This is a genomic window from Acinetobacter sp. YH16031 (assembly GCF_013417335.1).
Taxonomy (GTDB): Bacteria; Pseudomonadota; Gammaproteobacteria; order Pseudomonadales; family Moraxellaceae; genus Acinetobacter.
The window spans coordinates 57,672-103,019 of the sequence record NZ_VPED01000011.1 but is presented as its reverse complement, the minus strand read 5'-3'; the positions used below and the strand labels follow the sequence as shown (position 1 = coordinate 103,019).

The following is a 45,348-nucleotide window of genomic DNA, read 5'->3' as shown; positions in this document are numbered from 1 at the left end:
CATGAAATACGGTATTCTGATGTGACAAAACCTGAATCCTGGTCGTTAAAGTGTTTGTTTGCACTCATATTTTAACTGTTAGGACTCAGGTTTTTTTATTTAAAGCAAACTATGGGACAGCAGTGGCATCAAGCCCTTTTTTTATGCTCTGTTTTTATGAGCAGGTATAGCGAATCACACGTACAGTGGTAGGGCGGGCTTCTAATGCCTCTCGGGCACCCGGATTTTCACTGTTATATAAATCAGGTGTATTACTCAAACTGATCTGGGTGCGACTATCCCCGAGTTGACGGCCATACTGAACCTGTTCAGGAGTTGGGTTAACTATTTCCTGACTATTAATAATCTGGATATTATAGCTTTTAGAGGTTCCAAGGACTTGTCTGCAAGCAGCCTGTAATCTGTTCTCATCCTGACTTGGTCGTCCAGCTAATGTATAGCTTAAGGTTGCAGAATTTTCTGAACGTTCCAGAATTTCATAACCGGTCTGACCGTTAAATTGTTGAGGTGCCGTCTGACATGCTGTCAGGCCTAAAGTGCCGATAGTTAAACCGAGTAAAAAAACTGTTTTTTTCATCATGATGATTTCCTGTATTTTTATCAGACAAGTATGCCATAGCAACGAAATAGCGGAATGGCAGTAAACATAAAATTCCAATAAAAAAGCTTTCCGAATGTTTCCATCCGGAAAGCTCCTAAAGCAATACAGTTACTTAGTCATCAGTAATCATGCTGTGCTTTTTAGTGTCTTTCATAAAGACATAAGTGAGCAGCGACAGGCCAATCATAAAAGTAATGTAATAGAAGAAGTAGTTTTCATGGCCGGCATTTTTAAAGCTTAAAGCCACCAGTTCTGCTGTACCCCCAAATAGTGTATTGGCAATCGCATAAGGCAAAGCTACGCCTAAGGCACGGATATGGGCAGGGAATAGCTCAGCTTTCACTACGGCATTAATCGCTGTGTAACCAGTCACAATCACCATACCACTCATACATAACATGAATGCGGTTGTTGGGTTGGTAGTTGAGCCTAAGCCATTAAAGATAGGAATGGTAAATAGTACACCAAGCACACCAAAAGCAATCATGATTGGCTTACGGCCGATCTTGTCAGAAAGTGCACCAATCACAGGTTGCAAGAGCATGAATACAAAGATCGCAAGAGTCGTGATTTCAGTCGCTGTGGTTTTTTCAAATCCTGAGGTGTTCACCAGATATTTCTGCAAATAAGTAGTGAAAGTATTGAAAGCTAAAGTACCACCTGCAGTTAGCATGATCACGGTAAATGCCTGTTTAGGATATTTAGTGAATAAAGCTAAGGCACCGGATTTAGGGCCACCTTTTTTCGCCTGTTCAACAGCCTGTTTTGAAGATTGCGTTTCTACCAGACCGCGACGGATCCAGAACACCACAATCGCTAAGAATGCACCAATCAGGAAGGGAATACGCCAGCCCCATTCAGTGAGTTGTGCTTCAGTCAAAGTGCGTTGTAGGAAGATCAAGACACAGAGTGCCAATAGTTGACCTGAGATCAGGGTCACATACTGGAAGCTTGAGTAGAAACCACGATGATTTTTACCTGCCATTTCAGTCAAGTAAGTGGCACTTGAACCGTATTCACCACCTACACTCAAACCTTGTAACAAACGAGCAAATAACAGCAGCGCAGGGGCGAGCATGCCCACTGAATCATAGGTGGGTGCACAGGCAATAATCAAGGAACCTACACACATTAGAGAAACGGATAGGGTCAAACCTGCTTTACGACCTTTGCGGTCAGCGTAAATTCCCATAATCCATGCGCCAATCGGACGCATCAAGAAACCAAGTGCGAATACAGCAGCAGCCTGAAGAAGTTTGACGGTATTGTCGCCATCAGGGAAGAACTGTGAAGCGAAATATAAGGTAAAGGCTGCATAAACATACCAGTCGTACCATTCGACCAGGTTACCTGCAGAACCACCGAGAATAGATTTAACCCGTGTTTTACGGTCAAGCTGCGGTGTAGCAGCTTCAGGAAGTGGCTGATTCACAACATTGCTCCAAAGGAATGCTGTAAAACACATCTTTTTTAAATTTTCATTGCTATAAAATCTAAAAAGTTATGTTTTAGTGAGAGAGAAAGTGAGGAGATTTCATATACTTATACGCCTCCAAGATTTCTCTTTTTATAGGACTTTAGTCTTAATAAATAATGTAGTTTTCAAATATTTTTATAAAACATAAATTTACCATTTGTTTAGAGTAATTGCTTGATTTTTATATTAGATTAACTGGTTAAATGCTGTTCTTTAAGGGGATTAATGAATAGTAAAGGTAGTTTTTATTTAGATGTAAAATAGATTAAAAAATTGGCTTTAACCTTATCTTAAGATAATAAAAAAGGCCGCTTACGCGACCTTTTTAAAATTAAATCAGCAATTAAGCAGATTTAACCGCTTCAAGAAGTTCAGCTTGGCGTTTTTTCAACGCTTCTGGCAGACGATCACCTAATTTGTTGAACAATTCAGTGTGGCTTTCAAGTTCTTTGATCCATTGATCTTTGTCTTGAGAAGTTACCAGGTCAAATTGTTCTTTAGTGAAATCAGAACCAGTCCAGTTTAGCTGTTCGTAAGTAGGTACACGGCCGATTGGAGTTTCAACAGCATCAGCACGACCTTCACAACGATCGATGATCCACTCAAGAACACGCATGTTTTGACCGAAACCAGGCCATACGAAGTTACCTTCAGCATCACGACGGAACCAGTTCACGTTGTAGATACCAGGAAGCTTGTTACCAGCAGCAGCAGCTTTCTCGCCAACTTTCTCACCCATTTCTAACCAGTGAGTGAAGTAGTCAGCCATGTTGTAGCCAGCAAATGGAAGCATCGCAAATGGGTCGCGACGAACGATACCTTGTTGACCAACAGCAGCAGCAGTTGTTTCAGAACCCATGGTTGCAGCTTTATAAACACCATCAACCCAGTCAAATGCTTCTGAAATCAGAGGTACTGTGTCTGCACGGCGACCACCGAAGATGAACGCAGAAATTGGAACACCTGCTGGATTTTCCCAATCCGCATCGATAGAAGGGCATTGACCAGCAGAAACTGTGAAACGAGCGTTCGGATGAGCCGCTTTTTCTTCGCCAGTGTGTGGTTGACCTTTCCAGTTAGTCAGATTCGCAGGTGCTTCTTTAGTCAGACCTTCCCACCAAACTTCACCGTTGTCAGTCACAGCAACGTTTGTATAGATTACGTCTTTATGAAGAGTTGCCATACAGTTCGGGTTAGTTTTGGTATTTGTACCAGGAGCTACACCGAAGAAACCAGCTTCAGGGTTGATTGCATATAAGCGACCATCTTCACCTGGTTTGATCCAGGCAATATCGTCACCTACAGTTTCAATTTTCCAACCTTCATAACCTGCTGGTGGAATCAGCATCGCGAAGTTTGTTTTACCACAAGCAGATGGGAATGCAGCTGCGATGTAGTGTTTTTCGCCTTTAGGGCTAGTCACGCCAAGGATTAGCATATGTTCAGCTAACCAGCCTTGTTGACGACCCATATAAGATGCAATACGTAAAGCCAGGCATTTTTTACCTAACAATGCGTTACCGCCGTAACCAGAACCAAATGACCAGATTTCACGAGTTTCTGGGTAGTGCACGATGTATTTTTCTTTGTTGCAAGGCCAAGCAACATCTTTTTGACCTTCTTCAAGTGGTGCACCCACAGTGTGTACGCAAGGGACAAATTCGCCATCTGTACCTAGAACGTCATAAACAGCTTTACCCATACGAGCCATTTTAGACATGCTGACTGCCACATAAGGAGAGTCAGTTAATTCGATACCGATGTGCGCAATGTGTGAACCCAAAGGACCCATAGAGAATGGAACCACATACAGGGTACGACCTTTCATTGAACCGTCAAACAGACCATTCAATTTTTCGCGCATAACTGCTGGATCTTCCCAGTTATTGGTCGCGCCAGCGTCTTCTTTATTTGCAGAACAGATAAAAGTACGGTCTTCAACACGAGCAACGTCAGAAGGATCAGAATTTGCAAGATAAGAACCAGGATGTTTCTCTTGGTTAAGCGCTTGCATTGTGCCGTTAGCGATCATCAAGTCGATATAACGTTGATATTCTTCTGCGCTACCGTCACACCATTCAATTTTTGCTGGTTTTGTTAATTTAGCAATTTCTTCCACCCATGCAATAAGCTTAGGGTGACGAACGAATTCTGGTGCGTTCACTTGGGTCATGGTGAGGCCTATCTCAAATGTGTACAAAATTTTGTACAAAGTACAATCTGGTCAATAAAATACTGGCCAGATGAAATATGAAAAAAAGTGGCTGTATTAAAGCATAAAATCATCAAAAAAATAAGACTAAAGAAGTGCTGGATTTTATTTGGAATATTATGCTATTTTCTGTTTAAATTTATATAAAACAATAAGATATAAATAAATTCAAAATCTTAAATATATATTTATTAACTTTATATGTGGTATTTATTTTAATTATTTTTATTTAAATCAAATGTTTAATTAAAATTGTTCAGTTATATTTGTTATTGATTAAATAAATGGTCGCCATTCGAATTTTACATAAAGCAACTATTAATTGTTTATGAATTGGACAAAATGCCAATAGGTGTGCATCAATCTGTGTAAAAAATGTCTAATCAATCTAAACCCTTATCCATTATTTATAATCATAATTCTGGTTTTCGTCTATTCGACCAACAAGAAAAATATGAGCAATTACTAGATATTTTTGCAGCGCATGATTTTGAGACTAAAGCTTTTGAAATCAACGATCCAGAACAGTTCAAAAAAGTCATTGCTGAAGTGCTGCAACGGCATCAACAATCGCCAGATCATGGTGTGATCGTGGCGGCTGGAGGAGATGGAACGCTCAATTCAGTCGCCAAACACCTGCTTGAAACTGATATTCCAGTAGGAATATTGCCTCTAGGTACTTTTAACTATGCGGCAAGATTGCTGGATATTCCCTTAGATTTGGTTGAAGCCGCACAAGTCATTGCAACGGGTCAAACCAAATGTATCCATGTAGCGCGTATTAATCAGGAAATCTACCTGAACAATGCTAGTCTGGGCTTATATCCTTTATTTATTAAAAAACGTGAAGACTATAATCGCATATTTGGCCGTCTCCCTTTACATGCCTATACCTCAGCACTCGATGTGTTGATTCGTGACCGTAAAGAATTAAAACTAGAAATCTGGGTAGACCAAAAGAAATATCCGGTCAAAACTCCACTGATTTTCTTTGGTAATAATCCACTTCAATTGGCTGATATGAAAATGCGGATTGCCCAAGCAGCTGAGCAAGGGAAGGTGGCTGGGGTTGTAGTTTCCAAAAGTGACAAGCTGACGTTATTCAAGCTGGTATATCAGTTAATTCGGGGCAAAATTGATGAAGCCTCCGATGTCTATAGTTTTGCTGCAGATCAGGTGCGAATTGAGTCTAAACGCAAAAAATTAATGGTGGCTATAGATGGGGAAACGGTAGAAATGACACCACCGTTAAATATTTCAGTTTTAAAAAATAGTTTAAGTGTAATGGTGCCGCATGATTCTGCATCTCTCTGATCTACATTTTGGTACAGAAAAACCTGAATGTTTGGAAGCCATCCAGCAATTTTGTCGGGATCATCCATTGGAAGCGGTGGTAGTCAGCGGTGACCTCACCCAGCGAGCACGTTTGGGACAATTTTTTGCCTGTAAACGGTTTCTGGATCAGTTAAATACGCCTTATCTTGTGATACCAGGGAATCATGACATTCCGCTTTATCATTTATGGAATCGGTTATTTACTCCATTTACCCGTTATCAATTATTTTTTGGTGAACTGGAGCCTGTTTTAGAAACCGAACATTTTTATCTGATCGGGGTAAATTCGATTAGACGTCGATATCATACTAAAGGCCATTTATCACTTGAGCAGATTCAAAGGATTGACCTAAAACTACAGCAGGCGCCTGCTTCCAAAATCAAGATTATTGTCAGTCATCAACCTTTTTATGTGCCATTTCAGAATAGGCGGGGGTTTAAGGATATTCCCCTGATGGCTAAAATTGCATTGGAGTCCTGGTCGCAGCATGGTCTGTTTGCTGTATTGCATGGGCATTTGCATCGTACCGCAGTCTATGATTTGAACCGTATATTCGAATTAGGGGGAGATCATCCGGTTTATGATGTTCATGCCGGGACTTCTGCGTCGCATCGACTTCATAAGAATCAGCCAAATAGCTTTAATGCAATTGATGCAACAGGAAAAATTACGCAATATTGTTTTGATGAACAGTTAAAAACCTTTGTTTCACAGCCTGACCCCATAAATAAATAGACAAAAAATACGCAATCCATCAAAAAATTAAAAAAAAACCAATTTTTTTTCATTTTTGCCCTTGAAGCGTTTTATTCCATCTCCATAAAAAGGACATCAAAAAATTTTGATGATGACCAATGGAATAAATAAGTCGTCATCGGTGATCTAAAAAAGACTTAGTCTGATGGAGTTATTTATGAGCAACATTCGTCCATTACATGACCGCGTTGTTATTCGTCGTGTTGAAGAAGAAACAAAAACAGCTGGGGGCATCTTACTTCCAGGTTCTGCTGCTGAAAAACCTGCACAAGGTGAAATCATTGCAGTTGGTAATGGTCAAATCACTGACAATGGCGTACGCGCGTTAGATGTAAAAGTTGGCGACAAAGTATTGTTCGGTACTTATGCAGGTACAACTGTAAAAGTAAACGGCGAAGAACTTTTAATCATGAAAGAGTCTGACATTCTGGCAGTATTAGAAGCTTAATCTGCGCCAGATCGTTTTACTCATTCCAATTCAGATTTTGTAAAGATATAACAATATTCGGAGTCAAATATGTCAGCTAAAGACGTAAAATTTGGTGATTCAGCTCGTTCAAAAATGATCGCTGGTGTGAACATCCTTGCAGATGCGGTGAAAGTGACTTTAGGCCCTAAAGGCCGTAACGTTGTAATCGACCGTTCTTTCGGTGCACCGCACATCACTAAAGATGGTGTATCTGTTGCGAAAGAAATTACCCTGAAAGACAAATTCGAAAACATGGGTGCGCAACTGGTTCGTGAAGTTTCTTCAAAAACCAATGATATCGCAGGTGACGGTACAACAACTGCAACTGTATTGGCTCAAGCAATCCTGAACGAAGGGATCAAGTCAGTAACTGCGGGTATGAACCCAATGGATCTGAAACGCGGTATCGACCTTGCAGTGAAAACTGTTGTTGAAAATATTAAACAAACTGCAAAACCAGCTTCTGATTCTAAAGCGATTGAGCAAGTCGGTTCGATTTCTGCAAACTCTGACACCACTGTTGGTTCTCTGATTGCACAAGCAATGGAGAAAGTGGGCAAAGAAGGCGTAATCACTGTTGAAGAAGGTTCAGGCTTCGAAGATTCGCTTGATGTTGTAGAAGGTATGCAGTTTGACCGTGGTTATATTTCTCCATACTTCGCAAACAAGCAAGATACTTTAACTGCTGAACTTGAAAACCCATACATCTTGTTGGTTGACAAGAAAATCAGCAACATCCGTGAATTGATCACTGTTCTAGAAGCTGTTGCGAAAACTGGTAAGCCTCTTCTTATCATCGCTGAAGATGTTGAAGGCGAAGCGCTTGCAACTCTTGTTGTAAACAACATGCGCGGCATTATCAAAGTATGTGCTGTTAAAGCTCCTGGCTTCGGTGACCGTCGTAAAGCAATGCTTCAAGATATCGCGATCCTGACTGGCGGTACTGTGATTTCTGAAGAAATCGGTATGCAGTTAGATCAAACTTCACTAGAACACTTAGGTACTGCCCACAAAGTAACTGTATCTAAAGAAAATACAGTGATTGTTGATGGTGCTGGTGATGCAAATCAGATTTCTGAACGTGTACAACAAATCCGTGCACAAATCGAAGAATCTACTTCTGAATATGACAAAGAAAAACTTCAAGAACGCGTTGCTAAACTAGCAGGCGGTGTAGCAGTGATTAAAATCGGTGCTGCAACTGAAGTTGAAATGAAAGAGAAGAAAGACCGTGTAGACGATGCACTTCACGCAACTCGTGCTGCAGTTGAAGAAGGTGTTGTTGCAGGTGGTGGTGTTGCACTGGTACGTGCTGCATCTGCACTTGATGGTTTAACTGGTGCAAACGATGACCAAAACGTTGGTATTAATATCCTTCGTCGTGCAATCGAAGCTCCTCTTCGTCAAATCGTAGCCAATGCTGGTGATGAGCCATCTGTAGTGATCAATGCTGTGAAGAACGGTGAAGGTAACTATGGCTATAACGCTGCGACAGGCGAATACGGTGACATGCTGGAAATGGGTATCTTGGATCCTGCGAAAGTAACTCGTTCTGCACTTGAGCATGCAGCTTCTGTTGCTGGCTTGATGTTGACAACTGAATGTATGATCACTGAAATCCCAGAAGAAAAACCAGCTATGCCTGATATGGGTGGCATGGGTGGTATGGGCGGTATGATGTAATTCATCGTTCGATCATATGATGTAAAAAATCCCCGCATTTGCGGGGATTTTTTATTAAGTTAGAAAATGATTAAGGTGATTTTTTAACTAATTTATAATTCAGATTACTCTGTATTTCCTTACCTGTTTCTATATCACGAACTTCAACGAAATTATCACCTACATAAAACTTCCTGTTTTCAGCTTTTCCATCTAGGACGATAATAGAAGGTTGTTGAGAATCGAAAGTGAAGCTACCTTTGGTCTCAGTTTCATTATTTCCAGTTTTACCTAAATATTCCTCACTCAATTCATAAGTTTTGTCAGGATTAAGATCTAGTTCAACTTTAATCCCTTCGCAGTCAGCACACGGGAAAACACCCTCATATTCGCCTGCCCAGTTTGAGTTGACAGTAGCATTACTGGTCATCTCAGTACTCATATTGCTTTGACTATTTGTAGTCTCTGTAGTAACAGGAGCATTTGTGGTATTAGATTGAGTATCTTCTACACTGGCTATATCGCGGTCATTCTGTTTAGAACATGCACTTAAACTAGTAACCGTTACTACCAGTAAAGCAGGCCATAGTATTTTTTTCATTGAAGATCATCCTCTTGTTCTTCTGTTCTAAGATTTACATTAGAAGTATGAGCTATCAATATACAGAGAGATCTTGTTAAAAATTGATTCGTTAAGTGAAACGGATTAAATATATGTAGATGAGAAACTAAGATAATTAAAATACAAAATAAGCGATTGGTTTTCTTTAGTTTTATTTTATAAACCTTAAGGTTATGATTTGATAGAAATAATTATTAAAAAGAGCGGTTATGAAAGCAGAACGGGAAAATAATATCATCGCGAAAATTTATGATGCTGCTTTATTGCCTGCTTTATGGCTGGAGGTCATTCAGGATATTGTGCAATATACCCAGAGTCATAGTGCAATTTTTACCGGCCTTGATCAATTCAATCCTGCCTATGACTTTGTTTATACCTACAATATCCCGGAAGAAAGTCTGGCTGCTTATCAGGATGAACGGATTCGGGTCATTGACATGAAGCTGCACATGCCTCTATGGAATGAAATTGATATGGGGGAGGCGCTTAATCAGGACTGCCGTCATTATGCAGATCAACCTGGAACAGAGCGGTATATCTTTTATGAAAAATGCCTTAAGCCTACAGGGATAGGATATATGGCGGGAGTATTACTTGACAGAGGAAATTATCGTTGGGCAGTCATGGGATTACATCGTGCTCCGCAAACCCAAGGATTTGAAGCAGCTGAACTGAATTTTCTCAAACGGATCGGCATACATTTGCGTCGCTCTTTACAGATTCATCGGCAAATCAGTTTAGTACAACAAGATAATATCAGCTTATATACCGTATTAGACTGTTTAAAAATCGGTATTATTTTGCTGGATCAGGACCTCAAGTTATCTTATTCAAATCCACTAGCACAAAGCATAATTGAAGCCTCCACATGTCTGGAAATGGATATGCATAACCGTCTAAAAACACCGGTAGGTAATCAGGAGCGTCTGGAAAGATTGCTATCCAGTGCTTTGCTGGAAGATACCAATATGTCGAGTGAAATAGGTGGGGTCTTGGCTGTGCAGGATTCTAAAGGACAGCAATTGATGCTCACTGTTGTGCCTTTTAAAAGATTGAGGAAAATGCAGCAATTTTCTGAAGCTCAGCATCAGATTGCCGTATTTATGACAGACAAAAATCGGCATTATTCATTATCCAGAGCTTATTTACAGCAAGCATATCAACTGTCGAAACGTGAATTTGATTTGTGTGAGCTTTTAATCAATGGCTACAAATTAGAAGAAATTGCGACAAAATGTGGGATCACTTTAAGTTCAGTACGAACTTATTTTAAGAATATTTATGAAAAAACTGACTGCACTTCACAAATTGAGCTAATGCACTTATTAATGGGATGTACGATTCATTTTGAACATATTAATTAAACCTACCTAAAGATAATTCTTTAGGTAGGCTGTGCTCATTATCTAACGCGCTGTAATGTTACAGGACCTTCACCTTGTGGATGCAAGATCAGAGTTTCAGCCGATACATTGATGTTTGCAATGGTCTTGCTGCCATCGGAACTGTCTTGTAATCCGCCACATTCATTGGTATCGAATAAAACTTCAGTGGTTGTGAGTGTATTACCTGAAAGAGTAAATTTGCCATATTCAATTCCAGGCCAGCCACAATCATCTCCGCCTTCAGTGTCCAGGAAGAAATAATAGTTTGTGTCAAAGAAGGCAAATAAATGGGTGTCACTAAATCTCCAAGCACCTACCAGACCATTAGCAGACTGTTTGACGCGGCTTAAACGGTATTCGGTATTGATCCCAGGTTCTGTCAGAATTAAGGTCGTGCCATCATAGTTTAAGGTATAAGGTTTGCCTTCTGCAGGATTTGAGAGTCCCCATTCACCATTACTGTCTTGAATAATGCGCGGTGAAATCACGCTTGTAGTTGCGTTCCAGTTTAACTCTCCAGTTTCAATGCCAGGCGTTACATCACCGTCAGCAGCTTCTGCTTGACCTAAGGCATAACGGCCGTCTTCTAAAATATGGATCAGTACAGCGCTGTTTGCATTACGGCCAATTTCCCAAGTACCGGCGATGTCTTTATAGAAAGTTGACTGGAAGTTCTCTGCAGCTTTTTCAGGTGTAATCAATTTTTCTGTGGTAACTACGCCTGTTGATACCACATCTGTAGCAAATGCTGTAGGGGCCTTAGAAAAATCTAAACTTTGATTCAGAAGAGCATTAGCAGCTTCAGTACTGATACTAATCCCATTGTCATGATTACTATCTGTATCTAAAGACTGTAAAAACACCATCAGGTTGGTACGTGCATTTTCAGTTTGTGCTAAATCTAAAGGCGTAACACGTTCTTTAGCTTCAATTTCTTAACCTAGTTGAACGTCACCAATCAGGAATTTAACCTTTTCTCCGTCATTAAATCTAAATTCGCCTTTTTCATTAGTAACCCCTTCAGCACCACTGCTGGTGATATATGTTACCCCTGAGATAATTCCATCTGTCAGTACACCAGTTTCGCTCCCGACCGGAGCGGTAGGTGGAACAGGTGATGAACCCTCTGTACGATCATTATCTGAACCGCCACATGCTGTAAGTAACCCCGCTAAGGCAAGACAAATTAAAGTCTTTTTCATGAAAATCTTCCTGAAATTTATTATGTCAGCGAAGGATAGAAAGAAAGCTAAAATCGACATATCCTAAAATTAGGATGGAAAAATATATAAATCAGTAAAATAAATTGAACTCACTATTTGCTTAAAAGTGTGAGCTTGCAGTAGGAAGTGAAAGAAGAAATATTAAAATAACAATAAATTGAAAATTCTTCCTAAAATTTAAAAATACAAATATATATTAATTGATGTTTTATTGATCAGGATGCACTATCTATATTCTGTTACATTGTTAGACTGTGGCGAAATTTTGACAATGATTGTGATGTAGCTGTGTTTGAAAATTTAGCTGAGAAAACTTTAAATTTAATGGGCTGGAAAACCGATGATCAATGGCCCAAAGACCTTGATCAATGTGTGATGATTGCAGCGCCACATACCAGTAACTGGGATGCACTATATGCACGTTTGGCCTTAAAGGCATTAAAAGTAAATGTGCGTCTGACCATTAAAGACAGCTATATGAAATTTCCATTTGGGCCTTTTGTACGTGCAATGGGTGGAATTGGTATTGACCGTCGTCCCAAACAACCGGGTGAGCCACGTCCAAGCATGGTTCAGGTCATGACAGGTCTATTTAAAGAGCATCCTAAACTAGTCATGCTGGTTACGCCGGAAGGTACACGTGCCCGTCAGGAACAATGGAAAACTGGTTTTTATCACGTGGCGATCAATGCGGGTGTGCCGATTGCGCTAGCTTATATGGATTATGCAAAAAAAGAAGCGGGTGTTGGTAAAATCATTTATCCAACAGGAAATTATGAACAGGATATGGCTGAGATTATGGCGTTCTATGCCAATATTGAACCTAAATTTCCTGAAAAATTCAGTATTGATCAGCGCTATTTTTAATTTCAGGAAAAAGAAAAGCAGAGGGATAACCTCCGCTTTTCAATAGTATTTATAAAAAAACTTAGTTTTGATTCTCTTCAGATAAAATTCCCCCCAGATTCTGGCAGGCATCTTTATAAAGATTGTATTGCTGTTCTACCACTTCATATAAAGGCAGGTCAAAAAGCTCTTCTCCTTGATGATATTGCTCAATATAAGATTCGACCTTGGTTTTGCTGCTGTATAGCATGTGTTGATAATAATCCGTCATACTACTGTGTGGCATTTGCGCTGTATCAATCTTGGCACAATTGAAGTTTCGCAGAAGCTGTTCTGACTTTTTAAGATCATTGGACATACAACCTGCCAGTAACATGCTACTGAGCAATGCCGTTAGGAGTTTCATAGAAAATAGATGAACTTTGATGGGGAGCGCACTATTGTAGAAGTAAATGCGCTATGCAAAAGTAGTTTTATTCAACAACTGGTCAAAAAATAGAAGAATAAAATTCAGAATCTCATTCTTCCTTGGCGATCTTTAACCTTTAACCAGTCCGCCATCGACAATCAGGTTTTGGCCTGTCACTGCACGTGAATAAGGTGATAAGAACATTAAAATAGCAGACGCAAATTCTTCAGGTGTAATCACGCGACGTAAAGGAGTGGATTGAGCAATCAGGTCAAAGACAAAGTCAGGCGTTGCTTTACTTGCATCTGTAGTTTGCAGTAATCCGCCTGAAAGCATGTTCACATTAATCCCATACTGACCAAGGTCTTGCGCAGTAGTTCGGGTAAAGGCCAATAGTGCCGCTTTCGCAGTCGTATAATCGTGATAAGGAACGACAGGGTTTTGAACCAGGTTAGTCCCAATATTCACGATACGGCCAAAATGTGCCTGTTTCATATCTTCTAGTGCAGCTTGTGTCGTATTTAAACAGGCTTGAACTGCTCCACTAAACTGACGGGACATGCTTTCCCAGGTCAGATCTTCAACTTTAGGTCGCTCATCGCCATTAAACTCAAACTGCACCAGCGCATTATTAATAACGGAATGGATGGCTTCTCCGAAATGGGCCTTGCTGGCAGCGAATAAAGCTTTTACCTGATCAGCCTGTGTTACATCTGCCTGATAGGCAAAGACCTGATCAGGATACTGATTTTGCAAAGCTTCAGCCTGGGTTTTGCTGCTATGGTAATTTACTACCACACGTGCACCTTCCTGAATCAGGAGCTGGGTAATGGCTAGTCCCAATCCACGGGCACCACCAGTCACAAGTACAATTTGATCACGAATTTGCATCGCTTATATCCGCCTGAGAATCATTCGGGCTAACATAACAGTAATAGGGCTGAAAGCAAAGTGATGTAAGGCTCTAGAGCTGCTCTATCGCGCAAATGAGTCAATGCCTTCCTTGATCAGGAGAAAGCTGCCCGAACTGAAGAGTAAGCCTAAGACAATCTGTTTAAAACGTAATTCTGATATTCGATGAAACAGACGTGCGCCTAAAATAGCGGGAATACTTACAGCCAGAATGAGTACCGCCATATAGGGGAGGTGAGTCTGATTTAGGGTCCCTTGCAGTAAATAGGCGGCTAAGGTAAACACCTGTATGGCAAAATTAAAATGACGCAATATATAGCGCTGCTGTTCTTTCGGCAGCTGTTTCAGCATCAGCCAGGCAGATGGCACAGAACCGCAGAATCCCCCTAAACCTCCTAAAATACCACCGATCAAACCAATGCCTACGTCCGCAGTTTTGCCTGAATGCTGAATCAATTTAACCTGTGGATTAAGCAACATCAGTGGACACCAGATCACGAGAAATATACCAAGCAAAATACGAAAAGTACTCGCCTCAACGATATTCAGTAACCAGGTGCCGAGTGGGACACCGATCAGACCAGCAATTAAATAAGGTAGATATAAGGTTCGGTGCAGATGAGGAAGTCTAGGTTCATTGGATAATGAAATGAGGTGACTCCACACCGAGGCAAAAACTACTAAGGGCGCAGCAAGTTGAGGACTTAATCCCCATACCCAGAATGACATGGCAATTAATGCAAAAGCAAAACCGGTAAGTCCCTGTACAAATCCTGCGATAATTGCACCAAGAATAAAGAGTAGCCAGGTCATAAAAATCAGGATATTAGAAAAGTTTGTAGTATTCAAAATATGGCTAGAAAAACCAAGCAGATCCTTAGCTGTATTTATGCGAATCTAAGTGTAAATATGCATAAATGATTTTTATTAAATCCGAGACAAATCCTTTAATTAAGTATGGAAAATGAACAAAATCATACAAGAGTGCAACAATGGCTCCGCGTACTCTTCATGAAATCACTTGATACTAATTGAGGGCGGTATAGAGGTGATGAACATGAAAAAAATGATATTACTGTCATCTGTATTGGCAGTAGCGCTAACAGGCTGTGTGGTTGATCCTTGGGATGAAGGTTATCGCGGTCATCATGATCGTAATGGACATTATGATCGGGATCGTGGTGATAAGGACTGGAAAAAACATAAAGATCATCGTGACTGGAAACGTGACAGAGGCGATCGGGACTGGCGTCGTAATCGTTAACCGTTACCTTCCATTTATAAAAAAGGATTCCTTTAAGGAATCCTTTTTTATTTAAGTATTTAATATAAGTAGGTATTAAGCCGCTTTTTTCTGATACAGTCCTGCGCGTACTGTACCGGCTTTGGTATTTTTAACTAAACGCCATGAACTTGGTAACTTCAATGTACTCAGTTCACGATCGGCTTCTACATAAATAAAACCATCTTCTTTAATCAGTGGATCAGCCTGAGTAGCCAGAGTTTCCCATAGATCCAAACTATAAGGCGGGTCTAGAAAGACCAGATCAAACTTTTGTTTCAGGCTGGTTAATGCTTGTTGTGCTGTCGCAACTTTAAGTTGCGCACGTGCTTTGGTGACTTTGAGTAATTCCAGATTTTGGGTGAGGAATTGTGCCTGAGTACGATCCGGCTCAATCATCATCACTGAAGCTGCACCACGTGATAATGCCTCAAAAGATAAAGCACCTGAACCGGTACACAGATCCAAGACACAGGCATTCTGGACATCCCACATTAGCCAGTTAAATAAAGTTTCACGCACACGGTCAGGTGTAGGACGTAATCCTTCGATATTGGCAAAAGCCAATTGACGGCGTTTCCAGTCACCACCAATAATTCTAAGTTGGTTTTTCATGAATTATTCCTGATCGTCATTGGCTGAAGGGGTAGAGCGAGAAGTTGCAGGTTGCGGATTGTTTGGCTGTGCGTGGGTCGCCTGACCGCCTTCTTGGGTTGGGGTCGCATTCGGATCAGCACTTAACAGATTCGGTCCACTTGGCAATTCGCCCGGTTTAATACCTGCTGTCATGAGACCGCCACTAATTTGATGACCGGCAGGGTGAATCGGATTTTTATCGCGAGACAGTAACCAGTAGTCAAATAACGGTTTAGCCAGTTGCGCAGCAGAACCCCCATGTCGGCCATTTTCCCAGACAACGACTACTGCAATTTCAGGGGCTTCAGCAGGTGCAAAACCAACAAATAGACCATGATCCAGCTGGCGTTCAGTCAGCAGGGCTTCATTATAGCGCTTACCTTGGGCAATACTTTTTACCTGTGCCGTACCGGTTTTACCTGCGATTTGATACATCGGCGTGCGGATTCCGCGACCTGTCCCTGACTGAACCACATCGATCATGGCATCACGCATTTTGATCCAGTCATCTGGTTGACCATTAAAGTCGATTTTACCATTAGGGGCATTATGTACTGTAAAAGGTTTGGCACCTTTACTTTCACGCAGTACGTGAGGCGTAACATGTGAGCCTTGATTTGCTGTAATAGCAGTTGCCATGGCGAGCTGTAATGGTGTGGCGGTAAAGGCACCCTGACCAATACTCACCGAAATGGTTTCACCACGTGACCATTTGGATTTACGGGTACGCATTTTCCATTCAGGACTTGGGTATAGACCAGAGCTTTCACTTGGCAGATCGACACCAGTTTTTTCACCAAAGCCAAACTGGCGCATCCATGTGTTCATTTTTTCAATGCCCATACGGAACGACAAAATGTAGAAGAAGGTATCGCACGAGACCACTTGCGATTTATGCAAGTTGACTACGCCGTGTCCTGACTTTTTCCAGTCGCGGAATTTATGCGAATCGCCCGGAAGTGTGAAATAGCCGGGATCGGAAATTGCTGTATCCCAATCGACCAGGCCATAATGAAGGCCACCCAGGCCAAACATCGGTTTAATGGTCGAACCTGGAGGATAGGCCCCTTGAACAGCACGGTTATAGAGTGGTTGATCTAAACTGTCACGAAGACCTGAATAATCTTTGCTACTAATCCCAGTGACAAATAAATTAGGGTTAAAACTTGGACTGGAAACCAGCGCCAGAATTTCACCTGTACGTGGGTCAATCGCGACAATAGCACCACGACGACCGGCCAGTTGTTCAGTGGCAATGGTTTGTAGACCATAATCTAGTGATAAGTACAGATCATTACCGCGTACCGGCTCTTTACGGCCTAAGTAGCGCAGGACATTACCGAAAGCATCAGCTTCTACCGACTCATTCCCTGGCACACCATGTAAGAGATCTTCATAGTATTTTTCTACCCCTATTTTCCCGATCAGGTTAGACCCGGCATAGAGATCCTTATCAATTTCTTTGAGTTCTTTGTCATTAATACGGCCGACATAACCAATCACATGCGCGAAAAGTTCACCATGCGGATAGTAACGGGTCATCTGCGTTTCAATATTGACGCCCGGAAATAGATATTTCACCTCACTAAAACGGGCAATATCATTTTCATTCAGATTCAGCTTGATCGACACGCGTTCAGTTTTACGCGCCGTCTTGATTCGTGCCTGAAAACGTTCAATATCTTCTTCGGTTAATTCCAGAATTGGTGTAAGACGTTTCAGCGTATCATCAATATCCTGAACATCGGCGCGGCTTAAGGTAGCTGTAAAAACTGGGTAATTGTCGGCAAGCAGAATACCGTTACGATCATAAATATAACCGCGTGCTGGCGCTAAGGGCTGCAGACGAATACGGTTCTGGTCAGAAGCCGTAGAGAAGGTTTCAAAATTAAAAATTTGCAAATAAGCATAGCGGCTGACCAGCAGCAGCATAAAGAAAATCACAATACCTACAGAGATCCAGACCCGACTGCTATAGATGCGCTTTTCTTGTTGTGCATTTTTTAAAGGAAAGTGCTGCTTCATACGCGATCGACTTAAGACCAGAGGGAAAGGAATCAAAGTGGAGTATTCTAGCGCAACTGTACGGGATTTGATAATGGAAAACTGGCTGTAGCAATTCCTGTGTTTAAACTTTGACTTTGCAGACATGAAAATTGTAAAGTGCTGTGTACAAGAGTTTTAATAATTCTGATAAAGTCAAAATTAAATAAAAATAGGACTCTACCAAAAACTATAATTAAGGAAGATGGTGAAGGAATGAACAAAGTTTACCCTTTGTTGGCATTTGCATTCTTTGCAAATGGGGTATATGCACATGATCAAGTGAATAATACGACAAACAGAACTGAGGATCGTGAGCCTAAAGCATTTAATGTTGGGGTCGGTTTTACCCAGAAACTTATCCATCTAAACACTGAATGGGTGAATCCTTATGGGATTGCTTATGTGAAAGGTGGTGCTTTTCTCAACGATGATCGTACAGTTGGAGCACAAGTTGGCTTTCGTTATCCTGCACACCTCACCGGCAAGGACAAAAATGGTTATTATGTAGGGGCTTATGCCGGTCATATCGATAGCAAACAGGTTGATGGCAAATACGAAAGCCGTTTAGGTGGGGGCATTGATCTGGCGTATGTTTTGCTTAGTTCAGAACGGATCAGCAGTTTTAGTATCGGTATTGGGGCGGGGGAGAAATTACAGGACAGTAATGGTCGCGTTGTAGCCGAAACTGAACCCAGACTACAATTCTCCTATACTTTAAGTATCGGTTTATAGACAAAATATTCAACTTTATTAATACCTGTATTCTGTGAACAAAAAATTAAATATGGAATTTATGCATGCTTGAGTACGTCAATGAATTGTGGCAAGCCTTCTTGAATCGCCCAGATTTTTGGGCAGTGCTCAGCATTATCCCGGTGACCGCATTCGTAACATGGGCTCACGTGTGGATGGCGCTAAAAATGGTGTTTTATCCAATTAATTTTTGGGGTTTTCATGTCGGGCCTGTTCCTGTTGGCTGGCAAGGTATTGTGCCGCGTAAAGCTGGAAGAATCTCAGGAATTATCACGGATAATACCTTGTCTAAATTGGGTTCTATCCAAGAGTTCTTGCAGGCAATGGATCCGGATGATATGGCACGTATTATCGGGGAACAGGTCGGTTTTGAACTGGAACATCTGATTGATGAAGTCATGATGGACCGAAATGCGGTGTTATGGGAAAACTTGCCTTATTCAATCAAGCGCCGTATTTATGCCCAAGCCCATAAACAGCTGCCACAGGTATTAAAAGAATTGGTGACTGAACTGACCATGAACGTCGAGTCACTAGTGGATATGCGCGACATGGTGGTCAGTCAAATGGAAGGCGATCGCCGTTTAATGGTGCGCATGTTCCTGAAAGTTGGCCAAAAAGAAATCAACTTTATCTGGCATATCAGTGCCCTGATCGGGATGTTCTTTGGCCTGTTCCAGATGGTGGTCTGGTTTGTGGTGCCATGGCATTGGACCGTACCGTTCTGGGCGGCTATCTGGGGCTTCCTGACTAACTGGATTGCGATCTGGATGGTGTTTAATCCGGTAGAACCGCATTATATTAAATACCCGCAATTCTTTAAGCGTACAGCCGATCATAGATTCCCTTGGATCAAGCCGGTGATTCCAAGAATTGGCACCTATAACATACAAGGCGCATTTATGAAACGTCAGGAGGAAGTTTCTGACGTATTTGCAAGTGTGGTCACAGAAGATCTGATTACGCTAAAATCGATCATGACAGAAATGATGTATGGTGGTAAAAAAGATAAAACCCGCCGTATTGTCAAACGTCATATTAACGAAATTATGGAAACACCGCTGGTTCGGACCTCTTTACAGTTGTCTTTAGGACCAAAAGAGTATGCAAAACTCAAGACAGACTTGATCGATCGCTCGATTGAAATTACGATGGTGCCTGTAAGCGACCCTGCGTTTAATGCGAGCCGTGCACAGAAGATCTACCAAATGTTTAGAGACCGCATACGTGATTTGACGCCTAACGAGTTTCAGAATCTATTACGTCCTGCTTTTCAGGAAGATGAATGGATCTTGATTGTCCTGGGGGGAGTTACCGGTTTTGTTGCGGGTTTAATCCATTTGTTTGTGGCTTTCTTATAATTAGATGCCAAAGAGCAGCACACGTTTTGGTCGTGTGAAGCTGGGTATCTTATACATAGTTAAAAAATGAGGATGTTTATATATGCGCATTATCTTACTCGGACCACCTGGAGCAGGTAAAGGTACACAAGCTCAGTTGATCTGTAAGCGCTACAATATCCCACAAATTTCAACCGGTGATATGCTCCGTGCTGCAATTCGTGAAGGAACTGAATTAGGTCTACAAGCTAAAAGCGTCATGGACAATGGCGGTTTGGTTTCTGATGAATTGATCATTGGTCTGGTCAAAGAGCGTATTGCACAACCTGACTGTGCAAATGGCTGCATCTTTGATGGTTTCCCACGTACGATTCCTCAAGCTGAAGCGCTGGAAAAAGAAGGCATTGCAATTGATCATGTAATTGAAATTGATGTGCCGGATGAAGAAATCGTTCAACGTCTATCTGGTCGTCGTCAACACCCGGCGTCTGGTCGCGTTTATCACATCGTTTACAACCCGCCAAAAGTGGAAGGTAAAGATGATGAAACTGGTGAAGATCTGGTACAACGTCCAGATGACCAGGAAGAAACTATTCGTCGCCGTTTAGGTTCATACCACACTGAAACTGAACAGCTGGTTGGCTTCTATCAAGGCCGTGCAGCTTCAGGCGAAAATGCACCGACTTATGACAAGTTAAATGGTCTACGTCCAATCGAAGAAGTTCAAAAAGAGCTTTTCGCGATTCTGGATCAAGCAAAATAATCGGTTTCCGATCATTTTGACTTTTAAAGAGCCCTAAGTCATATTAGGGCTCTTTTTATTGCGTTGTTCAAAAGGATCTGCTGTGAAATTTGCTGTATTGGGATTGATGATTGTATTTCTGGCAGTACTGTTTGCGCTGTTCTATGTCAGCTTCAAGATGCTAAAAAAAGTACGTCAGGAAGAACGTGCTGAAAATGCAGCTAAAGTTCCTGAGCGTCAGCTGCATCCTAAATTACAGGCAGAGCTTGAACAAAAGCGCAAGCAAGAACAGTCTGAGCAAAATAAAAAATAAAAACTTTTCGAGTACTTAAATTAAAAAAGCTGAACCTAGCGTTCAGCTTCAATATTTTTTACCGGAATAGCGCTACCTGCGCCAAATTCAAAACGGTCTGGCCAGTTACAGACATCGGCGACCACACATTCATGACACTTCGGTTTACGTGCGATGCAGCAATAGCGACCATGTAAAATCAACCAGTGATGTGAATCAATAATAAATTCTTTTGGAATCACTTTGACCAGACGATGCTCGACCTCAAGCACGTTTTTACCCACCGCCAAACCGGTACGGTTACCCACACGAAAGATATGCGTATCCACAGCCATGGTCGGTTGACCAAAGGCGGTATTCAGCACCACATTCGCCGTTTTGCGTCCTACACCCGGTAAAGCTTCCAGATCTGCACGATTGTCCGGTACTACGCTGTTATGCTTCTTGATGAGCATTTCACAGGCTTTAATGACGTTCACAGCTTTGGAGTTATACAGACCAATCGTTTTGATATATTCCTTCAGCCCATCCACACCGAGTGCATAAATTGCTTCCGGTGTATTGGCGACCGGAAACAGTTTATCGGTGGCTTTATTCACGCTTACATCCGTAGCCTGGGCAGACAGGGTCACCGCAACCAGTAATTCAAATGGGCTGGAATAGTTCAGTTCAGTTTTCGGATTCGGACGCTGTTCACGCAGGCGCTCAAAGAAAGTCTGAATCTGTTTTTTAGTCATGTTTTTTACAGGCTTAGCTGTTACTGTTGTCATGATCTTATCCCTGTAAAGCCTGTAATTGCTGCGTCAGTTCTTCAAGTTGCAGACGTTTGCGTGCATCCTCACGAACAGAAAGCTGTTTTTCTAACTTTTTGATTTGTGTGCGTAATTTGGCAAGCTCAATCGTGGTTTTGGCATCAAGTGTAACCACTTCATCTGCTGGTTTTTTCACGATTTCAATGACAGGAACCTGATCGACCTGAGCAGAGAACTGGGCAAATAGGGCAGTATTAATCTCGGCACGAACGACAGGGCCCTTACGGTCAATGCGACGTTTTTCTTCGCGTTGAATATGCGCATAGTAACGTTTACGCAAGTCATCCTGTTCAGCAATACGCTGAGCTTCAGTTGGCAAAGGCTGAAGATCTTCGACCAGATCAATACAGTCTACCGGGCAAGGCGAAATGCAGAGTTCACAGCCGGTACACAAGTCAGTGAGCACGGTATGCATCAATTTACCTGAGCCAATGATCGCATCGACCGGACAGGCACTGATGCATTTGGTACAACCAATACATTCATCTTCACGAATGATGGTTTTCATGCGCTGAGGACGACCATCCGTCTGAATGGGCCAGACACTTTCTTCAGCGGGCAGTTTAGAACGATTTAACAATGTTGCCAGAGCATCAGCGACGGGCTGTCCACCCGGTACACATTTATTGGCATCTTCGCCCTCAGCAATGGATTGAGCATAGGGCAAGCAGCCATCACGATGACCACATAAACCGCACTGGGTTTGGGGCAATAAAGCATCAATAGACTGGACTAGAGAGATCTGCGAATTCATGAATAACCTAGGCTGCTCGGGCTGAGCCTTAGAGTGAATGAAACAAAATATGTCAATTTAACAATTTTAACATGTTTTTAAGGAACTAAGTTATGCACGATTAAAGGTCACTTTGTGCATTATTATCAGGCATAAATTAACAATTAAGCATTGATTCAATTGGCATTTAAGCACACAGAAAAAATATTCATAATCAATATAAATAATTGTTATCAAATTAAATTTAAACTATTTTTCAAAAAAGTATTGTAGATTAGTTACAAAAGATATTTAATATTTTGCGCCAAAATTTAACATTGATTGTAAATTTGACCAATTTTGATCCATTTTCTGCTGAGGATTAAGCGTTGAAATACAACACACTTAATGAGTTCCTAGATTACGTAAAATCACGTGATGCACATCAACCCGAATTTCTTCAAGCTGTAGAAGAAGTGATGACCAGTTTGTGGCCATTCATTGAAAAGAATCCACAATACGCAGCACATGGTTTACTAGAACGTCTAGTTGAACCTGAGCGTGCGATCCAGTTCCGTGTTGCTTGGGTAGATGACCAAGGTCAAACACAGGTTAACCGTGCGTTCCGCGTACAGTACAACTCAGCGATTGGTCCATTCAAAGGTGGTATGCGTTTCCACCCGTCAGTGAACCTTTCTATTTTGAAATTCCTCGGTTTCGAGCAAACTTTCAAAAATGCCCTGACTACATTGCCTATGGGTGGTGGTAAAGGCGGTTCTGATTTTGACCCTAAAGGCAAATCAGAAGGCGAAATCATGCGTTTCTGCCAAGCGTTAATCATCGAGCTTTATCGTCATCTTGGTTCTAATACAGATATCCCAGCGGGTGATATCGGTGTGGGTGGCCGTGAAGTTGGCTACATGGCTGGTATGATGAAAAAACTCAGCAATGACACTTCATGTGTATTCACTGGTAAGGGCCTGACTTTCGGTGGTTCTCTGGCTCGTCCAGAAGCAACTGGTTACGGTACAGTGTATTTCGCTGAAGAGATGCTGAAAACTCGTGGCGAAAGCTTCAAAGATAAAGTGGTAACTATCTCTGGTTCTGGTAACGTTGCGCAGTACGCTGCTGAAAAAGCAATGTTCCTGGGTGCTAAAGTTGTTTCTCTATCTGACTCTGCAGGTACTGTTTACGTTAAAGACGGTTTCACTGAAGAACTTCTTGCTGAAGTAATGGAACTGAAAAACGTTAAACGTGGCCGTATCTCTGAATTTGCATCTAAACACGGTTTTGAATACCTTGAAGGTCAACGTCCTTGGGGTATCAAATGTGATATCGCGCTTCCATGTGCGACTCAAAACGAACTTGATGCGAATGATGCAGCAGCGCTTCTTGCAAACGGCGTAATTTGTGTTGCTGAAGGCGCGAACATGCCTTCTACACTTGAAGCAGTTGAGAAATTCGTTGAAGCGAAAATCCTTTATGCTCCAGGTAAAGCATCTAACGCCGGTGGTGTAGCAACTTCTGGTCTTGAAATGTCTCAAAACGCATTGCGTTTAGGCTGGACTTTCGAAGAAGTTGACGAACGTCTGCATGCGATCATGAAAGAAATTCACCGCAACTGTGTGAAATACGGTACTAAAGAAGACGGTACTGTAAACTATGTAGACGGCGCAAACATCGCTGGCTTCGTAAAAGTTGCTGATGCAATGCTTTCTCAAGGCGTATTCTAAGTCTGACTTAGTTTAAGCTTAAAAAAAACCGAGGTGAATGCCTCGGTTTTTTTATGTTCAGATTTTATCTTTAAAGAGTGCCTTTGACTGTTTCACGCTCTACAGCCATGTCGAATATATAGGCATATTTAGACTGGTCAGCTGCCGGATTTTTGATTTCATAACGTTTTACCCGAATAATCTGACGCTCATTCGGTGTATGCTGAAAACCTTCAATCTGATCGTAAAATAAAGTCCAGTCTTTATCTACTTGAGTCTTTAAACCTTTTTCATCATATTTGATTTCTTTCACCTGTAAGCAGGTTTGCTGAGCTACACCCGTACAGGCTTTAGTCTGTGGCGAAACTTCCAGGAAAATGGTTTCTGCCTGACCTTGGTATTTGGTTTCCGGTGTCATTTTTCCGGTAAAGACATATTTTTGACCATCAGCTGTAGTAATACTCAGTTTTGGCTGATTGGCATCACTTAGATCCAGACTAAACGGAATATCACGCTTTTGCAGAAGCTGGCTGATAAAACGTTCCTGTTCCATTAATGGTGCATCACACGCCATCATGGTACCCATCATGTCACCAGTACTCAGGGTATTATCTTTAACAGTCCAGCTCGTGCCAAGGCCATTACAGCCAGAAGCTACACTCAGTCTGCCTTGCTGATCAAAGCTCAGAACAATCGGGCGTTGCAGCCCACGATCAAGTTCCCAGGTATAAGCGGGCAAAATTTGTGTAGGCGTTTTTAATGTGGTGGATAGAGTAGAAATAGCCGGATCTCCTGAAGTGGCAGGAAGATGTGAAGATTGACATGCAGTTAAAGCCAAAGGGAGCAGGGCAAGCGCAAAAATACTGAATTTCATTGGTTTATATTCTATGTGCTAAAGTTTCAACGTGATTATAATCAAGAGATTAACAAAAAATATGGATACAAATCGTAGCTTTTGCTAACAAAATGTATCCAAATTAAAAAGTCAGATTTTAAATAAGCGGAGCTATCGGTTAGTCAAAACGGTAAATATCCATTCCCAAAGCGCCCATCGTAAAGCTGCTATGCACGATACTGAAACGGTTTCCGGTGCCCATAGCAAAGAATAGCGGGGCAAAGTGTTCCAGCGTTGGGTGATTACGTTTTAACTGAGGAATAGACTGCCAGTCCAGAACGGCATCAAAATCGCTATGGGTTAATTTATTGGCCACATAGTTGCGGAAGGTCGATGCCCATTCCGGAACTTCATCGCTATTTCCCTGCCAGGACAATTCACGTAAATTATGGGTAATACTGCCTGACCCGATCAGGAAAACCTGCTGATCACGAAGTGGCGCCAAGGTCTGGCCAATCTTGTAAATCTCTTCTGCACTCATCGACATTGGTAAAGAAATTTCAACTACCGGGATGTCTGCTTCTGGATACATATGTAAGAGCGGCATCCAGACGCCATGATCACGTGGACGGGTGCTGTTGGCATGTGCAGAGAACCCGGCATTGGCCAATAAGCCCAAGACTTGCTCAGCCAGCTCTGGATTGCCGGGAGCAGGGTAGCGTAACTCATATAACTCAGGTGGAAAGCCACGGAAGTCATGCCAGGTTTCAGGACGAATACCTGTATTGACTTCCAGAGCTTCACTTTCCCAATGTGCCGACATAACAATAATGGCAGTTGGACGTGGCAGATTCAGGCTTAAACGGTGCAATGCCGGGCCAACCTGCTCAGGATTGAGCGCGAGCATAGGGGAACCATGAGAAATAAATAAGCCGGGCAAAGTCTGTAAGTTCATAAGTCAAACCACATTAATTCAATGTTTTAATCATGCAATAAAAAGAGAAGCAAAGGCAGGGGGGATTGTTCAACAAAACGTTGCATAATCAGAACGCATCAACAGATCAGCCTGCACGGTGATAAGGATGATTATGGTTGATGCTCATGGCGCGATACAGTTGTTCAATCAGCATTACACGGACTAGCGGATGTGGCAAGGTGAGTTTAGACAGGGACCAATGCCAGGCTGCTGCTTTTCGGACTGCTTCAGAATGGCCATCTGGCCCACCAATCGCCAAGGCAATATCATGACCTTCCAGCATCCAGCCTTTCATGGTTTCAGCCAGTTTTTCCGTACTTAACTCACGGCCACCGACTTCTAGTGCAATCAGGACTTCATTCTGTTTTAAGGCATTTAAAATACTGTCACCTTCAATATTTCGGTATTTCAGAATATCGGCTTCAGAATCGTTTTTGCCCCGTTTTGCCATTGGCAATTCAACCACCTGAGTCTGTACAAAAGGCTGAATACGTTTGAAATAGTCTTCAAAGCCTGTCAGCACCCAAGCCGGCATTTTCTGGCCAATGGTTAAGATACGGATTTTCATAGAACTGGATCAATAATTAGATACTTCATTATAACGATCAAACAACACGAAGTTGAGCTAGGGAAACAAATTGAAATTGAAATCATGAATTTAATGTTGCTTTAATATCCATGATTCAAGTATCCGCTTGATAATAAAGGAATGGATAATAAGAAATGCGGACCAGTCTCATTATTAAAAGATATTGCACTTTTCTACTAATTATTCTCGGTTTAACCAGTTCAGGCGTGAGCTTTGCTGCACCTGCAAATTTTTCCTCTAAACAGGCGCAGCCAGAACATCTGGAATTGTTTATCAAACAGATTATCAGTGTGGACGAATACCGGAATTTTAAAAATACCAGTGAATTAAACCGGGTCTCAGCATGGCTCAAAGAACAGATGCGTCTGCTTGGTATTCCATGTCAGTTCCAAAACTATATTGTAAATAGCCTAAGCTATAGAAATGTGGTATGTCAGCTGAATGCCAAAGCCAAAACCAAACTGGTTATTGGCGCGCATTATGATGTTTTTAGTGATCTGTATGGAGCAGATAACAATGCTTCCGGTGTGGCAGGGGTACTGGAAACAGCTCGATTACTGGCCTTACAAAAGTCAAAACTCAAACATAATATCGAGTTTGCTTTCTATACACTGGAGGAGCCACCCTATTTCAAGACTGAACATATGGGAAGCTATCTACATGCCAAAGCTTTAAAGACCCAGAAACAAAAAGTGAAAGGTGTCATTATTCTGGATTCTATTGGCTATTATGATGAAAATCTGGTGCAGACCTATCCGACAGGTTTGAAATGGATCTATCCACGGCATGGCAACTTCATTGCTGCGATTGGACATTTGGCATCGGCCGGTTTGACAGGAGATTACTGTTCGTCCATGCAACGTTTCAAGCGGCTAGACTGTCAGCGTTTTATTAGTCCGGCATTTGCTCAGGACATGAATTTTTCTGGCTATCTGAATTATGCCAAGTTTAACTATTCAACTATACTGATTACAGACACAGCGCATTATCGTAATCCTTACTACCATACCGAGCAGGATACCTTAGATAAACTGAATCTGACCAAGATGGCTCAGGTCGTGAATGGTTTGGTCGATATGGTGATTCGCCTTTAAAATTATCCCCGCCTAAATACAAAAACACCCTGCCAGAGCAGGGTGTTTTTCAAAGCCTTTAGGTCTTAATGACGTGCAGCTTTAGCTTCTTCACTTGCTTTCACAATTGGTGGTTTCACCAGTGCTTTCGGCATATCGATCAAAGCTAAAGGTAAAATCTCATCAATCGATTTCACAGCTTTGATTTCTAGGCCTTCTTTTACATTCTCAGGAATTTCCGCAAGGTCGCGAACGTTTTCCTGTGGAATGAACACCAGTTTGATGCCACCACGGTGCGCAGCAAGCAGTTTCTCTTTCAGACCACCGATACGCATTGCACGGCCACTTAAGCTGGTTTCACCTGTCATCGCAATATCTGGACGAATCGCAATACCGGTGAATGCAGATACCAGAGCAGTCGTCAGTGCCAAACCTGCAGATGGACCATCTTTCGGAGTCGCACCTTCTGGTAAATGCACGTGCACATCAGTTTCTTCAAAGCGAGACGCTTCGATACCTAACTCAGCCGCACGGGTACGAACGACAGTCATGGCAGCGGTAATCGATTCTTTCATTACATCACCAAGTGAACCGGTGGTAATGAATTTACCTTTACCAGGTACTGCTACAACTTCAATAGTCAGTAACTCACCACCCACTGAAGTCCAAGCTAGGCCGTTTACGCGGCCGATTTGAGCTTCTTCTTCCGCCATGCCGTAGTCAAATTTATGTGGACCCAAGTAGTCTGGAAGGTTACCCGCATTCACTTCAACCTGAAGATTTTTTGCTTTCTTGCTAACTGCTTCTTTCACTACCTTACGTGCAATTTTAGATACTTCACGTTCAAGGTTACGAACACCGGCTTCACGAGTATAACGACGCACAATGTCACGAATCGCTTCTTCATGCACAGTCAACTCTTTAGCACGTAAACCATTGTTCTTAATTGCTTTAGGAACAAGGTAACGGTCAGCAATATTAACTTTCTCTTCTTCAGTATAACCAGGCAGACGAATCACTTCCATACGGTCCAAGAGGGCCTCAGGAATATTCATGCTGTTGGCAGTACAGATGAACATCACTTCTGACAGGTCAAGATCCAGATCAAGATAGTGATCGTTGAACTTGTTGTTCTGTGATGGATCAAGTACTTCAAGCATCGCAGAAGCTGGATCACCACGGTAGTCTTGAGCCATCTTGTCGATCTCATCGAGCAAGAACAGCGGGTTTTTCACGCCAACTTTGGTCAATGACTGCACGATCTTACCTGGCATCGCACCAATGTAGGTACGACGGTGACCACGGATTTCAGCTTCATCACGTACACCACCGAGGGCCATACGGACAAACTCACGACCAGTCGCTTTGGCAATCGATTCACCCAAGGAAGTTTTACCTACACCTGGAGGACCAACCAGACACAGGATTGGACCGCGAAGTTTTTTTACGCGAGACTGAACCGCCAGATATTCCACAATACGGTCTTTGACATCGTCCAGACCATAGTGATCGGCATCCAGGATTTCCTTAGCTTTGTTCAGGTTAATGCTAACTTTGCTGGCTTTGTTCCATGGCGTATCTAGAATCACTTCTAGATAGTTGCGAACTACCGCAGCTTCGCTAGAGGCTGGTTGCATTGCTTTGAGTTTACGGAACTCAGATTCCGCTTTTTTACGCACATGCTCAGGCAGATCAGCTTCAGCCAGACGTTTTTCGATTTCCGCAACGTCATCTTCCGCACCGCCATTCATATCGGAAAGCTCGCGCTGAATGACTTTCATTTTTTCATTCAGGAAGTATTCACGCTGGTTTTTTTCCATCTGGCGTTTAACAGAGTCATGCAAAGTCTGTTCGATCTGCTGTTCTTCAGACTGTTGCAATAAATAAGTCATCAACTCAGTTAAATGTGCATCGAACTCGTCGTATTCCAGGAATTTCTGTTTCACTTCGATATTCAAAGGAACACGGGTCGCTACGAAGAATAACAGTTGCAACAAGTCTTCGATTTTATTCGCAGCTGCAATCAGCTCACGAGCATTACGAAGTTTTGCTTCAGCATACTGAGCGAACAGGGCACGCAGCTCCTGCAAGCGCGTAGCTTGAGTTGTTTCATCGACTGATACAGTCATTGGACTAAGTTCATGCTCAGCAGTCAAATACTCATTTTCATCAATGATGGTTTTGAGCTTGGCACGATACAGTCCTTCAATCAGGACTTTAATACAGTTTTCATCATTTTCGTGATTCACAACTTGCACAATCTTCGCGACAGTACCGTATTGATATAAGTTGTCGTGATCAATTTCTTCTGTAAGCGAATCTTTTTGCGCAACTACAAATACTAGATTGTCACTGTTACGAGCCACATCAACTGCATTGATCGATTTTTCACGACCGACAAATAGCGCAATTTGCATGTGTGGGTACACCACCACATCACGTAGCGCCAAAAGTGGTAATACACTTGGAACCTGAGGCTCTAAGGTTTCTTGATTCATAATAATTTCAGACATGGGCACTCCTAATGAGTGACAACGGTGTTGCCATGTTTTTAATAGTGATGGGTAATTTAAAAATTACAAGGGCTATAGCGACTAAATTGTATAAAAAATGACTAATTATGTGATTTTAAAATACTTATGTATTTGGAAATACATTGTTTAACGCTTAAAACGTTGTAAAAGTGTAGGCGTAAGCAGGGCATCTAGAGGCTGGTCCCAAACTTCTCGGGTTAAAGGCTGTGGTATCAGCTGAAAGTCATGTGCTAACCCCAGACGAAAAGGACGGTGCGGTGCTGTTGCCAGCGTACGATCATAATAGCCACCACCCATACCAATTCGGGTGCCATATTGATCACAAGCTAATAGTGGCATAACTAAAAGATCTAGTTTTGAGACATGCAGACCACGTGTAGCCATGGGTTCACGCATTCCCAACCGATGATGAGCAAAACGCTGGGAACGATATTGATTCTGGCTGATTTCTACCCAAGTGAGTTGCTGGTTCATATTGCAAATATTGGGGAGATAAACCCGTTTATGGTGCTTAAAGCAGTATTCAATCAGTGCCTGAGTCCGAACCTCACCGAAAGCATCCAGATAAACCCCCACAGATTTGCTTGCATGAAATTCTGGCAAAGTCTGAATCATATTTAAGATACGTTGTTGAGTCTGTTTCTGGGTAAATCGAGAGAGTTGACGGCGCTGTTTACGTAGCTGTTTGCGAAGTTCGGAAAGATTCATCGTCGTCATAAATATGGTCTTCAGGAATTTAGGGCATTGGCTTAATAAAATGCCATAACTTAAATAGAGGGTAACAACATAACGAGTATTATAGGCATCTGTATGAATTTTTAATTGAATTTTAAAAATAATGAAACATTTATGATGAGTTAATCGATCTATGTTTAGACTAGTCAATTTTTTAAAAGACGAAAAAAGGTACGAGTATAGGACGCTAAACCAGGAAAAATGCAATAAATTTAAGAATTAGAAAAGAAGATAAATGATGAAATATTTTGAGAAAAATAGAAGCACTCCGAGGATGCCGCTGCATGTCATTACCCTTGAACCCTAAAGTTCAAGGTGGACGAGACGCATACTTGCTGGGTTTCCCATACCGGATGGGCATACACTCTAAATATGCAGAACTCAATCCTAAGATTTAAATATCGGCTCAGGGGAATCTGACCCGCTGGCGAACATCTCAGAGTTAGACTAAGTATAAACGATAATGTTGATGTGGCAACTCTATGCTGTTCGTGAACTGTAAACAGTTTAGTCGAACGACCGAAGTTTAAACAAAAAACTCGATTATTCAGTTAGTTCTTCAACTTCTTCTAAAATAGTTTGTAACAAACGTTCGCAGTGTGCATATTGTTGCAGGGATTTATTCATCGTCAATACTTCCTGCATCAGTTCCAGTGCCACCATAATGATCAGTTTACTTGGTTCCATACGAGGTGCTTTACGGCGAAATTCATCGTATTTTTCATTGAGTAATTGCGCTGCACGCTGTAGTTCATCCTGCTGATCCGCAGTGGAGGCCAGACGGAAACTGTGACCCAATACCTTTAAGTCGATTGCGATTTGTTCACTCATGATGAAGTTTCCTCAGTCACTTCAGTAGGATGGGCCAATTGTTGAATTTCCTGTGCATTTTGGTCTTGGGCCGTTCCCAAAATCGCCAGACGTTGAATAATGGCTTCAACTTTAGCTTTGGCATTTTCATTTTTCTGGGTAAGACGTTCAGATTCCTGATTCAGGCGCTGAATTTCCTGCTGGGCATGACGCTGTTCCAGCAATAACTTTTCTTTCAGCACGCGCAATTCATTACGTTCAGCCAGAATTTCCTGAAAACGGTTCTTTAGATCAGTACAACTTTTTTCCAGACGGCTATAACGATCTGCTAATGCTGTAGCATCCTGGTTTAAATGCTGAAACTGGTTACGTGATTCAGTCAGTTGCTGATTGAGGTTCTGGATTTCTTGTTGTTTTTGCGCAATAAAGCTATTTTTTTGTTCAATTTGAGTTTCATGTTGCACGCTTGAAGCCTCTTGCTTCTCACGTAAACTGGTATTCTCACTTTCAAGTTGTGCAAGTCGCGTTTTTAAAACGCCAATATGCACTTGGAGACGCTGTAATTCTTCTAACATATCGAGGTCGCACAGTGTTGCAAACAAAGGTAATATATAAAGCAGTATAGAGATTGGATAAACGAATGCAAGACGATATTTCAGGTTGGTCAGAATGGTACCGCAATTTTTCTTCAATTGAAGAAATTTCTAGCCCAAGCGAACTGCATGGTTTACTTACTGGAATTGTCTGTGTTACTCAGGCACCTTCAAGTGATGAATGGGTACAGATTCTAGAAACGCTAGATGTCCCTGAACTGAATCCTGAAGCATTAGAATTGTTAACGGGTGAGGCAGAAGACATATTTCATGCGCTGTCTGAAGATGAACTGGATTATCTGCCATTACTACCAGATGATGAGCATAGCTTGGCTGAACGCGTTCAGGCTCTGGCCGACTGGTGTGCAGGCGTAGTGCTTGGTTTCGGTCTGGCCTCAGGTCATATCCGCAATGATGAAATGGAACTGATTGAACATTTACAAGATGTTGCAGCAGTTGAGTTTGAAGATTCTGATAACGATGCCGAAGGCGAAGAAAGCTATCAGGAGCTGTATGAGTTTGTTCGTCTGATTCCGGTAAGCCTGTCCGTTGGCCGCAAGAAAGTAGAGGTTGAAGAAACACCTTTATTGCAGAAATTCACGCAAAAAGCACCAGCTCCAGCTTCTGCAACTGAAGCGCAATCTGTAGTTGAAATTTTCTCACCGAAACGTCCGAGTTAAGTTCAAGCGGTTCTAGACACAAATTAAAAACGGTTCTGAAACCGGCATATTTTTTGCTGAGTCTTCTCATGAAGATGATAGTAAATTGATCTGACCCGTTTTCAGAACCAAATTTTAAATAACAGTAGCAATTGATAAGAAGTAAGGTGTAATGAAGAAACTGACTCAAGCCGATTTTCAGGAACGTCGTGACATCCTCGCAGGGGAAATGGGATTACGTAGTATCGCGATTATTGCCACCAGCCCGGTTGCCCTGCGTAATCGTGATGCAGATTATAAATACCGCGCGGACAGCAGTTTCTTTTACCTGACCGGATTTGCTGAGCCTGAAGCAGTTGCAGTCATTGAAACTTTTGATACTGAAGAAGAAGGCTATACCTATAGTCTGTTCTGCCGTGAACGTGATCGTGAAATGGAAATCTGGAATGGCTATCGTGCCGGAGTGGATGGCGCCGTTGATGATTATGAAGCGGACGAAGCTTATGCGATTGATCTACTGGATGAGGAAATCCTCACCAAGCTTCAGAACAAAGACAAGCTTTTCTACCGGATTGGGCACAATGCCGAATTTGATGCACGTGTAGCTAAATGGATTGCAACAGCCAGTGGTGAAAGCCGCCGTGGTACTTCTGCACCGGCACAGATCATGCAGCTGGATCGTATCGTTGATGAAATGCGTTTGCATAAAGATGAAAATGAAATTGAACTGATGCAGCTTGCATCTGATATTTCCGCAGAAGCGCATACACTGGCTATGCAGAAAGTTCGTCCAGGCATGATGGAATATGCTTTAGAAGCTGAACTGAATTATGTCTTTGGTAAAAATGGCTGTGTACCATCGTACAACAGTATTGTTGGTGGCGGTGAAAATGCCTGTATTCTGCATTATGTGGAAAATGATAAAGAGCTGAAAGATGGTGATTTGGTTCTGATTGATGCTGCCTGTGAATATCAGTTTTATGCTTCGGACATTACCCGTACGTTCCCGGTCAATGGTAAATTCAGCGTGGAACAAAAAGCTTTATATAATGTTGTGCTAGATGCACAGATTGCTGCCATCAATGCAGTTCAAATCGGGAATTCTTATAAAGAGCCGCATAATGTGGCGGTTCGCATTCTGGTTCAAGGTTTACTTGATCTGGGGATTATGCAGGGAGATCTTGAGGAAATTATCCAGACGGAAAGCTTCCGCCAGTTCTATATGCACGGTACTGGGCATTGGCTCGGTATGGATGTACATGATGTAGGTACATATAAAGTCAACGGTGAATGGCGTGCATATGAAGAAGGTATGGTCGTGACCGTTGAGCCGGGTCTTTATATTGCGCCAGATGATGAAACTGTAGATGCTAAATGGCGTGGTATCGGAATCCGGATTGAAGATGATGTGGTTGCTACCAAAAATGGCCCACTAGTGCTAACTGCAAAAGTTGTGAAAACCGTGGAAGATATTGAAGCCTTAATGGCCAAAGCCCATGCTGCTTAAATAAAAGATATAAAAAAGCCGGTGATCTCACCGGCTTTTTTATATAGTAGAAAGTTAAAAATGTATTCGTGAATGATAGTAATTTTTTAATTTATTGATATTAAAATGAATATTTATAAAATTTTAAGAAAAAATGGATTAATTTCTTAGGCAAGAAGTTATCCAATAGCTAGACAGAACAAAGATACTATCGAGAAACATGCAAGACTTTTACTTACGTTAATCGCGACTTATTCAAATAAAATTAACTTTGTTAAAATTGAGAATTATAAGATGACAGGAATTCAACACAGCAATTGAGTTTTTAGCATCAAAGCAACATATTAATTCCGATTTCATTCTCATACTTGACCTGTTCCTTAAATAAACTCAAAGAAGAGCAGGAGAAAAATGATGAGACTAAATACGCTTGACTGGATTGCTTATGCTTTAGCGATTATTGGTGGCATCAACTGGGGTCTGGTTGGTGCGTTTAACTTTGATTTAGTCGCTGCCATCTTTGGTGAAATGAGTGCACTATCTCGAATTATCTATGTATTGGTTGGTTTGTCTGCCTTGTATCTGATCTATACTGGTACAAAATTGGGTCGACGTGATGTACATCATGAGTCTCAAGCTCGAGTAGTACGTTAACTGACTAAAAGTTAATTGAAGTCATTTATATTTTTTTTAATTAACTGATTTCTATAACAGATCAGTTAATCTAAAAGATATAAAGGACATTTAACAGAAACGGAGCTTAAGCTCCGTTTTCCATTTCTAAATTAGTCAACCTATATAAAATTTTAAATCGATAAAAACCGTATAAAGTGATCAAAAAATATCTATAAGTTTTTTCTATCGACCGGATAAAAATACCTAAAGAAGTTAAATGGTTCTTTGCCTAATTTAATTAACCTTTTTTCTAAAACTAGATACGTAATAGAGCCTGCCAAGATCGAAGAGGTAATAAGTATAGAGCTAAATAGGTAAGGGTTTAATATATTGAGTTTGTTTAAAACCATAGCAACTGGGCTTAAAGTAAAAGGATGAATCAAATATAAAGAGTAAGATGAATCTCCAAGATGATTAAAGAATCTTAAAATTAGTGATTTAGTTTCTGTGATTAAGTCTTCTAAAGCTACGCATCCAACAAAAATGAAAAACATTGGGATCCCGATTTTTAATGATCTCAAGGTGATGAAATCAGGTAATTTATAAAAGTTTTGATAGGTTAGTACGGAAGCCCCGACAAGAATCATAAATATAGACATTAATCGGGAAAGGTTAGTATTTTTTATAATGATAAATGCCAGAACGCCTAAAGCGAATTCAAGCAAAAGATTATGGGTTAAAAATATCAGAAATTCAGATTTAGGTTGGAGTATTAAACCTATAGCCACAATAACTGAAAAATATAGAATGATGAAAAGATATTTATATAAATCTTTTAATAAAAAAATCAGGAAAAATGAAAATATAAAATAATAATAAAATTCGTAACTTAAGGTCCATCCATTATTAATTAAAAATTTACTGCCATTCGGAATTAAAAAGAAGGATTCCAAAATTCCTGTTTCACCACCAGATGAATTTATAAGATTGGGAGAAACCAGAAATACGATTAAAGCAAAAAAACTGAGAACCCAATAAAGAGGAATGATTCTGATAAATCGGTTTCTCATGAAATTTAGAAAATTAACTTTTTTATTATATGTTGTATAACACATAATAAAGCCAGAGATTATGAAAAATAAATCAACGCCAGAACCACCTATGTGATACCACTGAAGCGTATCAACATTGTATTGTTGTCCTTTAAAGGAGGTATGACTTATAACTACCATTAAGGCAGCAATCCCCCTAAGAAATTGCACTGAATAAAGCATAGTTATTATTTTATTAAAGTATTTAATTTAAACTACCATACTCAATGTTTGTCTAACAAATATACTTAGTGAAAGACCGTGAATATTACTAATTATTTAATCTAAAATCATTACGGTTGGTTTTATATAAAAGTAGCCGTATTTTACGGGAACTCAAATATTCACTAGAGTTTAGAAACTGGTAAAAAATGAATTTTTTATTAATTATTATTATTTATTAACCGACTTAAAATATGTTTCAAAATTTTAATAAAAAGTAAAAGTACTCAGCTTAATAAAAGAAATTCCAGAAACCATTGATGAATTAATTCAAAGATCACGTATACATTATTAACTTCACACCAAAATTTGGGAATTTTCTATAAGTAGATGAAAGATATAGGTAGTAGTGATTGCTAAGATTTCTGTTTAGAAACTTCAGTATCATCTTCAAATTTTTAATCATTAAATAATAAAAAACCCCGGCATCCTGCCGGGGTTCTTTGTATGGGTTAGCTTGGTATAACTCCTGTCGTACCTTACTGTCCTTGTGCTTATCTATTGTTATTCTTATGTGGAACTCCCTGTTCCTGATGTAATCATCATATGAAAATTCATTTAACTAAAATAGAGGTAAAGAACTTGAATAGCTGTAAGTCAAAGAGTACAAGGTTGATTATTAAATAGGCATGTTTTTTGTATCATTTAGAAATTAAAAACAATTACCCTTTAAAAATATTTTGAGAAAAGAGGAAGAATGTACATACTTAATAAGTTGCTTGAGCTCGACTTGGTTGTCGTTTCAAAATTGAATAGAGTGACTCATTTAATCCTTTCCTTCATCTTTGCTAGTGGATTTGTAGCAGTTGCACTATTGATTGAGAACAAATCGCTGATTTACATTTTTGCTGGCTTGCTGATGTTCTGGCAAAGATAACTGGTGCTCAAATTACATGAGCATTTAGAAAGTAAAAAACGGATACTTGATGGCAGATCTCAAATAGCAAAATTTTGAAGCTTTTTAATATAGAAATATTTGGAAAATGCGTGTTAAAAGCAAGTAGCTGAATTTATATAAAAATTTATTTTATTTTTCAAGTTATTTTACTATTCGATAAATTATTTTGTATCTGATCATAGAAAATTTTTATAAAATCAGTTATATATATTAAACAGAAAAATATTGAGTAATGTACATAATCTAAAATATTGAGGTAGACAATGAGCGACGCAAGACTTTTATATGTTAGTAAGTTGTATGATTGCGAAGATCCAATGAATGATCTATTCAATATTCTGACAGAAGCGTTGAATTTCAATTCACGTAATGCGATTTTTGGGGCTCTGTATTATGGAAATGGTTACTTTGTTCAATGTCTGGAAGGAGATAGGAACAAGATTGAAGATCTGTTCTATAAAAAAATCTTGAAAGATCCTCGACATAAAAATTGTGAAGTTCTGTATTTTGAAGATGTGAATGACCGTCTCTTCTCAGACTGGCATATGAAATATGCCAATATCCATCAGGATATTCTTGGATTCTTTGCCGAACATAATCTGGATGAATTCAATCCTTATACCTTGAATGCCGAGACCATTCCTCAATTTATACAGATATTGGCAAGTTTGAATGACCATGCCTATACATTGAAAGCAAGTTAATTCTTACATCATCATGCGATATAAGCTAAAGCTCTGTATCGCATGATTTTTTAGAATGAGCATTTACTTTAAATGAGTTAAATAAAAATATTTTATAAATTCAAAAACATAAATATGGCTAATTCAAAAAATTATATTCAGATCTCATCTTTATCATTACATACCAAGCCAAGCTTTTTAAACCTAACAATCAGTGCAAAATTCTTCTGCTATTTATCAGGCAGATGATACTTCTGTATTTTGAAAAATTTAAGTAGGACGTTGAGGTGAGCTATAAATTAACCACAAGCAGACTTCGCTTCGAAACCGCAACCTAATTTATTATAAAAAAGAAATTTTTTAGGCTAATATAAAATTCATCATGATTATAAGTATCTATATATAGGTACGCCATTGAAAGGATTACAGCATGCAACAAGAAGTCATCATTGTCGGTGGTGGTATGGTCGGCTTGAGTCTCGCGCTGATGTTGGCCAAAACCAATATTGCAGTCAAACTTTTGGAAGCGATCAAATATCCAGATTATGATGATGTAAACCTTGCACCCTATCATTCCAGCTTTGATGCACGTAACAGTGCCTTATCACGCCGTAGTGTACAGATTTATCAGGAACTTGGGCTTTGGGATGCCTTGCAGGAACATGCAACGCCGATTCTTGAAGTGAATATTACTGAGCAGGGCAGTTTTGGTAAAGCGCGCTTAATTGCAGAACAAGAAAAAGTCGAAAGTTTTGGTCAGGTCATTGAAAATGCCTGGCTAGGTCGTGTGCTATTAACTCAAGTCAAAAAAGAACCTTTAATTGAACTGATTGATGGGGTTCAGGTCAGCTCTCTGACTCAAGATGCTGAGTTTGCTTATCTTGAAGCACAACGTGGTGATGCTTTATTGAAACTTCAATCCAAAGTGGTGATTGCTGCTGATGGGCGTGATTCTTTCTGTCGTAAAGCGCTCGGTATTGGGGCTTCAGAGCATGACTATGATCAGGTCGCCATTGTCACTACCGTTCAAACCTCTAAACCGCATAATCATGTCGGCTTTGAACGCTTTAGCCACCTAGGACCATTAGCCTTATTACCACTTCCAGGTGAATATCGTCGTTCTGTGGTCTGGCCTGTGAAAAAAGGCACGGAAGGAGAATGGCTGGGTGAAGAAAATGACCAGCATTTTCTGAATGCCTTACAAGAAACCTATGGCGATCGTGCCGGTAAATTCCAGAAAACAGGTAAGCGCTTCAGTTTTCCATTATCCCAAGTATTAGCAGAAAAACAGGCTGTGGGGCGTGTGGTCTTGATGGGAAATGCTGCACATACGATTCATCCAGTAGCCGGTCAGGGTTTTAACCTGTGTATGCGAGATGCGCATGTACTGGTACGTTACCTGAAAGAGCAGCAGTCGCAAGGCGCAGACTTAGGTGATGCAGCAGTATTACAGGATTATGAAAAATCCCGTTTGAATGACCAGCAAAGAGTGATCAAGTTCTGTGATTCAGTCGTACGTGGTTTTAGTAATCAGAATCCATTCTTGAAACTGATCCGCAATACCGGACTGATTGCTTTTGATACCATTCCTGGTATCAAGCCACTGGTCGCTAACTATGCCATGGGGTTAAAAGCATGAGTCTGAATCCAAGTTCTGATGTATTAGATGTCGTAATTGTAGGTGGTGGCTTGGTCGGTGGCCTGACCGCTTTATTACTTGCTCAAGGTGGTGTGCAAGCGACTGTTCTGGATGCTGCGCCTATTCTGGATGCAGACAAAACTTTAAGCGTAGCCAATCCGCGGGTTTTGGCTTTAAGTCAGGCGACCATTCATTTATTAAAAACTGTAGGTGTGTGGGACAAACTTGCACGTCAGCAGCCATATACTGGAATGCAGGTCTGGAATAAAAATGGCTACGGTGAAATTAACTTTGGTCATTCTTCAGAAAGAACACCTTCTGTAGAGCAGGCGCTAGGCTCGATGGTAGAACCGAGTATCCTGAATCTGGCCATTCAGCAAAAGATGCTTGAAGAGGTGCAAGATTACCGCACACAGGTCAAAGTTAACCGGGTTGAACGTGGAGTAGATGTCTGGATCATTCATCTGGCAGATGGCACCCAGCTCAAAACCAAGCTAGTCATTGGTGCAGATGGTGCGAATTCCTTTGTCCGTGGGCAAGCCTTTATTGATATTGATGTGCTGGATTATAAACAGGCTGGAATCAGCTGTGCGATTAGAACAGTCCAGCCACATCAGCATGTGGCCCGTCAGATTTTTCTTGAAACCGGTCCTTTGGCTTATTTGCCAATGGCAAGTCTTAAGGAAGAAGAGCAAGGCCACTGGCAATCTATTGTTTGGACATTACCTGATGATTATGCCGATGAATATGTGGCATTATCAGATGCTGACTTTACTCAACTATTGACCCGTGAAAGCTATCATATGCTTGGCGAAGTGCTGGAGGCGACACCGCGAGCGAAATTCCCACTCAAAGCTCGTGCTGCACAGCAGTATGTACAAGATGGCTTGGCGCTGATTGGTGACGCTGCGCATGTGATTCATCCGCTCGCTGGACAAGGGGTTAATATCGGCTGTCTGGATGCTGCTGTACTTTGTGATGTGTTGCTGCATGACAAAGCGCGTGGAGTATGGGCTCATGAACAGACCTTGAAACGTTATGAGCATCGCCGTAAAGGCCAGAATGATGCGATGATGCATAGCATGTCGGCGATTGGCTGGGTGGAAACTACACAGCTTTTCCCGGTGGTGTGGGCACGTAATTTCGGGCTGAAACAGGTAGAGCAGCAGGCAGTCCTGAAAGATGCATTCATGGCTCAGGCGAATGGTTTAAGTTTACTCAAAGATACACGTTATTCAGCCTAGCAGCCGAATGTAAATTTTTTAAACAAACATCTATAAAGAGTAACCATTTTGTTTAAAAAAGATACGATTTTTTGAAAATTAGGGCTAGGCGAAGACCAAAGAGATTGCTAAATTTCAGTTAATTTAAAGCTTGGTTCAATAGATAAAAGCGAAGCCATTTGTGGGGAGAGCAAAATGACAGACGTAAATGATTATGATGATGTAGAAGATCCTGTAATCGACGACGATGAAGCAAAAGCAGCAGAAAAAGGCGCTGCAAGTAGCGAAGAAGTTGTGAATGATACAGATGTATTGGAAGCTGAAACTTTGACTGTAACTGCTAAGCAGAAAAAACGTCAGGCACTAGAAGATGAAATTGCGGCTTTTCTGGCAAGCGGTGGCCGTATTACTGAAGTTCCAGCTGATGAATCTGTTGCAAGAGAATAATTGCACTTAATATTAGTGAATAAAAAAACACCACATTGATTGTGGTGTTTTTTTATGGATAAAGAAAAATTAATCGTTGGCTGAAGTCAGTTCCAGAGCACGTTGATAGGCAATTTTTTTCTTGATCCCGGTCAAATCTGCAGCCAGTTGTGAAGCTGCTTTGACAGACAGGTCTTGTAATAAACGCAGTAACAATTTATCCAGTTTTTCCTGATCCAGATCTTTCTCTTCGATAGAACCACCAATCACCAGTACGATTTCACCTTTTTGCTGGTTATGGTCATTGGCAACAAATTCGACCAGTTCACCCAGTGGCATTTTCTTGATGGTTTCAAAGGTCTTGGTAATTTCACGGGCAAAACCGACAGGACGCTCTGCACCGAATACCGCTGCCAGATCTTTAACACATTCCAGAATGCGGTGTGGCGCTTCATAGAAAATTAAGGTTTGGGTTTCATCTTTAAGTTTTTCCAGAGTCAAGAGTCGCTGAGTTTGTTTAGACGGTAAAAAGCCTTCAAAGCTGAAACGGTCACTCGGTAAACCTACTGCGCTTAAAGCGGCAATTGCAGCACATGCACCCGGCACAGGAACCACACGAATGTTATGTTCTTGCGCAGCACGGACAAACTTGAATCCTGGATCGCTAATCAGTGGTGTGCCAGCATCACTGATTAATGCCATATCTTCACCATTGAGCAGGCGTTGAATCAGCTGATCAATCTTGTTGCTTTCATTATGTTCATGACAGGCTGTCAAAGGTGTTTGAATATTAAAGTGTTTAAGTAATTGTGCAGAAGTTCGTGTATCCTCAGCTGCAATAAGACTCACCGATTTCAATACATTAATTGCACGATAACTAATATCATCTAAGTGCCCGATTGGAGTCGCGACAACAAATAACTGAGCACTCATAGGTTTCTCCATGTGGAATAAATCGAATAATAAAAAATGGAAGATTCAAAATAAAATTTTGGGCTTGGGGTTACTGGCCTGCGTCAGCAGCGTACAAGCAGAAGTGCTGATTATTCTACCTGAAAGCGGCCCCTTGGCGCGAGCCGCTTCGAGTATCAAGCAAGGATTTCTCAGTGCATATACAGCGTCCGGACAGAAAGTACCATTGAAATGGGTCAATTCAGATCAGAAAAAAATCTCTCAACTACTCAAACAACATGTCAGTAAAAAGACGCAAATGGTGATTGGTCCTTTAGCACGTCAGGATGTAGAGCAACTGGTGCAAACTAAACCCAAGATTCGTACACTGAGTTTGAATGAAAGTAGTCTTACAGCGCCAAATATCTGGCAATTTAGCCTGTCGAAAAAAGAAGATGCGGCTGCTTTACAGAAGCAGATTGCGCTAGATGGGATTCAGCAACTCTTTGTGCTGCGTCAACCAGGCAGTGAGTCAGAACATGAACTTTTGTTAATGTCTTTACTCAGTCAGAGTGAGCTGCAACTGGAAATGATCGAGAAGCCACCATTTTTTCTGAAGAGCAAGCAGGGGATCCTATTGCTCGGCAATGCAGACTGGCTGGCATCCTTATATGGTTTGGGACATAAACGGATTTATACAGTCGCGAATGCAATTAATGAACAGCATGCTCCGCCACGAGGCATCAAGTTCTGTGATGTGCCGGTACTTTATTTTGCTAACTGGCCTGATGTGATGCAGGCTTATCAACAGGCACCGGTAAATATGGCCTATCAGCGCTTGATTGCTTTTGGTGGCGATGCCTGGCAAATCACCCAGTATTATTTAAACAATAAAAAAATACGCAATATTGAATTCCAGGGTCGTACTGGAATGATTCGGGTATCGGATCAGGGCATACAACGTACACCATCCTGTTTTCAGCAAAGTGCCAAAGGTCTCAAGGCACTATAAAGGTCAGCGATGCAGAAACAATTAGGTATATGGGCAGAACAACAGGCTGCGCAATTGATGCAACAACAAGACTTTCAGCTCATTGCCAGAAACTGGCATAGCCGCTATGGTGAACTTGATCTGGTCATGCAGCGTGAGCAGGAACTGGTCTTTGTCGAAGTAAAAGCACGAGCTAAAACGGGTTATGCATTGGCTTTTGAATCTATTTCCTCTGCCAAGCAACGAAAAGTCCTACAAACGGCTGTATGTTTTATTCAAAAAAATCCACAGTTTGCACATTATTACTATCGTTTTGATGTGATTTGTTTTGATTTTAATCGGTATTTTGCAAAAACCATACAGCATGATTTTTCTCAATACCCTTATGATCTGCACTGGTTTGAAAATGCTTTTACTTTTGATCAAGAGTTTATTAATCTTTGAATAAAATAAGATCTGATGCGGCAGATAAAATTTGCAGCATCATGGGAAAGTTCAAGTATGATGAAGAACATCTGGCCTTGAAAAAACAGATTATTATATTGAAATAAGACTGATTAAAATTAAGGAGTCTTGCTGAGTGGTTAAGCGTATTGCAATAACAATGCTGTGTGTCGCAAGTTTGTCGGGTTGTGCCAGCTTTATTTCTAGCGGTACTGGTACGGCTCCTGTAGGTACCGAAAATGGAGCTCGGACGCTAGGACAGGTATTTATCGATTCTTCTATTGTACGTACTGCAAAAATTAATCTTTATAAACTGGATTCACGTTTTAAACAGTCAAGGGTCAATATTGAAAGCTTCCATGGTAATGTCCTGTTGACCGGGCAGGTGCCGGATGCGCATCTCAAGCAATTGGCAGAAGATAATGTCAAATCCATGAGTGATGTCAGAGCGGTGCATAACTTTATCACTGTGGGTAACCAGAGCAGCTACACTACGATCATGCAGGATACCGCCGTGACGGCGAATACCCGTGGTTTGATTATGAAAGCACCGGTGGTGTCTGACAGCAAAGTGCATGTGCATACTGAAGATGGTGTACTGTATGTGATGGGACGTCTGAACAGTGCTGAAATCGATGACCTGAATCAGGTGCTGCAACAAGTGGGGAATATCACGAAAATTGTCACGCTCATCGACAACGTGGATCAGCGCTCTGGTTATAGTACTAACCAGAATTTTGCAGCGCCTGCATCTTATGCACAGTCGGGTGTTGAACAGACTCCAGTCGCCATCGATCCTGATACAGTTGAACCGACCGATGTTCCATAAGGTCAGTCAATTTAAAACGCAGCTGTCAGATCAGATCCTTGAAGTCCAACAACGTTATAAAGATTTCCGGATCTATGATTTTGGCAGTTATGCGCTGAACCGGTTAACTCCCAAACAGGGTTATAGTGTTGAAACCCAGTTAGCCTATGGCTTAAAAGCCCGTCAACGTTTTGATCTGTTTTTAAGCCATCAGCCATTAGCACATCGCCCCCTGATTATCTTTGTCCATGGTGGTGCCTGGCTGCATGGTGATAAAAAGGATTACCACTTCATCGGCGAGGCCTTTGCCAAAGAAGGTTATGATGTGGTGGTGATGAATTATCATCTAGCGCCTGAACATATTTTCCCGATTTATATTAATGACCTGCATTTATTGCTAAATCATTTGCAGCAGCATGCAGACCAGTTAAATGTTTCTACGGAAAATCTGGTCTTGATGGGGCATTCAGCCGGGGCATTTAATGTCATGTCAGCGCTATACCATCCACAAAAGGCCATGATTGAGCGGGAACAGATCCGCGCCATTATTGGACTGGCAGGTCCTTATCATTTTGACTATAAAGATGATCCGATCTGTGCCGATGCTTTTGACCAGTCGATTCCGTATCAGCAGGTCATGCCATATTATTTTGTGGAAAATACCTCCACCAAACATTATCTGTTCATGGCAGAGCGGGACAATATTGTCGGTCATTTCAACAGTCAGGATCTGGACCGGGTTTTAAAAGACCATGGCAATCATAGTGAGCTGATTACCATTCCGAAACTGGGTCATATTACGATGATCGGTTCATTGTCCAGTTTGTTTAGCCGGTTCTTCGAAACCAAGCCGCGCGTAATGTGGGCGCTAGAAGACGCTTTTAAATGAA

44 protein-coding genes, 1 other RNA gene and 1 pseudogene are annotated in these 45,348 nt (G+C 41.2%); 24 read left to right on the top strand and 22 right to left on the bottom strand.

Going from position 1 to position 45,348, the window contains the following annotated elements; all coding sequences use genetic code 11:
* Positions 1–154 precede the first annotated feature (154 nt).
* The 3 genes from FTV31_RS07450 to FTV31_RS07440 form a co-directional block, all read right to left on the bottom strand.
* A complete protein-coding gene (locus FTV31_RS07450) occupies positions 155–577 on the bottom strand; it encodes a hypothetical protein (RefSeq protein WP_034590028.1) in 423 nt (140 codons plus the stop codon).
* Positions 578–713: 136 nt separating this feature from the next.
* Complete coding sequence (locus FTV31_RS07445; protein ID WP_171523054.1) at positions 714–2,066, bottom strand: MFS transporter; 1,353 nt, start codon at positions 2,064–2,066, stop codon at positions 714–716.
* A 355-nt stretch (positions 2,067–2,421) separates the two neighbouring features.
* Positions 2,422–4,251 (bottom strand): phosphoenolpyruvate carboxykinase (GTP), encoded by a 1,830-nt coding sequence (locus FTV31_RS07440; RefSeq protein WP_034706283.1) that lies wholly within the window; start codon positions 4,249–4,251, stop codon positions 2,422–2,424.
* 414 nt (positions 4,252–4,665) lie between these two features.
* Here FTV31_RS07440 and FTV31_RS07435 point away from each other — a divergent pair, with 414 nt between their 5' ends.
* The 4 genes from FTV31_RS07435 (at position 4,666) to groL (ending at position 8,534) form a co-directional block, all read left to right on the top strand.
* Positions 4,666–5,604, top strand: a complete 939-nt coding sequence (locus FTV31_RS07435; protein ID WP_180013980.1) for a diacylglycerol kinase family protein — start codon at positions 4,666–4,668, stop codon at positions 5,602–5,604.
* The gene (locus FTV31_RS07430; protein WP_180013978.1) at positions 5,585–6,361 is read left to right on the top strand and encodes a metallophosphoesterase; all 777 of its coding nucleotides are present in this window, start codon (positions 5,585–5,587) and stop codon (positions 6,359–6,361) included. Before FTV31_RS07435 ends, FTV31_RS07430 begins: the two co-directional genes overlap by 20 nt.
* 178 nt (positions 6,362–6,539) lie before the next feature.
* On the top strand, positions 6,540–6,830 hold the full coding sequence (gene groES / locus FTV31_RS07425) for a co-chaperone GroES (protein ID WP_004646315.1): 291 nt from the start codon (positions 6,540–6,542) through the stop codon (positions 6,828–6,830).
* Between the two features lie 69 nt (positions 6,831–6,899).
* The gene (gene groL, locus FTV31_RS07420; RefSeq protein ID WP_005234685.1) at positions 6,900–8,534 is read left to right on the top strand and encodes a chaperonin GroEL; all 1,635 of its coding nucleotides are present in this window, start codon (positions 6,900–6,902) and stop codon (positions 8,532–8,534) included.
* Positions 8,535–8,604: 70 nt separating this feature from the next.
* Here groL and FTV31_RS07415 read toward each other — a convergent pair whose 3' ends face one another.
* Positions 8,605–9,114, bottom strand: a complete 510-nt coding sequence (locus tag FTV31_RS07415) for a copper resistance protein NlpE (RefSeq protein WP_180013976.1) — start codon at positions 9,112–9,114, stop codon at positions 8,605–8,607.
* Positions 9,115–9,344: 230 nt separating this feature from the next.
* On the opposite strand from FTV31_RS07415, the gene FTV31_RS07410 reads away from it, so the two are divergent.
* Positions 9,345–10,499: a helix-turn-helix transcriptional regulator gene (locus tag FTV31_RS07410; protein ID WP_180013973.1), complete on the top strand. Its 1,155-nt coding sequence runs from the start codon at positions 9,345–9,347 to the stop codon at positions 10,497–10,499.
* Between the two features lie 38 nt (positions 10,500–10,537).
* Here FTV31_RS07410 and FTV31_RS07405 read toward each other — a convergent pair.
* Positions 10,538–11,722: pseudogene (locus FTV31_RS07405) on the bottom strand (hypothetical protein).
* Positions 11,723–12,031: 309 nt separating this feature from the next.
* Between FTV31_RS07405 and FTV31_RS07400 the strand changes: the two are divergent.
* The gene (locus tag FTV31_RS07400) at positions 12,032–12,610 is read left to right on the top strand and encodes a 1-acyl-sn-glycerol-3-phosphate acyltransferase (RefSeq protein WP_180013971.1); all 579 of its coding nucleotides are present in this window, start codon (positions 12,032–12,034) and stop codon (positions 12,608–12,610) included.
* Between the two features lie 61 nt (positions 12,611–12,671).
* Here FTV31_RS07400 and FTV31_RS07395 read toward each other — a convergent pair whose 3' ends face one another.
* From FTV31_RS07395 to FTV31_RS07385, 3 genes are all read right to left on the bottom strand, one after another.
* A complete protein-coding gene (locus FTV31_RS07395; protein WP_125278719.1) occupies positions 12,672–12,995 on the bottom strand; it encodes a hypothetical protein in 324 nt (107 codons plus the stop codon).
* Between the two features lie 132 nt (positions 12,996–13,127).
* On the bottom strand, positions 13,128–13,889 hold the full coding sequence (locus FTV31_RS07390) for a 3-oxoacyl-ACP reductase (protein WP_180013969.1): 762 nt from the start codon (positions 13,887–13,889) through the stop codon (positions 13,128–13,130).
* 84 nt (positions 13,890–13,973) lie between these two features.
* Entirely contained in the window at positions 13,974–14,723 is a 750-nt protein-coding gene (locus FTV31_RS07385; protein WP_180013967.1) for a sulfite exporter TauE/SafE family protein, read from the bottom strand.
* A gap of 244 nt (positions 14,724–14,967) precedes the next feature.
* Here FTV31_RS07385 and FTV31_RS07380 point away from each other — a divergent pair, with 244 nt between their 5' ends.
* The gene (locus FTV31_RS07380) at positions 14,968–15,174 is read left to right on the top strand and encodes a hypothetical protein (RefSeq protein ID WP_004782913.1); all 207 of its coding nucleotides are present in this window, start codon (positions 14,968–14,970) and stop codon (positions 15,172–15,174) included.
* A gap of 75 nt (positions 15,175–15,249) precedes the next feature.
* Here the strand turns inward: FTV31_RS07380 and rsmD are convergent, their stop codons facing one another.
* Entirely contained in the window at positions 15,250–15,807 is a 558-nt protein-coding gene (gene rsmD / locus FTV31_RS07375) for a 16S rRNA (guanine(966)-N(2))-methyltransferase RsmD (protein ID WP_180013965.1), read from the bottom strand.
* 3 nt (positions 15,808–15,810) lie between these two features.
* Positions 15,811–17,853 carry a penicillin-binding protein 2 gene (mrdA, locus tag FTV31_RS07370; protein WP_180013963.1) on the bottom strand — a complete coding sequence of 681 codons (2,043 nt, stop codon included), beginning with the start codon at positions 17,851–17,853 and terminating at the stop codon, positions 15,811–15,813.
* Positions 17,854–18,087: 234 nt separating this feature from the next.
* Between mrdA and FTV31_RS07365 the strand changes: the two genes are divergently transcribed.
* The 4 genes from FTV31_RS07365 (at position 18,088) to FTV31_RS07350 (ending at position 21,022) form a co-directional block, all read left to right on the top strand.
* Positions 18,088–18,606, top strand: a complete 519-nt coding sequence (locus FTV31_RS07365) for a hypothetical protein (protein ID WP_034703685.1) — start codon at positions 18,088–18,090, stop codon at positions 18,604–18,606.
* A 65-nt stretch (positions 18,607–18,671) separates the two neighbouring features.
* Positions 18,672–19,988: a membrane protein gene (locus tag FTV31_RS07360; protein WP_034170491.1), complete on the top strand. Its 1,317-nt coding sequence runs from the start codon at positions 18,672–18,674 to the stop codon at positions 19,986–19,988.
* Between the two features lie 82 nt (positions 19,989–20,070).
* The gene (gene adk, locus FTV31_RS07355) at positions 20,071–20,730 is read left to right on the top strand and encodes an adenylate kinase (protein ID WP_180013961.1); all 660 of its coding nucleotides are present in this window, start codon (positions 20,071–20,073) and stop codon (positions 20,728–20,730) included.
* 82 nt (positions 20,731–20,812) lie between these two features.
* Positions 20,813–21,022: a hypothetical protein gene (locus FTV31_RS07350; RefSeq protein ID WP_180013959.1), complete on the top strand. Its 210-nt coding sequence runs from the start codon at positions 20,813–20,815 to the stop codon at positions 21,020–21,022.
* 35 nt (positions 21,023–21,057) lie between these two features.
* On the opposite strand, the gene nth is transcribed toward FTV31_RS07350, so the two are convergent.
* Positions 21,058–21,771: an endonuclease III gene (gene nth / locus FTV31_RS07345; protein WP_180013957.1), complete on the bottom strand. Its 714-nt coding sequence runs from the start codon at positions 21,769–21,771 to the stop codon at positions 21,058–21,060.
* A gap of 4 nt (positions 21,772–21,775) precedes the next feature.
* Positions 21,776–22,567, bottom strand: a complete 792-nt coding sequence (locus tag FTV31_RS07340; RefSeq protein ID WP_180013955.1) for an RnfABCDGE type electron transport complex subunit B — start codon at positions 22,565–22,567, stop codon at positions 21,776–21,778.
* Between the two features lie 347 nt (positions 22,568–22,914).
* Between FTV31_RS07340 and gdhA the strand changes: the two genes are divergently transcribed.
* Positions 22,915–24,258, top strand: coding sequence for an NADP-specific glutamate dehydrogenase (gdhA, locus tag FTV31_RS07335; protein ID WP_159123333.1), 1,344 nt, complete (start codon positions 22,915–22,917; stop codon positions 24,256–24,258).
* Positions 24,259–24,328: 70 nt separating this feature from the next.
* Here the strand turns inward: gdhA and FTV31_RS07330 are convergent, their stop codons facing one another.
* The 3 genes from FTV31_RS07330 to rlmH all read right to left on the bottom strand — a co-directional run bounded on the left by FTV31_RS07330 (position 24,329) and on the right by rlmH (position 26,616).
* The gene (locus tag FTV31_RS07330) at positions 24,329–25,111 is read right to left on the bottom strand and encodes an META and DUF4377 domain-containing protein (RefSeq protein WP_125278710.1); all 783 of its coding nucleotides are present in this window, start codon (positions 25,109–25,111) and stop codon (positions 24,329–24,331) included.
* A gap of 139 nt (positions 25,112–25,250) precedes the next feature.
* Entirely contained in the window at positions 25,251–26,027 is a 777-nt protein-coding gene (locus FTV31_RS07325) for a dioxygenase (protein WP_159123334.1), read from the bottom strand.
* A 106-nt stretch (positions 26,028–26,133) separates the two neighbouring features.
* Positions 26,134–26,616, bottom strand: a complete 483-nt coding sequence (gene rlmH, locus FTV31_RS07320; protein WP_180013953.1) for a 23S rRNA (pseudouridine(1915)-N(3))-methyltransferase RlmH — start codon at positions 26,614–26,616, stop codon at positions 26,134–26,136.
* Between the two features lie 155 nt (positions 26,617–26,771).
* Between rlmH and FTV31_RS07315 the strand changes: the two genes are divergently transcribed.
* On the top strand, positions 26,772–27,731 hold the full coding sequence (locus FTV31_RS07315; protein ID WP_180013951.1) for a M28 family peptidase: 960 nt from the start codon (positions 26,772–26,774) through the stop codon (positions 27,729–27,731).
* Between the two features lie 65 nt (positions 27,732–27,796).
* Here FTV31_RS07315 and lon read toward each other — a convergent pair whose 3' ends face one another.
* The 5 genes from lon to FTV31_RS07290 form a co-directional block, all read right to left on the bottom strand.
* Positions 27,797–30,223: an endopeptidase La gene (lon, locus tag FTV31_RS07310; RefSeq protein ID WP_180013949.1), complete on the bottom strand. Its 2,427-nt coding sequence runs from the start codon at positions 30,221–30,223 to the stop codon at positions 27,797–27,799.
* Between the two features lie 147 nt (positions 30,224–30,370).
* The gene (locus FTV31_RS07305) at positions 30,371–30,952 is read right to left on the bottom strand and encodes a 5-formyltetrahydrofolate cyclo-ligase (protein ID WP_180013982.1); all 582 of its coding nucleotides are present in this window, start codon (positions 30,950–30,952) and stop codon (positions 30,371–30,373) included.
* Positions 30,953–31,240: 288 nt separating this feature from the next.
* Positions 31,241–31,425: non-coding RNA, 6S RNA (gene ssrS, locus FTV31_RS07300), on the bottom strand.
* 97 nt (positions 31,426–31,522) lie between these two features.
* Positions 31,523–31,810 (bottom strand): cell division protein ZapA, encoded by a 288-nt coding sequence (locus FTV31_RS07295; protein ID WP_005234746.1) that lies wholly within the window; start codon positions 31,808–31,810, stop codon positions 31,523–31,525.
* Positions 31,807–32,364, bottom strand: a complete 558-nt coding sequence (locus tag FTV31_RS07290; RefSeq protein ID WP_180013947.1) for a hypothetical protein — start codon at positions 32,362–32,364, stop codon at positions 31,807–31,809. Before FTV31_RS07290 ends, FTV31_RS07295 begins: the two co-directional genes overlap by 4 nt.
* A gap of 65 nt (positions 32,365–32,429) precedes the next feature.
* On the opposite strand from FTV31_RS07290, the gene FTV31_RS07285 reads away from it, so the two are divergent.
* From FTV31_RS07285 to FTV31_RS07275, 3 genes are all read left to right on the top strand, one after another.
* Positions 32,430–33,062, top strand: coding sequence for a UPF0149 family protein (locus tag FTV31_RS07285; protein WP_180013945.1), 633 nt, complete (start codon positions 32,430–32,432; stop codon positions 33,060–33,062).
* A gap of 151 nt (positions 33,063–33,213) precedes the next feature.
* Positions 33,214–34,548 carry a Xaa-Pro aminopeptidase gene (pepP, locus tag FTV31_RS07280; RefSeq protein WP_180013943.1) on the top strand — a complete coding sequence of 445 codons (1,335 nt, stop codon included), beginning with the start codon at positions 33,214–33,216 and terminating at the stop codon, positions 34,546–34,548.
* A gap of 393 nt (positions 34,549–34,941) precedes the next feature.
* The gene (locus tag FTV31_RS07275) at positions 34,942–35,181 is read left to right on the top strand and encodes a DUF378 domain-containing protein (RefSeq protein ID WP_034703714.1); all 240 of its coding nucleotides are present in this window, start codon (positions 34,942–34,944) and stop codon (positions 35,179–35,181) included.
* A 191-nt stretch (positions 35,182–35,372) separates the two neighbouring features.
* Here the strand turns inward: FTV31_RS07275 and FTV31_RS07270 are convergent, their stop codons facing one another.
* Complete coding sequence (locus FTV31_RS07270; protein ID WP_257227169.1) at positions 35,373–36,416, bottom strand: acyltransferase; 1,044 nt, start codon at positions 36,414–36,416, stop codon at positions 35,373–35,375.
* Between the two features lie 1,200 nt (positions 36,417–37,616).
* Here FTV31_RS07270 and FTV31_RS07265 point away from each other — a divergent pair.
* The 4 genes from FTV31_RS07265 (at position 37,617) to FTV31_RS07250 (ending at position 41,345) form a co-directional block, all read left to right on the top strand.
* On the top strand, positions 37,617–38,057 hold the full coding sequence (locus FTV31_RS07265; RefSeq protein WP_004782875.1) for a BLUF domain-containing protein: 441 nt from the start codon (positions 37,617–37,619) through the stop codon (positions 38,055–38,057).
* Between the two features lie 409 nt (positions 38,058–38,466).
* Positions 38,467–39,675 (top strand): 2-octaprenyl-6-methoxyphenyl hydroxylase, encoded by a 1,209-nt coding sequence (ubiH, locus tag FTV31_RS07260; RefSeq protein ID WP_034703738.1) that lies wholly within the window; start codon positions 38,467–38,469, stop codon positions 39,673–39,675.
* A complete protein-coding gene (locus tag FTV31_RS07255; protein ID WP_180013939.1) occupies positions 39,672–40,919 on the top strand; it encodes an FAD-dependent monooxygenase in 1,248 nt (415 codons plus the stop codon). The genes ubiH and FTV31_RS07255 overlap by 4 nt, the downstream gene beginning before the upstream one ends.
* Before the next feature lie 174 nt (positions 40,920–41,093).
* Positions 41,094–41,345, top strand: coding sequence for a hypothetical protein (locus tag FTV31_RS07250; RefSeq protein WP_004782870.1), 252 nt, complete (start codon positions 41,094–41,096; stop codon positions 41,343–41,345).
* Between the two features lie 69 nt (positions 41,346–41,414).
* Here FTV31_RS07250 and rsmI read toward each other — a convergent pair whose 3' ends face one another.
* Positions 41,415–42,257 (bottom strand): 16S rRNA (cytidine(1402)-2'-O)-methyltransferase, encoded by an 843-nt coding sequence (gene rsmI / locus FTV31_RS07245; RefSeq protein WP_180013937.1) that lies wholly within the window; start codon positions 42,255–42,257, stop codon positions 41,415–41,417.
* A 10-nt stretch (positions 42,258–42,267) separates the two neighbouring features.
* Here rsmI and FTV31_RS07240 point away from each other — a divergent pair, with 10 nt between their 5' ends.
* From FTV31_RS07240 to FTV31_RS07225, 4 genes are all read left to right on the top strand, one after another.
* Positions 42,268–43,227 (top strand): penicillin-binding protein activator, encoded by a 960-nt coding sequence (locus FTV31_RS07240; RefSeq protein WP_180013935.1) that lies wholly within the window; start codon positions 42,268–42,270, stop codon positions 43,225–43,227.
* A gap of 9 nt (positions 43,228–43,236) precedes the next feature.
* The gene (locus tag FTV31_RS07235; RefSeq protein WP_180013933.1) at positions 43,237–43,650 is read left to right on the top strand and encodes a YraN family protein; all 414 of its coding nucleotides are present in this window, start codon (positions 43,237–43,239) and stop codon (positions 43,648–43,650) included.
* A 136-nt stretch (positions 43,651–43,786) separates the two neighbouring features.
* Positions 43,787–44,479, top strand: a complete 693-nt coding sequence (locus tag FTV31_RS07230) for a BON domain-containing protein (RefSeq protein WP_159123345.1) — start codon at positions 43,787–43,789, stop codon at positions 44,477–44,479.
* Positions 44,469–45,347 (top strand): alpha/beta hydrolase, encoded by an 879-nt coding sequence (locus FTV31_RS07225; protein WP_159123346.1) that lies wholly within the window; start codon positions 44,469–44,471, stop codon positions 45,345–45,347. Before FTV31_RS07230 ends, FTV31_RS07225 begins: the two co-directional genes overlap by 11 nt.
* Position 45,348: the final 1 nt, after the last annotated feature.

Excerpts from the sequence above, each read along its gene's own strand:
- lon (WP_180013949.1), bottom strand. The coding sequence starts at position 30,223 with ATGTCTGAAATTATTATGAATCAAGAAACCTTAGAGCCTCAGGTTCCA.
- FTV31_RS07340 (WP_180013955.1), bottom strand. The coding sequence starts at position 22,567 with ATGAATTCGCAGATCTCTCTAGTCCAGTCTATTGATGCTTTATTGCCC.
- FTV31_RS07450 (WP_034590028.1), bottom strand. The coding sequence starts at position 577 with ATGAAAAAAACAGTTTTTTTACTCGGTTTAACTATCGGCACTTTAGGC.
- FTV31_RS07410 (WP_180013973.1), top strand. The coding sequence starts at position 9,345 with ATGAAAGCAGAACGGGAAAATAATATCATCGCGAAAATTTATGATGCT.
- rsmI (WP_180013937.1), bottom strand. The coding sequence starts at position 42,257 with ATGAGTGCTCAGTTATTTGTTGTCGCGACTCCAATCGGGCACTTAGAT.
- FTV31_RS07315 (WP_180013951.1), top strand. The coding sequence starts at position 26,772 with ATGCGGACCAGTCTCATTATTAAAAGATATTGCACTTTTCTACTAATT.
- FTV31_RS07270 (WP_257227169.1), bottom strand. The coding sequence starts at position 36,416 with ATGCTTTATTCAGTGCAATTTCTTAGGGGGATTGCTGCCTTAATGGTA.
- FTV31_RS07305 (WP_180013982.1), bottom strand. The coding sequence starts at position 30,952 with ATGAATCTTTCCGAACTTCGCAAACAGCTACGTAAACAGCGCCGTCAA.
- FTV31_RS07325 (WP_159123334.1), bottom strand. The coding sequence starts at position 26,027 with ATGAACTTACAGACTTTGCCCGGCTTATTTATTTCTCATGGTTCCCCT.
- FTV31_RS07225 (WP_159123346.1), top strand. The coding sequence starts at position 44,469 with ATGTTCCATAAGGTCAGTCAATTTAAAACGCAGCTGTCAGATCAGATC.
- rlmH (WP_180013953.1), bottom strand. The coding sequence starts at position 26,616 with ATGAAAATCCGTATCTTAACCATTGGCCAGAAAATGCCGGCTTGGGTG.
- FTV31_RS07240 (WP_180013935.1), top strand. The coding sequence starts at position 42,268 with ATGTGGAATAAATCGAATAATAAAAAATGGAAGATTCAAAATAAAATT.
- FTV31_RS07290 (WP_180013947.1), bottom strand. The coding sequence starts at position 32,364 with ATGTTAGAAGAATTACAGCGTCTCCAAGTGCATATTGGCGTTTTAAAA.
- nth (WP_180013957.1), bottom strand. The coding sequence starts at position 21,771 with ATGACAACAGTAACAGCTAAGCCTGTAAAAAACATGACTAAAAAACAG.
- FTV31_RS07265 (WP_004782875.1), top strand. The coding sequence starts at position 37,617 with ATGAGCGACGCAAGACTTTTATATGTTAGTAAGTTGTATGATTGCGAA.
- FTV31_RS07445 (WP_171523054.1), bottom strand. The coding sequence starts at position 2,066 with ATGTGTTTTACAGCATTCCTTTGGAGCAATGTTGTGAATCAGCCACTT.
- ubiH (WP_034703738.1), top strand. The coding sequence starts at position 38,467 with ATGCAACAAGAAGTCATCATTGTCGGTGGTGGTATGGTCGGCTTGAGT.
- FTV31_RS07235 (WP_180013933.1), top strand. The coding sequence starts at position 43,237 with ATGCAGAAACAATTAGGTATATGGGCAGAACAACAGGCTGCGCAATTG.
- groES (WP_004646315.1), top strand. The coding sequence starts at position 6,540 with ATGAGCAACATTCGTCCATTACATGACCGCGTTGTTATTCGTCGTGTT.
- FTV31_RS07390 (WP_180013969.1), bottom strand. The coding sequence starts at position 13,889 with ATGCAAATTCGTGATCAAATTGTACTTGTGACTGGTGGTGCCCGTGGA.
- FTV31_RS07440 (WP_034706283.1), bottom strand. The coding sequence starts at position 4,251 with ATGACCCAAGTGAACGCACCAGAATTCGTTCGTCACCCTAAGCTTATT.
- FTV31_RS07285 (WP_180013945.1), top strand. The coding sequence starts at position 32,430 with ATGCAAGACGATATTTCAGGTTGGTCAGAATGGTACCGCAATTTTTCT.
- FTV31_RS07255 (WP_180013939.1), top strand. The coding sequence starts at position 39,672 with ATGAGTCTGAATCCAAGTTCTGATGTATTAGATGTCGTAATTGTAGGT.
- FTV31_RS07330 (WP_125278710.1), bottom strand. The coding sequence starts at position 25,111 with ATGAAATTCAGTATTTTTGCGCTTGCCCTGCTCCCTTTGGCTTTAACT.
- FTV31_RS07250 (WP_004782870.1), top strand. The coding sequence starts at position 41,094 with ATGACAGACGTAAATGATTATGATGATGTAGAAGATCCTGTAATCGAC.
- FTV31_RS07365 (WP_034703685.1), top strand. The coding sequence starts at position 18,088 with ATGAACAAAGTTTACCCTTTGTTGGCATTTGCATTCTTTGCAAATGGG.
- FTV31_RS07385 (WP_180013967.1), bottom strand. The coding sequence starts at position 14,723 with ATGACCTGGCTACTCTTTATTCTTGGTGCAATTATCGCAGGATTTGTA.
- FTV31_RS07275 (WP_034703714.1), top strand. The coding sequence starts at position 34,942 with ATGAGACTAAATACGCTTGACTGGATTGCTTATGCTTTAGCGATTATT.
- mrdA (WP_180013963.1), bottom strand. The coding sequence starts at position 17,853 with ATGAAGCAGCACTTTCCTTTAAAAAATGCACAACAAGAAAAGCGCATC.
- groL (WP_005234685.1), top strand. The coding sequence starts at position 6,900 with ATGTCAGCTAAAGACGTAAAATTTGGTGATTCAGCTCGTTCAAAAATG.
- FTV31_RS07415 (WP_180013976.1), bottom strand. The coding sequence starts at position 9,114 with ATGAAAAAAATACTATGGCCTGCTTTACTGGTAGTAACGGTTACTAGT.
- FTV31_RS07435 (WP_180013980.1), top strand. The coding sequence starts at position 4,666 with ATGTCTAATCAATCTAAACCCTTATCCATTATTTATAATCATAATTCT.
- FTV31_RS07395 (WP_125278719.1), bottom strand. The coding sequence starts at position 12,995 with ATGAAACTCCTAACGGCATTGCTCAGTAGCATGTTACTGGCAGGTTGT.
- FTV31_RS07430 (WP_180013978.1), top strand. The coding sequence starts at position 5,585 with ATGATTCTGCATCTCTCTGATCTACATTTTGGTACAGAAAAACCTGAA.
- FTV31_RS07295 (WP_005234746.1), bottom strand. The coding sequence starts at position 31,810 with ATGAGTGAACAAATCGCAATCGACTTAAAGGTATTGGGTCACAGTTTC.
- pepP (WP_180013943.1), top strand. The coding sequence starts at position 33,214 with ATGAAGAAACTGACTCAAGCCGATTTTCAGGAACGTCGTGACATCCTC.
- FTV31_RS07380 (WP_004782913.1), top strand. The coding sequence starts at position 14,968 with ATGAAAAAAATGATATTACTGTCATCTGTATTGGCAGTAGCGCTAACA.
- FTV31_RS07360 (WP_034170491.1), top strand. The coding sequence starts at position 18,672 with ATGCTTGAGTACGTCAATGAATTGTGGCAAGCCTTCTTGAATCGCCCA.
- rsmD (WP_180013965.1), bottom strand. The coding sequence starts at position 15,807 with ATGAAAAACCAACTTAGAATTATTGGTGGTGACTGGAAACGCCGTCAA.
- adk (WP_180013961.1), top strand. The coding sequence starts at position 20,071 with ATGCGCATTATCTTACTCGGACCACCTGGAGCAGGTAAAGGTACACAA.